Raw genomic sequence first — 54,340 nt, forward strand, 5'->3', positions numbered from 1 at the left:
GCCGCGCCCGCGACGACCAGGGCGAAGGGGGCGCCGAGCCCGGCGAGCACCGCGATCGCGATCAGCGCGAGCGTGCGCAGGCCGATGAGCGCGCGCACGAAGGGGACCGGGGCGAAGCGTCGGCCGAGCCGGGAGAGCGGGACCGCGCCGAGGACCTGCGCGATCGTCATCGCGAGCATCATCGCGGCGCCGGCGGAGGCGCCGCCGGTCAGCGGCAGGGCGATGAGGGAGAAGGCGATGGGCGCGGCGGCCTGCGGCACCGCGAAGGTCCCGTATGAGCCGAACCAGCGCAGCAGACGAGCCTCGGGCCGGGCGGTCGCGGGGGTCACGGGCGCGGTCATGGGGAACCTCCTTCACGGCGCGGGGGGAGGGGGCGGCAGGGCGCACCGGCCGCTACTGCGCAACATAGTGCGCAACGCCGAGGATGCGCAATATAGTTCCCGTCACCCCGGTCGGCGATAGGCTTCCGGGCACGGAACGACCGAGCGACCAGGAGGCCCCGATGAGCGGTGGGATGCGCCCGGCCGTGGTCGAGCGGCTCGGCGAGCGGATCCGCGCCGCCCGCCAGGAGCTGGACCTCTCCGTCGGCGCGCTCGCCGAGGCCAGCGAGGTCTCCCGCCGCATGCTCACCCAGATCGAGCTCGGCCAGGCGAATCCCTCCGTCGCGATCCTCGACCGCATCGCCGCCGGGCTCGGCACCACCTTCGCCGCGCTGATGGGCGTCGGCGCCGACGACGCTCCCGACGGCGTGGAGATCTGGTCCACCGACTCCGGCGGCTGGGCGGTGCTCGCTGGGCGCCGTGGACACCGACGCGCTGTCGGTCGAGACCTGGAAGTGGAAGCTGGTGGGGGAGGACTGCTACGAGGGCGGCTCCGGCATCGCCCTGCCCGGGATCATGCACCACGTCATCGAGGGCGCCCTCGAGATCGACGACGCCGACGGGCCGCAGGTGATCGAGGCCGGCGGTTCCGCGCGGATCGCCTCCCCGGGCCCCTACCGCTACCGCGCCCGCGACGCGCAGGCGGCCGTGTTCTTCTCCGTCGCCCTGTCGCCGCGGCCCGGGCGGGGCTGAGCATCCGGATCACCGGCGGCGGCGGGGAGATCCGCGCCGAGGCATGATGGAGGGCAGACGAAAGGAGGCGCGATGACAGGCACGATCTGGACCCTCGGCCACTGGACCAGCCCCGTGGACGCCGTGCTCGCGACACTCCGCAACGTCGAGATCGACGAGCTGGTCGACGTGCGCAAGCCGCCCGGCTCCCGCCGCGACCCCCAGTTCGATGCCGAGGAGATGACCCGCTGGCTCGGCGGGGCGGGAATCGGCTACCGGCGCTCTGCCGAGCTCACCGGGCGCCGCCCGAAGCGGCGCGATGTCGACCCGCGACTCAACGCCGGCTGGCAGAACACGAGTTTCCGCAACTACGCCGACCACACCCTGAGCGCCGAGTACGAGCAGGGGATCGAGGAGCTCGAGGCTCTGGCCGCGGAGCACCACGTGGCGGTGATGTGCGGAGAGCCGATGCCCTGGCGCCGCCACCGGTCGCTGATCTCGAACACCCTGGCCGCGCGCGGCTGGGAGGTCGTGCATCTGCGCGTCGGCAGTGCCCCCGCCGTGCATGAGCTGGGGGCCTGGGGGGCCCGACCCATCGTCCGCGAGGACGGCACCGTGATCTATCCACCCGAAGCACAGGAGGAATCATGAGCACCGAGTTCGCCGTCGGCGACCACGTCAGCTGGGACTCCGAGGCCGGCCGTGTCACCGGCACGATCACGAAGGTCCACACCGCCGACTTCGACTACAAGGGCCATCGCCGACGCGCGAGCGAGGACGAGCCCCAGTACGAGATCGCGAGCGACAAGACCGACCACATCGCCGCGCACAAGGGCTCGGCGCTGAGAAAGGTCGAGAGCTGACCGCCACGAAGGGCGACATCGCTCGCTCCTCGGGCGAGGCCTCGATCGCCGACTCCGCCGAAGCGCTCTCCCCCGAGCTGTCCGACGAGGGGCGCGCCGAGCTCGACCGCATCAGCGCCTGATACTCGCCCGGTGACCTGACAGATATCCCTTCGCGCCTGGCCGGCGAGGGTCGTAGAGTGGCACCCGTCCACGGACGGAGAGGAGTCGGCATGCCCACCGCGCATGCAGGGAGCGAGGCGGCCCGAGCGGCCTGCTCGGTCTGAGCCCGCGCGCCCTCGAGCGCGCCGCGACGACCACCCCGACTTCTGCACGCTCCGATGGGGGCGTGCCCTCTGCGAGGACACCGCATGAACACACTTACCGAATCCCAGCTCCGCGACGCCTTCGTCAACGCCTCCAAGGGCGAGGCGAAGCGCGCGATGATCCCCGACCTCGACCAGGTCGACTTCTCCCGCCTCGACTACTTCGGCTGGCAGGACGCGAAGAAGCCGCGCCATCACTACGTCGCCCTCGAGCTCGACGGGGAGGTGGCGGTCTCGCCGCTGCGCGGCCCGGAGAACCCGCCGGCGAAGAAGATGCTGTGCGCGTGGTGCGAGGACATCGTCGACGGCGTGCACGCGGCGAGCTTCGTCGCCCCGCTCGCCGGCGCGTCCGGCCGACGCGGCAACACCGTCGGCACCGCGATCTGCGCGGACTTCCGCCGCTCGCGCAACGTGCGCCGGGAGCCGAGCTCCTTCGAGCTCCGCTCGGAGGACCCGGCCCTGCTCGCCTACCACCGCGAGCAGAAGATCGAGGGCCTGCGCGAGCGCTCCACCGCGTTCGTGCGCGGCGTGCTCAGCCGCAGCTGACCCCCACCACGACGTCCGCCCGGTCGCGGGTGCCCGCGACCAGGCGGGCGTTGTCCTCGTCCGGTCCGAGCGCCCAGTCATGTGCCGCCTGCGGCGACTTCCCGAAGCGCTCGTGCCGGGCGATCAGCCGCTCGTGCCGCGCCGCTCCGGCACCTCGACGAACCAGCAGGCATCGAGCATCGTCCGGACCTGCGCGAACGGTCCGTCCTCGAGCAACAGGTAGTTCCCCTCCGTGATCACCAGCGGCACCTCGGCCCGCACCTCGATCGCCCCGGCGAGCGGTCGCTCGAGCTCCCGCTCGAACGTCGGCGCCCATACCGGCGCATCCTGCGGCCGGGCGGTGCGCAGGCGGCGCAGCGAGCGCCACGTAGCCGCCGGCGTCGAAGGTGTCCGGCGCGCCCTTCCGCGCGAGCCGCCCCAGGCGCGCGAGGGCGACGTCGGCGAGGTGGAACCCGTCCATCGGCACCAGTACCGCCTGCGTACCGAGCCGCTCGGCGAGCCGCGCGGCGAGGGTGGACTTCCCCGCCCCGGGCGCCCCGGCGATGCCCAGCATCCGTCGGCTCCCGCCGCGCGCCGCCTCGTCCAGCAGGGTCCGCGCCGCGTCGACCGCCCGCTCGGCGCTCAGCTCAGTGGGCATCGACCGGCTCCCCATCGGTCGCTCCGAGCTCCACCTCGACCACCTCGCCGCGCGCCGGCAGATGGATCAGGATCCGCGCCGGCGCGAGCCCCGCGGCCGCCAGCGCCTGCGAGTAGGTCGCCATCTGCCCCAGATACTTCTCCCGCACGTGCTCGACCGGATGATCGCCGGGGTAGCTCTTGTGGTCCACAAGCACCACCTGCCCGTCGGGCAGGCGCAGCAGCGTGTCGATCCAGCCCTCCATCACCTGGTCGTCCTCGTTCCACCAGGTGATCGGTCGCTCGGTGAGCTCCTCCGCGACGGGCGGCTCCGCGGCGAGGAACGCCGCCCACGCCTGCCCGGCCTCGATCAGCAGCGACGGCTCGACGGCCCGGACGACCGCCCACCGCTCGACGAGCCGCGCCGCGGCCCGCTGGCGCGCGCGTCATCGAGGTGCGCGAGCGGCATCGCGAGATAGGCGTGGATCGCTTCGCCCACGCGCTCCCACTGCGGACCGCCGCCGGTGACGAGGCGCCGCCCGATCCGTCGCGGCTCCGAGACCGTCCCGGCGACGCCCTCGGAGCCCACGCCGGAGGCCTGGAAGCGGGCGGCGACATGCGCCTCTCGCGGTCGCGGGCCGACGAGATCGCTCGCCGCGAGCGCACTTCGCCGTGCATCGAAGCGCTCCGCGCCCTCGGCGAGAATCCCGGTGGGGGCCCGCACCACGGCGGGCGAAGACTCCGCCGCCCCGCACCGCGATCCCGTCGCCGCCGACGGTCCAGGACAGCGGCGGCGCGGCGTCCTCGTGCGCCGCGGGCACGAGCATGTCCAGCACCGGCGCCGAGCCGTCGCCGCTGAGCACGGTGACGTCCGCAGCGCGGGTGAGGGCGACATACTGCAGGCGACCGGACTCCTCCCGCTCCCGGTCCGTCCGCCGCGCCGCATGCTCCGAGGCGGAGAGCCCCTTCTGCAGCGCGGCCTGCGAGGTCAGCGGCGCGGGCCAGTAGCGCGGGACCCGGCCCGCGAGCGGCGCGGAGACATCCAGCTCCACCGCCGGCACCACGAAGCCGCCCGAGGTCTGCGACCGTTCGCTCGGGTCGTGGTCGAGCATGACCACGACGTGCGGCCACTCCAGGCCCTTCGCGCCGTGGATCGTGCCCACCCACACCGTGTCCGGGGTGCCGGTGAGGTCCGGGCCGCGGTCCACCGCGTCCACCGCGATCCGCGACCCGGTCAGCGTGACCGGGGCGGAGTCCGCGCGGGCCCGGTCCGCGTACTGCCCGGCCACGGCGCGCGCGCGCGTCGAGGGTGCGCAGGCGCTGGTCGGGGGCGGGCCAGGAGCGGATCCGCTCGGGCAGGTCGAGGGCGTCGACGAGCGCGGTGATCATCTCGACGGGGGAGAGGGAGATGCACTGCGCGCGCAGGTCGCGGAGCCCGTCGAGCACCGGGTCACGCCACCAGTCGTCGAACAGCGCCCGTCGCGCCTCCCGGTCGGGCCGGGCGGCGAGGTCCGCGAACCAGGTGCCGTGCGCGGCATGGTCCGGGAGCAGGTCCACCAGCTCGGTGAGGGCGAGGGTGTCGCTGAGGTCGAGGGTGACCGCGAGCGCGGCCCGGACGAGGCGTCCCTCGCGGGTGGCGAGGATCGGCCGGCCCTCGCCGGAGGCGGGGATGCCCCGCTCGGTGAGCGCGGCGATGACGTCCTGGGCCCGACGGTTCGAGCGGACCAGCACGGCGACGTCAGCGGGGGAGGTGCCCGGCTCGCGCAGCGCCTCCAGCACCCCCTCGGCGATCGCGGTCGCGTGCCGCGGGTAGGTGAGCTTCTTCGGCACCTCCGGCACCCAGGCCTCGAGCCGCCCGGGACGGTGCCCCGTCTCGCTCCGACGCGCCACCGCCTCAGGGGCCGCGGTAGTCACCACCCGCTCGCGCGGCGGCTCGGGGAACACCTGCGGGAACACCGCGGTGACGAGGTCGAGGACCGGCTCCTGTGAGCGCCAGGAGTGGCGCAGGTCCAGCACCTCCGCGTCCCCGAGCCCGGCGGTGCCAGCCTCGATCCGCTCGATGATCCCGAGCATGAGGGAGGGGTCCGCGTCGCGGAAGCCGTAGATCGCCTGCTTCGGGTCGCCCACCCAGATCTTGTCGTCGATCAGCTGGGACAGCTCGAGGAACAGGGCGAGCCGCACGGGGGAGGTGTCCTGGAACTCGTCGACGGCCAGGAGGTGGAAACGGTCGCGGATCACCTCGCGGGCCCGTCCGCTGCTGCGCACCAGCTCGAGGGTGCGCACCTCCTGGTCGATGAAGTCGATCAGCCCCAGCTCGTCCTTGAAGCGCTGGTACGCCTCGAGGGACTCGGCGGCCGTGTCCATGACGAGCGCGATCAGGGCGCGCACGTCCTCCTGCAGGGCCGGGTTCGCCAGCGGCTCCTCGGCGATCCTCGACGCGACCCCGACCAGGGCGAGATCGACGTCCTTGCTGTACACGTACCCCTTCGCATCGGGGTCCCCGGCCCTGCCCTCCGCGACCCTCGCGATCCTCGCCCACACGCTCCACGGCGCCCGCTCTAGCCGCGCCACGTCCCGCAGCGACCCGTCGAGGGTCTGCAGGCGCTTGCGCACGGTGCCCGCGCCCTTCTCCGTGAACGGCCCGTCCCCGGCCTCGGAGCCGCGCACCTGCGCCCACAGCCCCCGCACCGCAGCATCGAGCTCGGATCGCCACGCCTCGCGCCGATCCGCCTCCGCGGCCTCCGGCGGCGCCGCCGCCCGGAACTCCTCGAACGACGCCTCCGCCCCGCGGCGCGGCGCCTCCGCATCGAGCAGGTTCGTCCGGGCCCGACCGGCGAGGTCCCGCACATGGCCCCTCCACGAGGGGGAGGCGCCCCAGGGGATCTCGGGCTCCTCCTCGCCGTCGTGCTCGGTGCGGGCCAGGAGGTCCGCGGCCCGGGCCCCGGCCTCCGCGGCGGTCTCGTCGATCGCGGCGCGGAAGGCGGCCTTCTGCCGGTCCTCGTCGAGCACCTGCACGTCGGGCGAGATGCCGGCGTCGAGCGCGAACTCCCGCAGCGGCTCCCCGGAGACAGAGTTGACGGTGCTGATCAGGGCGCTGTCCACGGCGCGGGCGGCGTCGACCTGCCCGGTCTCGAGCAGGGTGCGGCGCACCCGGTCGCGCGACTCGGCGGCGGCCTTGGTGGTGAAGGTCGTCGCGATGAGCTGCGAGGGGTCGAGCCCGCGGGCGATCCGGCCGGCGATCTGGTGGGTGAGGGTGTGGGTCTTCCCGGAGCCGGCCGAGGCGTTGATCAAGGTGAAGGTCGAGGTCATCGGATCGCTCCCGTCGTCCCGCACAGCTGTGCGTGCTCGCTGGTCCCGCAGTGCTCCTCGACGAGGAGGCCGCCGGCCTCCCGCTCGGCGCCGCGCGCCTTCGTGACCGCGCTCGACCTCGCCGACCAGCTCGCCGAGGCGTCCAGACCCGTCCGCTCCTGCGGCTCCCGGCGCCGCGGCGGATCCGCCCGTCGGCGACCTCGTCGAGCCGTGCGGTGACGGCGGCGAGCATGCGCCGCCAGGCCTCGCCGGTGTCCATCGGGGCGCGGTCGTGGGGGTCCAGCGCCGGATCGGCGGAGACGAACTCGCCGCCGCGCAGCAGGAAGTAGCCGACGTCGGCGGGTCGCTCGCCGGGGTGCTCCTGCGCGAGGGCCCAGGCGTAGGAGGCGAGCTGGATCGCCTCGGAGGTGTCGAAGAGGTCGCCGTAGCGGTCGCGGCCGCGGGACCACTTCAGGTCCAGCACGGTGCGCCGCCCGTCGGCCGCGATCGCGTCGACGTCGCGGTCGCCGACGAAGGGCACGGTCCGCTCACCATCGGCCAGCATCAGCGTCAGCGGGAGCTCGAAGCGGGTCTCGGTCCCGGTGATGCGCAGGCCCGCCTCCGCCGCCCCGGAGAACAGCGCCCCGACCGAGCGCACGGCCCGGTCGCGCACGTCCTCCCGCGCGGCCGCGCGTCCGGGCAGGTCGAGCTCGGAGGCGAGCTGGGGCACCAGGCGGTCCAGCACCTCGCCGATCTCCTCGGCCGACGGGGCGTCGAGCGGGGTGCCGCCGAGGCCCGGGTCGTAGCGCTTCTCGACCAGCGTCTCGACCACGGCGTGGACGAGGGTGCCGATCATCCGCGCACCCGTCGGCAACACCGCGACGTCGGCGGGCCGCACGTCCAGCGCGTACTCGAGCGCCCAGTGGTGCGGGCAGGCGAGCAGCGAGGAGACCTGGGTGAAGGACAGCTTCCGCGGCAAAGAGGTGCGGGGCCGGCGCGATCCTGTGCTCCGTCGGCGGCGCGGCGGGCTCCTCCTCCTGGGCCGGCGCCACGACCTCCAGCGACCTCCCCGCGAGCGTCCACCGTCCGTCCTCGATCAGCTCCTCGGGCCGCGACCGGTCACCCGCGCCGAGATGCGCGAGCAGGCCGCTCGGCCCCGGCACCTCCTCGAGCCGCCTCCCGGGCGCGACGACGACGATCTCCTCGGCCCGCCGCAGACCCCGCAGCGCGGCATCGACCTGCAGAGCCGCATGCGCGCGGGGAGAGCACGCGCCCCCGCCCGCTGCGAGCGCCTCGACCTCGGCCGGGTCCCAGCGCTGTGTGCGAGGGGCGTCGTCGGAGCTCGGCCCCCACCACAGCACGGCGCCGCCGCGCACCTGAGCGGGAGAGGTGGTGACCTGCCGATCCGACACCTCCCGCACCGCGCGCGGCGAGGGACCGGAACCGCCGCAGCTGTCGATGACCTGCTGCGGCGTGCGCCTGGTGAGGGGCGCCTCGGGGGCGAGCATGCCGAGCACCCGCTGCAAAGACCTGCACCTGGGTGAGGCTCGCCAGGAGATCCCCGTCCCCACGCCCGACGGCTCGCGGCCGCTCCGCGAGCCAGTCGAGCCGCGCGCGCGATCTCGCGCGGACGCAGCGCGTCCGCGGGCAGGGGGTCGGAGACGAGCCGATCGATGACCCGCGCGGCCTCGAGAGCTCGCTCGTTGTCGCCCTCCGCGATCCGTGCGAGCGCCGAGCGCCAGGCAGGTCCGCCGACGCCGGGCTCGGCGCCGAGGGCGCGCAGCAGCTCGCGGCGGGCGAGGGCGGGCACGAGCCCGACGGGCTCCGCCTCCGCCTCGGCGCCGGGCAGCGACCCGCAGGTCCAGCGGCGCCGCGAGCTGGTGCACGTCCACGGGAGCGGTCGCCACGTCGAGGAACAGGCCGAGCACCTGGTGGTGGGCCCGGTCGCGGGAGGGGCCGACGGCGCCGAGCGCGGGCAAGCCCCGCCGGTGCAGCGCACGGTCCAGCACGTCCGTGTCCGCCGAGGCGAGCACCGCGGCGGCCGGGTCCGCGGAGAGGAACCGGGCGGCGGCATCCGCCGCGGTCCACTCGTCGAGCGCTTCGAGCACCGTCAGGTACGGCGAGCCCCCGGCGGTGCGCACGGGCCGCTCGAGCCGCACCCCCGCCGTCTCCAGCGGCGCCAGCAGCGCCGCGGCCACATCCCCGGCAGCGACTCCGGCTCCTCCGCGAGGACGATCTCCTCGATCCCGAGCGGCCAGGCACCGCCCGCCTCCTCGAGCGGCTCGATAACCTCGGCCAGGTCGTCGGCGCCCGACGGGGCGAGCGTCCCGGTCACCCCGACCTCCGCGACCCGCTCCAGCTCCCGGAGCGTCGCGAGCCGCTCCGGCAGCGGACCCTCGCTCCGGGCGGGCCGCCATCCCGTCTCGATCGCCGCATCCCGCCAGCGCAGCGCTGAGCGGCGGTGCTCCACGGATCCACCGCGAAGGACCGCGCGGGCCAGGGCTGGGGATGCTCCTCGAGCAGGCGCAGGTACTGCGCCACCCGCACCGCCGGCTCGACCGCGGGCCGGGTCAGCCCCAGCCGTCCCTGCAGCGGCTGCACCAGGCCGCGCGGGCCGAGCCGTGCGGTGCCCGCGGCCCCGCCGCCGTCTGCCCAGGCAGCACCGTCCAGGGACCAGCCGAACTCGATACGCATGACCTCACAGTAGGCGAGAGGCCTGACGTTCCCGCCGCATCTCCCTCACCGCGCCGACGCGGGCCGCGAGGACCAGGCGGCGGTGCGGCGTCGGCTCCATGGCCGGAGCATAGGCCGCTCACCGGTTGAACGGATCGTCGGGCCGGATCCCCCAGGAGAAGCCGCGCTCGTAGAGCACCTCGCCGGAGGGGTCGGGGGCGAGCACCAGGTCCTGCCCCTCGCCGGTGACGTGCAGTGCCCCGTCGGCCTGCTCCTCGACGCTCAGCGTGAGCGTCTCGCCCTCGTCCTCGAGGTACTCCTGCACGGGCCGCCCCTCCTCGCGCAGGTCCTTCAGCGTCAGCTCGATCATGCCGTCCTGGCCCCGGGTCCAGGAACCGCTGCGCGGCGTCCCGTCGGCCGTGCGCAGCGCGCGCCTGCGCCGCCCCGCCGTAGGAGATCGAGCCGAGCGCGAGGGAGCTCCACCGCGTGTCCTCGGAGAGTCGCGGGGCGGGCTCGGCGGTGTCCTCGGCGACGGTCCACACCCCGGCCGGCACCGACTCGTCCACGCTCCGCGGCGGGTACATCCCCGAGACGCCCCACAGCACGAGGCCCGCGATGACGGCCGCGAGCACGGGGACGGCCACCGCCCCGACCCGCTCCGCCGGCCGCCACGGCACCAGGCGCGGCACGGGCGCCTCGCCGATCTCCCCGCGCCCCAGCACCGCGCGCCACAGGCGCGGCATCCACGGGATCAGCACCAGCAGCGACATCGCGATGTACACGGCCGACGGGGTCTTGACCATCACGTCGTAGCTGATGTTCAGCACCAGCACGAAGCTCATCGAGGCCGCGCCGATCAGCGCGCCGAGCACGACCGTGCGCCGCCACAGCAGCGCGAGACCGGCCCCGAACTCGGCGAGGCCGGCGAGGAACTGGAAGACGGGGGAGAAGGCGACCATCCGCCACAGCGGCCCCATCGGGCTCATCTCCCCGTGGGCGATCAGGGCGTCTCCCGCATCGGAGAGGCCGAACTGGCCGAACACGAGCTTCGCGGCGCCGTAGTACATCAGCACCAGCGCGAGGGCGAGCCGCACCCCGCCGTGCGCCCACCACGCGAGCGTCACCCCGGCGGTGCGGGCCAGGCGCTTCTCGGTGGAGTAGTCGACGGGGGCGGGCGCGTGGTCATCGGTTCTGGCCATGCGCCCAGCCCATCATCGCGGGCGGTCGCGCTGATCACCCGGCGGTCTCGACTCCGCTACGACCTTGGGCGGATGTCGCCGTCGCTCCTGCGATCAGCTGTGCGAGACGCACCGGCGGCAGGGCGAAGACGAGCGTGAGGAGCGCCAGCACGCTGTCAGCGCTCGTGAGCAAGACCACCAGCGGGATCACGGATCCGGTCGCGATCGCGACGAGGGAGAGGATCGCCGTGGGACGGGCGGGGTCGCCGGAGCGCAGGCGGCGCAGCGACAGCACGACGGTAAGCGCATCGACCAGGAGCAGGAGGATCCCGGCGGCCACGGTGAGGCGGCCGAGCCACGCGGTCCTGGCCTCGGCCCGCCGCATGGTCTCGACCCCGTCCGGGGTGGGCGTGAAGATCTCGCCGATGCTGATCGCCGCGGCGAACGCCGTCATCGCCGCGACGGCGAGCACCATGCCGAGGACGACCAGGGCGAGCGGCGCATCGAGCACGGCGACCTGCGCCGACCGGCGCGGACCGCTCACGGCAGGGCGATCCACGCCGGGAGAGGGGCGTCAGCCCTGGTTCGCGCCGCCGGGGTGCGCCCACGGCGGCACGTCGCCGCCGGGGTAGCCGTCCGGCACCTGCCGCTGGGCCTGCCGCGCGCCTCGCGCGCCTTCTGCTCGGCCTCCTGGCGGGCCCGCTGGGCACGGGCCTCCTCGCGCTGGCGCTGCTGCTCGGCGGAGGCGCGCTGGCGCTGAACGGAATCCGCGGCATCAGCATTCTGGCTCGCCTCGGCCGCGGCCTGCGACTGCAAGCATCGCCGAGCGGATCTCCTCGCCCATGGAGCCGACGGAGCCGGGGTTGCTGGGCAGGTAGAGCACGTTGGAGCGGCCGTTGCGTGCCACATCCTGCATGGTGTCGAAGTACTGCGTCATCAGCAAGAGTCGCTCGGCGGAGTTCTCGATGCCGACCTTGCGCAAGATCTCGTACTGCTCCGCGATGCCCAGCGCGATCGCCTTGCGCGCGCGGCGACGCCCTCACCCTGGAGGCGCTTGGACTCGGCCTCGGCCTCCGCCTGGGTGACGCGCTTGATCTTGTCCGCCTCGGCGAGGGACTGGGCGGCGACCCGGTCGCGCTGGGCGGCGTTGATGGAGTTCATCGAGTCGCGCACCCGCGAGTCCGGGGAGATGTCCTGGACCAGGGTGTTGATGATGTTGAAGCCGAACTCCTGCATCCGGGTCGAGAGGGTGTTCTCGACGCGCGGGCGATGTCGTCCTTCGACTCGAAGGCCGCGTCCAGCTCGAGGCCCGACAGCGCGGAGCGGACGGTGTCGAAGACGTAGGAGCGGATCTGCGCCTCGGGGTTGGACAGCTTGTAGTACGCGTCCACGACCTGCTCCTCGCGGATGCGGTACTGCACCGCGACGGGCACCGTCACGAAGACGTTGTCCTTGGTCTTGGACTCGATGTTGACCTCGAGCCGCTGGACGCGCAGCGAGACCGGCTTTGTGGTGCTGTCGATGAACGGCGTCTTGAAGTTCAGACCGGCGTGCGCGACGCGGCGGAACTTGCCGAAGCGCTCGACGATGATCGCCTCCTGCGTGTGCACCGTGAACATCAGAGAGGTGCGCAGGCCGCCGAACAGCAGCGCGGCGAGGATCGCGAGCACGACGAGAATCACGACGAGCACGATGATGGTGATGACGAGGCCTTCCACAGGGACCCCTTTCGAGTGGGAGGAACGTGTGAGACACGCTACCAACTCATCGGAGGGACAGCTCCGCCTCGATCCTGCGGGCGATGCGGACGGGCGGCACCGGCGGGGCGAAGCGGCGCACCACGTGCCCGTCGGCGGAGACGAGGAACTTGGTGAAGTTCCAGGCGATCCGCCCGCTCATCACCCCCGGTCTCTGCGCGCACAGCCAGCGCCACATCGGCGGGGCGTCCGGCCCGTTCACGTCGGTCTTCGCGAACAGCGGGAAGGTCACCGAGAACTGGGAGGTGCAGGTCTCCCGGGTGTCCTCGTCGCTGCCGGGGTCCTGGTGGAACTGGTCCGAGGGGAACCCCAGCACGCTGAAGCCGTGCGGGGAGAAGCGCTCGTGCGGCTCCTGCAGGCCCCGCGGCTGCGGGGTGAAGGCGCACTGGGTGGCGGTGTTGACCACCAGCACGGGGCCGCCGCGGAACTCGCCGAGGTCCACCTGCTCGCCGTCGATGCTCGTCGCCGAGAAAGCGTGGAAGGTGCGGTCGTCCATGATCTCCTTCCCGTGGCCGTCCTTACGCCATCGTAGGTCAGGAGAGGAACTCGTCCACCTCCGCCCGCGCGGGCGCGCTCTGCGGCCCGCGCCGCGTCACCGCGATCGCCGCGGCGGCGTTGGCACGGGTCGCCGCGGACTCCCAGTCCGCGCCGAGCGCGCGCTCCGCGAGCAAGCACCCCGGTGTGGGTGTCGCCGGCGCCGTTGGTGTCCAGCGGCGTCTGCGGGAAGGCGGGGATCGCGGTGCCGCGCCCGTGATGGAAGACGTGGCGGCCCCGCTCCCCGTCGCGCACCACGACGACGGCGCCCGGCCGCGCCGGCGCCGGATAGCCTGCGGCGTGTCCTCGAGGTGGTCGAGGTCGGTCAGCGCCCGCGCCTCGTCCGCATTGGAGGTCCACACCGTGGTGAGGGTGAGCATCCGGTCCTGCAGAGCGCGCGGGAAGGAGGCGAAGGGGTCGCCCGGGTCCAGCACCACGTCGACGCCCTCCTCGAGCCCCTCGAGGAACTCCAGCAGCGGTTCCCGGGTCGGTTCGAACAGGCTGTATCCGGAGACGCACACGAGGTCCCCGGGCCGGGGCGCCAGCCGCGCGAACGACTCCGCGGTCACCTCCCGCTCCGCCCCGTACACGGTGAGGAAGGTCCGCTCGGCCGACGGCTCGAGCAAGACGACGCAGTACCCGGTGTCGGCGTCCTCGCGCGGGACGTCCGAGACCGCGACGCCGTCGGCCCCCAGCACCTCCCGGATCAGGTCCCCGTTCGGGCCGGTGCCGTGCGCGCCCCCGTGGACGGCTTCCGCCCCGGTGCGCGCCGCGGCGAGCGGCGTGGTCACGGCCCCGCCGGCGTAGCGCCGCTCGGTGCGGGCGTTGGTGTTCCCGCCGCGCGCGGGCGGCGCGTCGACCTCCAGGATCACGTCGACGAGGGCCTGGGCGGTGTGGAGCACACGGGACATGGCCCGAGTGTAGGTGGGAGCATGGCCCGATGGCCCCCGCTTCCGCCCGCCGCACCCCCGTCATCATCGTGATCGCCGCGCTGGCGGTCATCGCCCTCGTGCTCGGCGGCATCGCCTTCTGGCGTTCCACCGCCGACGACGGCACGGACGCCGCCGAGCGGCTCGCCGGCACCCTCGCCGAGGGCGGCTCCGACCTCGATGCCGAGGTGCTCGGCGCCCTCCGCGACGCGGGAGCGACCCCCGAGGTCACCCTCGCCGATGCCGGCGAGGCCCAGGACGGCGACCGCACCGCCAGCTACGACTGGACCTGGACCCTCCCGGACGACGCCGGGACCTGGGAGTACACCACCACCGCCACCCTGACGAAGGGCGAGGACGGCTGGGCGCCGCGGCTCACCCCCGCGGCCCTCGGCCCCGAGCTCGAGGACGGCGAGACGCTCGCCGTGCACGCCGTCGACCCCGAGCTCGGCACCATCACCGACCGCGACGGCACCCAGCTGTACGGCCCCCGCGACGTGAAGGTCCTCGGCCTGGACAAGTCCCAGCTCTCCGCCGACCAGCTCGACTCCTCCGCCCGCGCCCTCGCCGCCGCGCTCGGCACCGACGCGGACCGCTACGCCGAGAGCGTCGCCGGTGCGGGCGAGGAGGCCTTCGTCCCCGCCCTCACCATCCGCGTCAGCGACGAGGAGGAGTACGACCTCGCCAAGGCCGGCCAGGTCCCCGGCTTCCACGCCCTCGAGGAGAGCGCCCCCTCGCCGTCGAGCGGGACTACGCCCCCGGCGTGCTCGGCTCCCTGCGCGAGGCGACCGCGGAGGACGTCGAGAAGTCCGGCGGCGAGATCCAGGCCGGCGACCAGGTCGCGACCGGCGGCGTCCTCGCCGCGGAGCAGGACGCTATCCTCGGCACCTCCGGCCTCGAGATCGTCGCCACCGGCGGCGAGCACGAGCGCCCGCTCCACGAGGTCGATCCCGTCGCCGGCACCACGGTGCGCACCACCCTGGACGACGACCTGCGGCGCCGCGCCACCGCCGCGATCGCCGACGAGGACTCCCCGGCGGCCGTCATCGCGCTCAGCGCCTCCACCGGCGACGTGCTCGCCGCGGCGCTCGGCCCGACCGGCCAGTCCTATCCCGTCGGCCTCGTGGGCCAGTACGCGCCCGGCTCGACCTTCAAGACCGTCACCGCGCTGTCGCTGCGCGCGCGCCGGCGTCACGCCCGACACCGAGCCGCAGTGCCCCGAGACCGCCTCGGTCGCCGGACGCTCCTTCAAGAACGCCGACTCCATGGACCCCTCCCTGTTCGGCACCATGCCGCTGCGCTCGGTGATCGCGCACTCCTGCAACACCGCACTGCTGCTGCAAGACGAGACCGTCTCCCAGGCCGAGCTCGCCGACGCCGCGACCACCCTCGGCATCGGCCAGGAGGCCCCGGCCGGGCTCGACGCCTTCATGGGCTCGATCGACCCGGCCGACGAGGGCGTCGAGCACGCCGCGGCGATGATGGGCCAGGGCCGCGTGCTCACCTCCCCGCTCGCCATGGCGACCGTGCTCGCCTCGGTGCAGAACGGCTCCACGGTCACCCCGCGCATCCTCGCCGACGAGGACCAGGCCGCCCCCGAGGTCCCGACCCCGCTCACCGAGGAGGAGGCCGCGCAGATGCAGGAGATGCCGCGCGGCGTGGTCACCGACGGCGCCTCGACGACTTCGCGGACCTGCCCGGGGAGCCGGTGATCGGCAAGACCGGCACCGCCGAGTTCACGAACGAGGAGGGCGAGCTCGCCCTGCACTCCTGGGTGATCGTCGCCCAGGGCGACCTGGTCGTCGCCGCCTTCGTCGAGGACGGCGGCTACGGTTCGGTCACTGCCGGTCCGATCGCTCGCGAGGTGCTCGCGGGTCAGTAGGCGGTGCGCCCCTTGTGGGCGATCCACGCGTCGAAGGGCTCGACCGCGTCGGCGTGGCGGTGCCGCTCGACGGGCGCGATGGCGTGGCGGCCGGGCCGGGCGAAGTAGTCGTAGAAGGCGGAGTCGTCGAAGCCGGCCCGAGCGGCGTCCCCGCGGCCTGCGGCGAACACCACGAGGTCCAGCCGTGCCCAGAGCGCCGCGGCCAGGCACATCGGGCACGGCTCGCAGCTCGCGTACAGCACCGCGCCGCGCGGCTCCGGTGATCCGTTGCGCGCGCAGGCCGCCCGGATCGCGGCGACCTCGGCGTGAGCGGTGGGATCGTTCGTGGCGGTCACCCGGTTCACGCCCTCGACCAGCTCCCCGCCCGGCAGGCGCACCACGGCGCCGAAGGGACCGCCGCCGTCGGCGACGTTGGCGGTGGCCAGCGCGATCGTGCGGCGCAGGGTCTCGGTGGGATCGGGATGGTCCATCGCGGGCCTCCTCGGGGCCGGGACCGCCGAGACTACAGCCCCGCCGCGACCTCCACGGCCTGGCGGATCGCCCGCTCCGCGTCGAGCTCCGCGGCGACGTCCGCCCCGCCGATCACGTGCACCCGCGGTGCCCGGCCGCGCCGCTCGGCGATCACCTCGTCGGCCAGCGCGTTCACGCTGACCTGCCCCGCGCACACCACCACCGTGTCCACCTCGAGCACCCGCGCCTCACCGTCCTCGGTGATGTGCAGGCCCGCCTCGTCGATCCTCTCGTAGGTCACGCCGCGGTGCTGGATCACGCCGGCATGGCGCGGCTCCGCCCGGTGCACCCAGCCGGTGGTCCTTCCCAGTCCCGCGCCGATGCGCGTCTGCTTGCGCCGCAGCAGGTGGACCTCGCGCCGCGTCTCCTCACGCGGACGGGTGATCACCCCGCCCCGCGTCGAGTCGGCGTCGACCACGCCCCAGTGCTCCCGCCAGCGCTCGACGTCCAGGGTGGGGGAGGGGCGCGGCGCGGTGAGATACTCGGCGACGTCCACGCCGATCCCGCCCGCGCCGATGATCGCGACCTTCTCGCCGGCCTCGGCACGGCCCTCGAGCAGATCGGCGTAGCTCACCACCTCCGGCCCGCCGTCGGCGGGGAGCGCGATCTCCCGCGGCGCGACGCCGGTGGCGACGATGACGTCGTGGAAGCCCTGGAGCTCGGTCGCCGTCGGCCGCATCCCGAGCCGGATCCCGACGCCCGCCGCGGCCAGCCGCATCCGCCAGGACTGCAAAGCCTGCGCGTAGTCCTCCTTGCCCGGGATCCGTGCCGCGAGCCGCAGCCGCCCGCCGATCTCGCCCGTCGCCTCGTAGAGGGTGACGATGTGGCCGCGCTCGGCGGCGGCCAGCGCCGCCTCGAGCCCCGCCGGACCCGCGCCGACGACGGCGACCTTCCGGATGCGGCGCTCGATCACCGGCGTCAGCACCAGCTCGGTCTCGTGGGCGGCGCGCGGGTTCACCAGGCGACTCGCCCGCTTCCCGTCGAACACCTTGTCCAGGCACGCCTGGTTGCAGGAGATGCAGGCGACGACCTGTCCGGCGCGGCCGTCCGAGAGCTTGTTCGGCGCCTGCGGATCGGCCAGCAGCGGGCGTGCCATCGAGATCAGGTCCGCCTGCCCGGAGGCGAGCACCTGCTCGGCGACGCCCGGGTCGTGGATCCGGTTCGAGGCGACCACGGGCACGCCGACCAGCTCGCGCAGGTGCTGGCTCTGCTCCGCGAAGGCGGCGCGCGGCACGGAGGTGACGATGGTGGGCACCCGGGCCTCGTGCCAGCCGATCCCCGTGGAGAGCACGTCCACCCCGGCGCGGACCAGGGACTGCGCGAGCGCGGTGGTCTCGGTCCAGGTCTGCCCCTCGGGCACCAGGTCCAGCAGGGAGATGCGGTAGCTCAGCAGTGCGTCGTCCCCGATCGCGTCCCGCACTGCGGCGGCGATCGCGAGCGGCACGGCGCGCCGGCCCTCGGAGGTGCGGCCCCAGCGGTCCCGGCGATGGTTCGTGGCCGGGGCGAGGAACTGGTTGAGCAGATAGCCCTCGCTGCCCATGATCTCGACGCCGTCGTAGCCGGCGTCGACGGCGCGACGGGCCGCCTCGGCGAAGTGGTCGATGGTGCGCCGCACCCCGCGCGGGTGAGCCGACGGTCGCGGAACGGGGACAGCGGCGACTTCCCGCCGCTCGGCGAGGCGGACAGCGGGTGGAAGGCGTAGCGGCCGGCGTGGAGGAGAGCCGCAGGACGATCCGTCCGTCGGCCTCGTGGACCTCGCGGGTGATCAGCTCGTGGGCACGCAGGGTGCGGGCGTCGGCCTGGGAGCCGCGCGGGGTGAGTCGGCCGCTGCGGTCGGGGGAGAAGCCGCCGGTGACGATCAGCCCCACGCCGCCGCGGGCGCGCTCGCCGAGATAGGCGGCGAGCTTCTTCGCGTCCGACGGGTCGTCCTCGAGTCCCGTGTGCATCGACCCCATCACGATCCGGTTGCGGACCTGGAAGGGGCCGAGGTCGAGCGGGGAGAGCAGGGATCGGTACCGCGACGCCGCGGCGGAGTGCTGAAGAGAGGACATGCCCGCGATTCTGCCAGCTCGCCCGCGTACGCTGGAACGGACCGGCCCCACACTGCTGCGAGGAGCCCCCGATGACGACGCGCCTGCTGATCATCGTCGATGTCCAGAACGACTTCTGCGAGGGCGGTGCGCTCGGCGTCGACGGCGGCGGCGCGGTCGCGGAGCGGATCGCCTCGTACCTCCGCACCCGGAGCGGGGACTACGACCGGATCCTCGCCAGCCAGGACTGGCATCGCGGGGACACCGACAATGGCGGGCACTTCGCGGTGCCGCCGGCGGCGCCGGACTTCGTGGACACCTGGCCGGTGCACTGCGTGGCGGGCACGGAGGGTGCGGCGCCGCATCCGGCGATCGCGGCGGTGGAGGACCGGGTGGAGGTCGTGCACAAGGGGTACGGCGTCCCGTCGTACAGCGTGCTCGAGGGGACCGTGGTCGGCACGGGTGAGTCGGTGCAGGCGCTGGTCCCCGGCCGCGAGATCGACGTGGTGGGCCTCGCCTACGACTTCTGCGTGCGCGCCACGGCCCTCGGTGCACGGGAGGCCGGCGCGTCGGTGCGGGTGCCGCGGGAGATGACGGCCGCTGTGCATCCCTCGGGCGTCGCGGAGCTCGAGGAGGAGCTGGCCGCGGCGGGTGTCGAGGTGGTCAGAACGGCGGATCGCCGAGATCCGGCGGCGGGCTCCCGGGAGGGATGATCTTCCGGCCGGCGGCCTTCGCGAGAGCGGCCCGCCGGTCCTCGGCGACGCGTTCCGCGCGGGGTCGGGCCTGTTCCTCGGCGTGGAGGCGGCGGGCCTCGGCGGCGAGGCGCTCGTGCTCGGCGGCGGCATGCTCGAGGAGCCTGACCGTGTGAGGGGTGAGCAGGTCGGTGGCCTCCTCGGTGGTGGTGCGCAGGTCTTCGCCGAGGGTCCAGTGCGTGGTGAGCGGCCGCGTGGGCGCGCTGTCGTCGACCGGCTCGCGGGTCGGGTCGATCAGGCCGGCGGTCTTCATCTGGTGGTGCCGCCAGCACAGCCGATGGAGGTTCGCCAGGGAGGTCGGGCCGCCGCGTTCGGGGTGCTCGTGGTCGTACTCGATGATGTGGTCGTCCTCCGCGGCGGTCGCGGTGGGGCGGGTGCATCCGGGTGCCGCGCAGACGGGGTGGCGCAATCGGAGCTGCGACCGCATCGCAGCGCTGGGCCGGTAGGTCTCGGGCGACACGGGAAGATGGGTGCCGCGTGCCGCATCGGTGAGGATCCGGGTCCAGACGCTCTCCCCGGTCGCGAGGTCCCGGGCGAGCTCTGCGGGGATCGGGGTGGTCCCCTCGAGCATGGCCGGGGCGTCGTCCCGTCCGAGCGAGCGTCATCACCGGCACGGTGACCAGCGGCTTGTACGGCGAGGCCGTCTCCTGCACTGGGTCGGTGTCCAGCACGGTGTGGGCCAGGAGCGCGTAGCGCAGGGTGCGCAGCGAGAGCGGTGCGCCGCGCTCGGCGAGGTCGCCGTCGAGGTCGAAGGGGAGCGGCCCCTCGGCACCGTCCTGGAGGGCGGCTCGCTGGGCGCGCCGCACGTCGCGGGCGGCGACGTCGAGCCGGTGGGCGAGCCCCTTGATCTCCAGGATCGGGCCGGTGACCAGCAGAGAGGCGGTGCCGGTGGTGGAGTCGACGTCGACGATCACCACATCGCGGCTCTGCGAGGGCGGGGCCGGCAGGGCGCCGGCGGTCGCGAGCTCGACGGCGAGGCGGAGGTGCCGGGAGAAGGTGTCGAGCGAGACGGAGGGCGGCTCGATCGTCGCCATGTGCGCGTCGACCTGGGCGGCTTGCTCGTCGGTGAGGCGCCGCACCCGGCGCAGGAGCATCTGGTGCATCGGCTCGGTGAGCTCCCCGCGGCGCAGGTACTCGAAGGTGAGCGGCATGATCTCGACCGCCCGGTGCGCATCGAGCACCTGGCTCCAGGCCTGGTTGTAGGTGCAGCGGAGTCCGGCCGCGACCTTCAGCGCGGTCATGTCCGCGTCCTCGGGACGGCCCTGCACCTCCGGGTCCTCGCGGAAGAAGGTCTCCAGCGACCGCAGGTGGTGGGCGTACAGCCGGGCACGGGTCAGCGCGGTGCGGTGCGGCGCCATCACCCGCCCGGACTCGACGGTCCCCTCGCCGACCTCCTCGAGGATCCGCTCCGTGGTCAGCGGCCGACGGGCGCGAGCACGCCACGCGGGAAGATCCGGGACGGTCGCGGGCGGGAGGACGCGGGAAGGGCGCGCGGAGTCGGAGCGCGGGTCGGTCGACATCTCATCGGCAGAAGCGCGCGACGGCATATCCAGCTCGAGCTCGTCGAACTCACCCATCGTCACCACTCCCTTCCCTCGCCCGAGATAATCCCGGGTCGCTTCCTTTCGTGATGGGTCCAGCATATCCACCACAACACGTCGCCGGAAGGGCCGGAAGCGAATGGGGACGATTTTGTGGATAACCTCGGTGTGGGGAGGAATGGTCGGGGCTGGAGGGGTGGAAGCGTGGATGGACGGCGTCGACTGTCGGACCTGTGTGGTAGGGCGTGTCTGCTGGTGATGGCGATGTTCTGTAGTGGGGGGGGGGGGGGGGGATGGAGTCGGTGCACGGAGTTGATGGCCTGACTCGAGAGCGTGCTGGTGACGGGCGGAAGATCGGGGTGCGAAAAAGGGGGCGGCGAGTGGACTCGGGCTCCTCCTTGGAATTCTGACGAAAGTTCCTCGCTGAATTCGCGATTTCAATGAATGAGGAGGAGTGGTCCGTCGTCCAGTCGTCGTATCGTCGTCGGCCGCCCCTCGTAGCGCGGTCGGCCGCTCCTCGGGCCGAGCGCGACCGACAGGGCCCGCCCTGTACATACACCGACACACACGGAACGATGGCTCCATGACGAATCCCTTCACCCCGGGCTTCGGCCTGACGCCGATCATCCTCGCGGGCCGTGACATCGCGATCGAGGAGTTCACCGCGGCGCTCGCCGGCACCGTGCCCGAGGCGCGGGCGATCCTCATCTCCGGCCAGCGCGGCGCCGGCAAGACCGTCTCGCTCACCGAGTTCCGCGAGCTCGCCCTGGAGGCGGGCTGGGTGGACCTCAGGATGCACACGTCCTCGACCTCGCTGCTCGAGGAGCCGCGCGGCCAGGCCATCTCCCGGTTGCGCGAGATCGATCCCGAGGCGGAGACCTCCCGGCTCACCTCCGCGCGCGTCATGAACGTCTCCGCCCAGCGCGACATCGTCCAGCGCTACGAGGGGGAGGGGGAGCCGCTCGCCGTCGTGCTCGACCGCCTGGCCGAGCTCGCCGAGGCCGAGGGCGGCGGGCTGTTGATCACGCTCGACGAGCCGCAGTCCGTGGATCGCGACCAGCTCCATGCCCTCACCCAGCACGTGCAGGACCTCATCGGCTCCGGCCACGCCGTCGCCTTCCTCGCCGCCGGGGTGCGCGCCGGGGTCGATGCGCCGCTGGACCATGAGCGCACCACCTTCCTGCGCCGTGCGCACCGGCTCGAGGTGGGGAGCGTCGACGTCGGCACCGCCGCCGAGGCGATCCGGATGACCGTCGCCGACACCGCGAAGTCGATCACCCCGGAGGCCGCGGTGCTCGCCGGCGAGATCTCCCGCGGCTACCCCTACCTGATCCAGCTCATCGGTTCCAAGGCCTGGCAGAACAGCGGCGACGCCGACGTGATCGAGGTCGAGGACGTCCGCAGGGCGCGGGACACCGTCATCGCGGCGATGATCAAGAACGTCCACGGCCCGGCGCGCGCGGCCTCAGCGCCCGCAAGCGCGAGTATCTGAGGGCGATGCTCGAGGACGAGGGGCCGAGCGCCGTCGGCGACATCGCCCGACGCATGGGCATCGACCCGCGCAACCAGTCCACCTATCGCGAGCGACTCATCGAGGACGACCTGATCCGCCCCGCAGGGCGCGGCTTCGTCGAGTACGCGCGCCCTATCTCGACGAGGCGCCGCGCCACGAGGAGCGCGAGGGGGTGGGGGCCGACGTCGAACCCGATCGCGGGGTGCGGCGCTCGCACCGCGGCCGACGCGCATGAGGGGCACCACCTTGACCAAGGCCGACCGGCCCGCCCGCACCTATCGCACCGGGCCGGTCACACGGGTGCTGCGGTGGGTCTCCGTGCTGGCGACGATCGCGATCACCGCCTGGTCGCTGATCGCCTACCCGTCCCTTCCGGAGACCGTCGCGACCCACTTCGGCCCCGCCGGAGAGGCCGACGACTGGGGTCCGAAGTGGTCGCTACTGGTCATCGCCGGTGTGATGGTTCTGCTGTCGCTCCCGCTCGCCGCGATCTCCACGCGGCCGCGCGGCTTCAACTATCCGGTCGAGATCACCGAGAGCAACGCCCAGACCATGTATCGCGAGGGTGAGCGGCTGATGGTCTGGACGGCGCTCGGGATGCAGGTGCTCTACCTCGGCATCGCGTGGTCGGTGATCCTCGGCGGTGGTAGTGCACTGCTCGTGCTCGGGATCGCCGGGCTGATCGGCGCGTCGGCGGTGGGGATCGTCCGCATGGTGCGGGCCGCCCGCTGAGGCCGGTTCACGCCCGGGCCAGCGCCACGGCCACGTTGTCCGGGCCGCCGGCGTCGAGGGCGAGGTCGATCAGGTGTCGCGCGAGCGCCTCGGGCTCCTGCTCGCCTCCCAGCGCCTCGGCCAGGGCCGACGGGTCGGCCACCGCGTGCGCCCCGTCGGACGCCACGATCACCAGGTCGCCGGGCTCCAGGTGACGGACCAGCAGGTCCGGGGCCGACGGCGCACCGGTAGCGAGGGCCCGGTTCAGCACCCGCCGGTCCGGATGGGAGGCGGCCTCCTCGGGGAGAGCCGGCCCGCCTCGAGCAGGGAGCGCACGTGGGTGTGGTCCTGCGTGACGTGCTCGAGCCGGCCGGCGCGCACGAGCATCGCGCGCGTGTCGCCGAGGTGGGCGATGTGCAGGCGATCGCCGTCGAGCACGCCGGCGGTGAGGGTCGAGCCGGCGGCACCCTGTGTCGGCACCAGCGCCTCGGCGGCGGTCCAGGCGGTCTCGAGGGCCGGCGGCTGGGGAGGCCGACGGAGCGGCGAGCGCCCGTTCGAGCGCGCCGGCGAACGCCGAGAGCATCCGGGCGGCGAGGTCGCCGGCGTCGTGGAATCCGTCGGCCGCCGCTAGCAGGGTGCGGTCGCCGGGCAGGGCCCGGACCAGCACCGCGTCCTCCTGGGCGGTGCGCTCGAGGCCGATGTGCGGCGCCGAGGCGCTGCGAGCAGGGGTGGTCGTGGTGGTCATGGCGTCCTCCGTGGGGTGTTGCCCGAGCGAGGAGGCGAGGTCGCGGACGGCGACGGCGCGGGAGAGGGCGTCGGCCTCCTCCTGCCGCCACCAGGAGCGCGGCTCCGTCGCGGCGGCCGCGCCGTCCAGGTCGCACAGCACCCGGATCCGGGCGAGCCCCATCCCGAGCCCCCGCAGGGCGGCGATCAGGCGGGCGCGGCCCACCTGGTCGGTTCCGTAGGAGCGGTAGCCGGTCGAGGGGTCGACGCGACGGGGCACCAGCGGCCCCGACTCGTCGTACAGCCGCGCGCCTTGAGGCTCAGGCCGCTGTGCGCCGCCAGCTCCCCGATGCTCAGCAGGCTCTCGTCCATGCGTTCCTCCGTCGTGCCTCGCCCGGTCCCGGGCGCCGGGTCCGTCCCGGCGCGGACCACGCTGGGCCCTGCCCCGAGGGGAGGGTCAAGGAGGCTCGAGGATATTCCGTCGACCGGTGGTCCCGCGCCGTGGTGGACTGCGCGCATGCGCGCTGACGATCCGTCCCCTGGACACCTCCTCCGACCTGGAGCTCGAGCAGTACCGCGCCCTTGAGCAGGCGCTGGACGACCACGTCTACGGCGGTCATCAGGAGGAGAGCCTCGCGCAGCCTGCGCGCCGGCCTCGAGGACACCCCGTACTGGACGGTGCGGCGTTGGATCGCGCTCGCCGAGACGCTCGAGGGTGGGGAGATGCTCGTCGGCCGCGCGATGACCTTCACGCCGCAGAAGAGGAGAACCTCGAGTCGATCTCCGTCGGCGTCGCCGTGCATCCCGCGCACCGGGGTCAGGGCATCGCGACCGCGCTGGTCGAGGAGGCGCCGCTGCCCGCGATCGAGCAGTCCGGCCGCACGCTCGTCGAGGCGTACGGCGAGATCGAGGCGGGCGTCGACTCGGAGGATCCCGCCCACCCCGTGCACCGGATCGCCGCCCGGCTCGGCGTGACCCGCAAGAACCTCGCCGTGTGCCGGGCGCTCCCGCCGCCGCTGGACCCCGCCCGGCTCGACGCGCTCGAGGCCGAGTCGGCGCAGAAGCGCGGCGAGTACCGGATCGAGCAGTGGGTCGGTGAGATCCCCGAGGAGCACCTGAGCGCCTACGGCCGGTCGCTCACCCAGCTCGAGATCGACGAGCCCGACGAGGAGGTCGAGCACGAGCCCGCCGAGTACACCCCCGAGCGGATCCGCGTGAGCGAGCGGCGGATGCGCGAGGCGGGGACGATCCGGATCGTCGCGGTGGCTGTCGCGCCGGACGGCGAGTTCGTCGGCAACTCCGAGGTACACGTGCACGAGGCGCCCGGCGGCGACCCTCGGCTACCAGGAGAACACCCTGGTCATGCCCGAGCACCGCGGGCACCGGCTGGGCCTCGGGCTCAAGGTCGCCACACACCGGCGCCTCGCCGAGCTCGCCCCGCGGCTGCGCTCGCTGGTCACCTGGAACTCGCACGTGAACCCGTGGATGATCCAGGTCAACGAGAAGCTCGGGTATGAGCCGCTCTTCCACGAGGTCGTGATGCAGGGCAGGCGCGCGGGCTGAGCGACACGCCTGCCCAGCGCGCCTGACCCCATCGCCCTGTTCCGCCCCGTAGGTTCATGCCTGAGGACTCGGGCAGAACGGTCAAGGGGGCGCCGTGGAGGCGAAGCATCGCAGGAAGCCGCCGCGCCGCGGCCGCAGCTCGCACCAGTTCACCGTGGCGATGGCGATCCTCTCGCTCGTGCTCGCCGGCGGTGCGGTCACGGGGCTCGGCACCTCGATGCTCGCGTCCCGATGACGCCGCCTCTCCCGCCGAGGCGGCCGTGCAGGAGCCGATCGGCGACCCCTCGAACACGACCCGGCTCGTGCACCGCGACCGGATCACCGGGGACATCTCGCCGAAGTCCGTGGTCGCGAGCCCGGCCGGGGACGTCATCGCGAACAACATGATGTACAACCACACTTCCACGCTGTACGACGCGAGCGACCTCGAGCTCGCCGCGACGGTCCCCGACACCGTGGACCTCGCCGAGTTCGGGTACCCCGACCGCGCCGGGGAGACGAAGGGCGCGCCGGTCGAGGCGGTGTTCTCGCCCGACGGGAGGTTCGCCTACGTCTCCCAGTACTCGCTCAAGGGGCCCGGGGCGGGGAGACCGCGACCGACGACTGCGCCGCCGGCGACGAGATCGGGAACAGCGCCGTCTACCGCCTCGATCTCCAGACGAAGGAATGGGACCAGGTCATCGAGGTGGGACGGGTCCCGAAGTTCATCTCCCTCTCGCCCGACGGGTCCGTCGCGCTGGTCTCGAACTGGTGCGACTCGAGCGTCTCCGTCGTCGACCTCGACAAGGGCGAGGAGGTGCGGCAGATCCCCGTCGACTCCGCCCCGCGCGGCTCCGTGGTGTCGCCCGACAACCGCACCGCCTATGTCACCGCGATGTACGCCGACGAGCTGTATCGCGTGGACCTCGAGACCGGCGAGAGCGAGCTCGTGCTCGAGACCGGCCGCAAGCCCCGCCATCTGGTGCTCTCCCCGGACGCGTCCCGCATGTACCTCACCGAGTCCGGGGACGATCGGTCGCTCGAGCTCGACACCGCCACCGGCGAGGTGTCGCGCGAGGTCGCCACCGGCCGGGAGCCGCGCACCATGGCGATCTCGCCCGACGGGCTCGCCCTGTACGTCGTCAACTACTACGCGAACACCGTGACGAAGTTCGACGCCGAGACGCTCGAGGAGATCCAGACCGTCGAGGTGGGCCAGAACCCGATCGGCATCACCTACGAGCCCACCCACGGCCGGGTGTGGGTCGCGAACTATGCCGGGTCGATCGACGTCTTCGACGACACCGCCCCGCGTGATGGCACGATGGAGCCATGAACGCCCACGCCGTCGTCACGGCCTCCCGCGAGATCGCCGCTCCCGCCGCCGCCCTCTTCGACCTCATCGCCGACCCGGCCGAGCGGCCCGCGCTGGGACGGCAACGACAACCTCGCAGGCGCCGAGGCAGGCCAGCGGGTCCGCGCCGTCGGCGACGTGTTCGTGATGACCAACCAGGGCGGCGGGGTGCGCGACAACCACGTCGTCGCCTTCGTCGAGGGGCGCGAGATCGCCTGGCGCCCCGCTCCCCACGGTGAGCGACCGGCCGGCCACCAGTGGGGCTGGGTCCTCGAGCCGCTCGAGGACGGGCGCACCCTGGTCACCCACGTCTACGACTTCTCCGACCTGCCCGCCTCGCAGGAGGGGCGGCTCGCGAAGGCGCGGCAGATGACGCCGGAGAAGCTCATGGCCTCGATCGACCGGCTCGCGGAGCTCGCCGAGGGCGCGTGAGCACGCCGTCGATGGACCCGGGCGTGGCCCGCATCGAGTCGGCGATCGAGGCGGCCGCGCGGCGCGGCGACTTCGACGACCTGCCCGGCGCCGGGAAGCCCCTGGACCTGCCGGACACCCATGACCCCGACTGGTGGGTGAACCAGCGCATCGCCAGCGGCGACATCGACTCAGAGGCGCTGCTGCCCGTCGTGGTGTCGCTGCGCAAGGAGTACGAGCGCCGCGACGAGACCCTCGCCGCGTCGCCCGACGAGAAGGCCGTGCGCGAGTACGCTCGCGGACTTCACCGAGCGCGTCCACGAGGACCGGCGCGCGAACCCCTTCCAGCGGATGCTGGCGCCGGCGTGGGACGGGGACGACGCGGTCGCGCGCTGGCGTCAGGTGCGGGCAGCGGGTCACGATGTGCCCTCGGCCACCTCCGCGCCGGACGTCGCGCCGCCGACCCGGCGCCGGCGGTGGTGGCCCTTCGGCCGACGGGGTGGGCGGGTGTCCGGGCCGTGCGAGTGCTCACCCTCGACGCACGGCTCGCACGGTCCTTCCCCGACCTGACCGTCCTTCCGTCGTGAGCCGATGCGGCCATAGGGTGGCGGGATGTTCCTCGAGAACCTCGGCGCCGACGCCCTGGACCCGCGCCGCCTGGGCCGCTTCTGGGAGGCGGCCCTCGGCACCACCACCCTCACCGACGCGCCCGACATCTTCGAGACCAGGTCGCGCATTGACGGCGACGCCTACCTCGACCTGTGCTTCGCGCGGGTCCCGGAGCCGAACCATTCCCCGCGCGCCTCCATCTCGACCTGCTCGGCGGCACCGCGCAGAGGAGGTCGCGCAGCGGCGCGCGCGGGCTCGGCGCGAGCGACCTCGACATCGGACAGGGCGAGGTTCCCTGGATCGTGCTCGCCGACCCCGAGGGCGGCGCGTTCTGCGTGATGGAAGAGCGCGAGGCGTACACCGGCACGGGGCCGATCGCGGCCCTGCCGCTGGACTCCGCCGACCCCGCACGGGATGCGGAATTCTGGGGCTGGCTGAGCGACTGGACGCCCGCGACGGGCGTCGCGCCGCGCACCCTGCGCCACCCCTCGGGACGAGGACCCCTGCTCGAGCTGTGCCCGGAGCCGGCGCCGAAGCGGCCGGGGGCCAAGAACCCGATCCACCTCGACGTGCGGCTCGAGCCGGACGACGACCCGGACGCCGTCGCGGCCGGGATCTCCGCACGGGGCGGCGAGGAGTTCTTCTCGGACTGGGGCGAGTCGCCCTGGCGCGTGTTCCGCGACCCCTCCGGGAACGAGCTCTGCGTCGCGCCGGCCGTGGGAGCGGGCGCATGAACCGCGGCCGCCGCACCGCCGGATTCCTCGGCGCCCTGCTCGCCGGTGCGGGGACGCCGCACATGCTCCGGCCTGAGCCTTTCGACACGATCGTCCCGCCCGCGGCCGCCGGGACCCGCACGCGGCTACACCTATGCCTCGGGCGTCGCCGAGCTCGCCGTCGCGGGTCTCCTGGCCGTGCCCCGGACCCGGCGCCTGGGAGGAGCCGCGGCGGCGGCGCTGTTCGTCGCGGTGTTCCCCGCGAACGTGCAGATGGCGTACGACTGGCGCCGCGCCCGGCCGCGCCGTCGGGCGATCGCGTACGGGCGGCTCCCGCGCAGGGCGTGCTCATCGCGCAGGCCCTCCACATCGCGCGGAACGCCGAGTGAATGGGTTAACGTTGACGCTCGTGTGATTCGTCGGACAAAGGAGTTCACGTGACCTCCAGACGAACCTTCCTCGGCCTGGCCGGGGCGGCGGGCGCGGCGGCGCTCGCCGGATGCTCGTCGGACCCCGAGGTCGATCCCGCTCTCGGACCGCCGGCGACCCCCGACGCCGAGGACGAGATCACCTTCGGGATCTGGGACAAGGCGCAGGAGCCGGCGATGCTCGAGATCGTCGACGCCTTCCACGAGCACTTCCCGCGCATCGGCGTGAGCATCTCGACCACGGCCTTCGGCCCCTACTTCGAGCGGCTCCGCATCCAGGCGCAGGGCGACGACCTGCCCGACGTGTTCTGGATCAACGGCCCGAACTTCGAGCTCTACGCCTCCCACGGGATCTCGCAGGACCTCAGCGAGCTCGAGGGCTTCGACCCGGCGAACTACCCGCCGAACCTCGTGGAGCTCTACACCTACGACGGCACGCCCTACGCCGTGCCCAAGGACTTCGACACCATCGCCCTGTGGTTCAACCGGGACCTGCTGCACCGGGCCGGGGTGGACGAGCCGGCCGGCGACTGGTCCTGGGACGAGTACCGCGACGCCTCCGAGGCCGTCACCCGGGCGCTGGGCAGCGAGCAGATCTGGGGCAACCCGGGCGGCGTCGCGAACCAGGCGATGATCTACCCGCTGATCATGCAGGCGGGCGGGTACGTCCTCTCCGAGGACAAGACCCGCTCCGGCTACGGCGAGCCCGCGGCGATCGAGGCCTTCCGGTTCCTCGACGGGATGATCCGCGACGGGATCGCGCCCGACGTGCGCTACACCGCCGAGAACCAGCCCAAGGACCTGTTCTCGAACGGCCGCGCGGCGCTGTACCTGTCCGGGAACTGGGAGGCGACCCTCCTGCAGGATTCCCCGGTGCGCGAGCGCTGGGGGTCGCGCCGCTGATCCACGGCGCCGAGGAGGCCAACGTCATCCACGGCATCGGGTGCGCCATGTCCGCGCGCGGCCGGCACAAGCCCGCGGCCTCCGCGTTCCTGGCGTTCCTCGGCTCCGAGGAGGCGCACCGCATCCAGGCGGAGGCGGGCGCGGCCAACCCTGCGTTCCTCGGCACCAACGACGCCTACGTCGAGGCGATCCCGGAGTTCTCCCTCGACGTGTTCGTCGACGCGGCGGAGACCGCCCGCGCCTATCCCGCCAGCCAGAACACGAGCGCGTGGCTGCGGCTCGAGGAGCCGCTGTTCCCGAAGATCCTCGGCGGCGACGGGCGGCTCGAGGCCACGGCCGCGGAACTCGCCGAGCGCATGGACGGAGTGCTCGCCGATGAGTCATGACACCTCGCACGACACCGCGCGCGACACCTCGCGCCGACGCCGCTCCCGCGACGGCCTGTGGCCGCTGGTGTTCCTCGCCCCGCTGATGATCGGCGTGATCGTCTTCTACTTCTGGCCGATCCTGGCCACGTTCCTGAACTCCTTCTCGAGCTTCGGCCCCTTCGGCGACCGCGGCTTCGCCGGGCTGGAGAACTACCGCGCGCCGCTGTCGGACACCTTCGTCCCCCGCGCCGTGCTGAACACCGCGATCTACACCGCGATCGTGCCGCTGGGCATCCCGATCGCCGTCGGCGTCGCCTCGCTCATGAACCAGAAGGGCCTGCGGCTGACACGCTTCTACCAGGTGCTGTTCTTCCTTCCGGCCGTCTCGATGCCGGTCGCGGTCGCGCTCGTGTGGCGGATGATCTTCAACCAGGAGTTCGGGGTCGTCAACTGGGCGCTCTCGCTCGTCGGGATCGAGGGCCCCTACTGGATCACGGCGCCTTGGTGGGCGCCGCTGGCCGTGTCGATCGTCGGCCTGTGGGCGAGCCTGCCGCTGGCGATCATCATCCTCTCCGCCGGTCTGCAGGGGATCCCGTCCGAGCTGTACGAGGCCGCGCGGCTGGACGGCGCGAGCGCGCGCTGCGGCAGTTCCGCTCCGTGACCGTGCCGCCGCTGACCCCGAGCATCTTCTTCCTGACCATCATCACGGCGATCAACGGGTTCCAGCTGTTCGACCTGCTGTTCGCGATGATGGGGCAGGCCAATCCCGCGATGGCCGACACGCAGTCGCTCGTCTACCTCTTCTACTCCGAGGCGTTCCGACAGAACGACCAGGGCTACGCCTCGGTGATCGCGCTGCTGATCCTGCTGATCATCGGGGTGTTCACGCTCCTGCAGTTCCGGATGCAGAGGAGGTGGGTCCACTATGAGTGAGCGCCGGACCCGGAACGCGCGGCCCCGCTGGGGCACCCACCTGGTGCTCCTGCTCGGCGGGCTGGTGATGGTCTTCCCGTTCCTGTGGCGCTGAGCATGTCGCTGTCCACGCAGGCCGAGGTCACCTCCGTCCCGCCCACCTGGGCGCCGGCCGAGCCGCAGTGGGGGAACTACCCGGCGGTGTTCGAGCAGGTGCCGTTCTGGAACCAGTTCCTGAACACGGCGGCGGTGACCGGCGCACGGGTGATCGGCCAGTTGCTGCTGTGCGCGCTGGCCGGCTATGCCTTCGCCCGGATGGAGTTCCGGGGGAAGAACCTGCTGTTCGCGCTGGTGCTGTCGATCCTGATGGTTCCGTACCAGATCTACCTCATCCCGCAGTACGACATCATCCAGGAGCTGGGCTGGCTGAACACGGTCGCCGGCATCGCGGCGCCCGGCATCTTCAGCGCCTTCGGCACCTTCCTGATGCGTCAGCACTACCTGGGCATGCCGAGGTCCCTCGAGGAGGCGGCGCGGCTCGACGGCGCGAGCCCCTGGCAGACCTTCTGGCGGATCATGTTCCCGCTGTCCGGCCCGGCGCTGAGCGCGGTCGCGATCCTCACGGCGCTCGCCTCCTGGAACGACCTGATGTGGCCGCTGATCGTGGCGACCTACGACGACCGCACCACCCTCGCGGTGGGCCTGTCCACGCCGCAGGGCCAGTTCACCACCGACTACCCGGTGATGATGGCCGCGGCGTTCATGGCGATCTCGCCGCTGATGATCCTGTTCATCGTGCTGCAGCGCCGGGTGGTCGAGGGGCTCGCCCACTCGGGCATGAAGGGCTGAGGCAAGAAGGGCTGAGCTCCGCCTCCGTCTACCGCTGCGACTCGAGCCGCCCGGCGACCACGGTCGCGAGCGGGTCGACGGCGCGCAGGCGATCGGCGGCTTCGCGGGCCGAGGCCTCGTCCATGAGGCCGCCCGCGCCGACGGGGACGTCGGCGAAGAGCTCGTCCGCCTCCTCGAGGAGGACGAGGTCCGCGCGGCCGCCGACGGCGAGCGTCCCCACCCCGTCGGTCGAGGCGGCCAGGGCCTCGCGCGGCTGGAGCCGCTGGGCGGGATGCCAGGCGGGGCGCTCGTCGGCGCTGCGGTGCACGGCCGCGGCCATCGCCAGCCACGGGTCCAGCGGCGCGACCGGCGCGTCGGAGCCGAGGGCGAGCTCGACGCCGGCCTCCCGCAGGTCGCGGAGGCGGAAGGCCTGCGTGCCGTGGCCGGGCCAGATCGACTCGGTCGCATCCCGGTCGTCCAGCAGGTGCGCGGGTCGCACCGAGGCGATGACGCCGAGCGCGGCCATGGCGTCGACGTCGTCGTCGGTGAGCATCTGAGCGTGCTCGATCCTCGCCGCGATCCCCACCTCGGCGATCGCGGCGAGGGCGACCTGCGCGGCGGCGTCCCCGATCGCGTGCACGGCGGCGGTCAGGCCGCGCCGCCTCGCCTCGGCGAGGGCGTCGCGCGACGCCTCGGGGCCGACGCTGAGCACCCCGTGGCCGGCATAGCCGTGCCCGTCGGTGTAGGCCTCGCGGGTGTACGCCGAGTGGGAGCCGAGCGCCCCGTCGACGATCACCTTCAGCGGACCCATCGTCACCAGGCCCGTGCCGTCCAGCACCGTGCCCGTCGGGCCCGGCGCCGCGGCGAGCTCCTCCGGATAGACGGCGGTGCGGATCCGCATCCGCGGGCCGCGGTGCGGCCAGGACTCCCAGGGCCTGCCCCACTCCATGTCCACCAGGCCGACGACCCCGCGCCGCAGGGACTGGCGCTGCAGCATCGCCGCACCGGTCGCGACGGACTCGGCGACCCCCGGCGCTCGGGCAGGCGTGGGGCGAGCGCGAACCAGTCCTCCTCGGCGACGATCCCGTCCCGCGGCGGCAGGCCCAGGCGCGCGGCCGCGGCGGAGTTCAGCCAGGCATGATGGGCATCCCCGCCGATCAGCACCGTGGGCACGGAGCCGGTCGCCTCGTCGAGCGCCGGCACCGTCGGCGGGATCGCGAAGTCGACCAGGCGGTGCCCGAAGCCGATCAGCGCCGCGCCCGGCGCCGCGAGCTCGCGCCGGGCCGCGAGCTCGGCGCGCACCCGCTCCAGGAGCACGCCGACGGCGCCCGCGCCGGTGGTGTCGAGGCGGGCATGGGCCTGGGCGAGTCGCCCGGTGTGCACGTGCTGGTCCCACAGGCCCGGGATCGTGGGCGCACCGCCCGCGTCGAGGACCTCCTCGCCGGCGGCGGGGAGAGGCGGCCGCCGACCTCGGCGATCAGCCCGTCGCGCGACCGCATGTCCACCGGCGCCTCGGGGACCCGGCCGGTCGCGGCGTCGAAGGGGAGCACCTGTCTGATCAGCACCGATCCAGCGTAGCCCGCCGTGCCCATGACGACTGTCATGGGGCCGACGTGATCGCGGGGGCTGGGGGACCGGCGCGCGGGGGAGAAGGGTGGAGCCATGACCACGACCACCACCGTCCGCACCGATGCGCTGAGCCTCCGCGGCGTCACCCGCAGCTACGGCGAGGTTCGCGCCCTCGACGGCCTCGACCTCGAGATCCGGCCCGGCGAGATCGTCGCGCCGCTCGGCCCGAACGGTGCCGGGAAGTCCACCGCCATGGAGATGATGGTCGGGCTCGCGACCCCGAGCTCCGGCACCGTGCAGGTGCTCGGCACCGATCCCACCACCGCGACCCGCACCGGACTGATCGGCACGATGCTCGCAGGCCGGGGGGCGCGCTGCCCGACCAGAGGGTCCGCACCATGCCGCGGATGCTCCACTCCCTGCAGGCCCACCCGATGCCGATGGCCGAGGTGGTCGCCCAGGCCGACATCGCCGAGCTCATGCCGAGGCGGATCAGCGCCCTCTCCGGCGGCCAGTCCCAGCGGGTCCGATTCGCGATCGCGCCGCTCGGCGACCCGCAGGTGTCGCTGCTGGACGAGCCGACCGTCGGCATGGACATCGGCGCCCGCCGCGCCTTCTGGCGACAGATGCGCCAGGTCGCCGCGAGCGGCCGCACCGTCGTCTTCGCCACCCACCACCTCGAGGAGGCCGAGCGGGAGGCGGGCCGCGTGGTCGTCATGGACCGCGGCCGCGTCGTCGCCGACGGGACCGGGGCCGAGATCGCCGCCGTCGTCGCCGGGCGGGTGATCACGCGCGCGGGGTCGCCGCGGAGCAGGTCGCGGCGCGGCGCCCGGCGTGGACAGCGCCGAGGTCGACGAGACCGACGACCGACGGGTGCGGGCCGTGTGCACGGACTCCGACGCCGCGCTCGCCGCGCTGTTCACCGGGCCGCTCGCCAGCGAGGTCCACGACGTGCTCGTCGCGGCGCCGGGCCTCGAGGAGGCGTTCCTGCGGATCACCGAGCACGAGGACGAGGCCGCGCGATGAGCGCCGCCGACCCCGCCGCCCGTCCCGCCCACGACAGGAGCCCCGCCATGACCGCACCGACCGATTCGACCGTCCTCAGATCCGCCCCCGAGCCCCGCACCGCCGCCGCGCCCTCGGCCGCGACCCGCACCCTGCGCTACGCCGCCCACACCACCGCCATGACCGTCACGAACGTCGCCTTCATGGTGTTCACCATCGCGCCGCCGGTGGGGATGTACCTGCTGTTCTCGATGATGTTCGGCGCCGAGGCCGAGGGACAGGCGCGCGGGATGATCATGATCAACATGGCCGCCTACGGCGGGCTCGGCGCCGCGGTCACCGCCGGCACCCAGATCCAGGAGGACCAGCGCAACGGCTTCCTGCGCCAGCTGGTCGTCGCCGGGCTCTCGCCCCGCTCCTTCCTCATCGGCTCCGTGATCGCCGCGAGCGCCGTGATCGTCCCCGCGCTCGCGGCGGTGGGCTTCGTGGGGCTCGCCACCGGGGTCGAGGCCTCGCCCGGCCGGTTCCTGCTCACCCTCGTGGTGCTGTGGCTGGGCCCTCGCCCACGATCCTCATCGGGCTCGTGCTCGGCATGGTGCTCAGGGGCGCCGCCGCGATGGCCGGCGGCGTGGTGACCATGATGGCGATGGCGATCTTCGGCGGGCTGTGGATGCCGCTGGAGATGTTCCCGCAGTGGATGCAGGAGCTCGGCCGGTCGCTGCCCACCTACTGGATCTCGAGCCTGGGGCAGTGGTCCCTGCAGGGGGCGGAGCCGCCGGTGACGGGCCTGGTCGTGATCGGGGCGTGGACCCTCGTGCTCGGGGCGCTGTGCCTGGTGAGCATGTCCCGGGCGGTGGGTCTGCAGCGGCGATGAGGGACGCTGGCACAATGACCGCCATGAGCACCCCCGACGCCCCGGACTGGGGGCGGTGGGCCCGCGTCCCCGCCGAGCCGGGGGAGGAGGCCGCCGCCCGGCCCCTCACCCCGCGCGGCGTGCTCCGGGCCGCGCGGGAGTCGGGCGGGCTCGCGTTCTCCCTCCCGCCGGTGATGTTCGTGCTGGTCCCGATCGTGGTCGGCTGGATGCAGGCGCCCGGGCCGACGATGGTGCTCGCCACCGCTCTCTCGCTCCTGTACGGGGCGATGTTCGCCGCCACCACCGGGATCGCGCTGTACCCGCGGCGGGTGCGACTGATCTGGTTCGCGCTGTGCACGGGGATCCTGCTGGTGCTGATCCCGGTGATCGGCCTGAACGTGCTCTACATGGTGATGTTCCAGGCCATGACGCATGTCTCGCTGCTGCCCTGGCGGTGGGCGGTGCCCTCGATCTTCGCTGATGAGCCTCGCCGTCATGGCGATCGCGCTCGTGGCCGGCCAGCCGATCGCGGCGGGCTTCGCCGTGATGGGCACGATCATGTCCTGGGGCATCGGGCACGGCATCCGCCAGCAGGTGCTCGCAGGAGCGCTCGAGGCCGCCCACCGCCGCAACGCCGTGCTCGCCGTCGCCGCGGAGCGGGAGCGGATCGGGCGGGACCTGCACGACCTCGTCGGCCACTCCCTGACCTCGCTGACGATCTCCGCCCAGCTCGCCCGGCGCCTGCTGGAGAGCGACCCCGAGGCCGCCCGCGCCCAGCTCGAGCACATCGAGACCACGACGAGGCAGGCGCTCGCCGACGTGCGCGCCACCGCCTCCGGCATGCAGACCGTGCGCGCCGCGACCGAGATCGCCTCCGCCCGCACCGTGCTCGGCACCGTCGGGATCCAGGCCGAGGTCCCCACCGCCCTGCCGCCGTTGCACGAGGACCTCGCCGAGCTGTTCGGCTACGTGATCCGCGAAGGGGTCACCAACATCGTGCGCCACTCCCGCGCCACGCGCGCCCGGATCACCGTCGAGGAGGACGCGGTGACCGTCGCCGACGACGGCATCGGCATCCCCCACAGCGCCTCCCGCAGCGGTCTGCAGGGCCTCGAGGCCCGCGTCGTGCTCGCCGGGGGACGGCTCGAGGTCGACTCCTCCGAGACCGGCACCACCCTCGTCGCGACCATGGACCGGGCGGCATGATCCGCGTCGCCGTCGCCGACGACCAGGCCATCCTCCGCGGCGGCCTCGCCGCCCCCTCGCGCCTGGAGCCCGACCTCGAGGTGGTGGGGGAGGCCGCGACCTGCGCCGAGACCCTCGAGCTCGTCGCGGAGCAGCGGCCCGACGCCGCTGCTGGACGTCCAGATGCCGGCCGGGGCCGACGGCGCACCGGCTGACGGGATCGGCGTGGCCGAGCAGCTGCAGGGCACCGACGGCGCCCCGCGGATCATCGTGCTGACCACCTTCGGCCGGGCCGGCTACCTGCGCCGCACCATGGAGGCCGGGGCCGGTGGGTTCATGGTCAAGGACACCCCCGTCGAGCGGCTCGTCGATGCGATCCGTCGCGTCCACCAGGGACTGCGGGTGGTGGACCCCGAGCTCGCCGCGCAGTCCCTCGCCGTCGGCCCGAGCCCCCTGACCGCGAAGGAGACCGAGGTGCGCAGGCCGCGGCCGTCGGCGGCACCACCGCCGTGATCGCCGGGCGGCTGTTCCTCTCCGAGGGGACGGTGCGCAACCACGTCTCCGCCGCGATCGGGAAGCTGGGGGTCGCGAACCGGGCAGAGGCCGTGAGGACCGCCTCGGACAACGGCTGGATCTGAGCTCCTGCCACGGGTGACGCGTAGTCTGCCGGGGTGGATGCGATCGAGGCCCTGCTCGGCGCGCTGATCGACATCAGCGTGCCCGCCTTCGCGATCGCCTCCATGCTCTCGATGGGGCGCGCACCCCGTTGCGCGCCTTCCGCGACCAGCCGCGGGACCGCCGCACCGTCCTCGCCGTCCTCGGCGCGAACTTCGTCGTCGTCCCGGCGGTCGGCACCCTGATCATCTGGTCGCTCGGCGGCCTGCTTCGCCCCACCACACGGGGGAGGGGTTCGTCATCGCGCTGTGCGCGGCCGGCGCCCCGTTCGTGCTGCAGCTCGGGGCGATGGCCCGCATCCCCTACGGCGAGACCGCGGGGCCGATGGCGGTGCTCGCTGCTGGGATCGATCGCCTTCATGCCGCTGGTGGTGCCCTTCCTCCTGCGGGACGTCGAGGTGCACGGCTGGTCCGTCGCCCAGCTCGCTGCTGGGCACGATGCTCTCCCCGATGATCGCCGGCATCGTCATCGCCGCGGTCTGGCCGGGACGCGCCGATCTCTTCGCCCGGATCGCGGGCGGCGTCGCCGCGGTCTCGGCGGTGCTGATGTTCCTCTCCGGCTTCGGCGCGAACTCCGGCCTCGTGCTGGACCTGCTGCTCTCCCCGGTGCTCCTCGTCGCCGCGGGTCTCGTCGCCCTCGCCTTCGCCGCGGGCCGCTTCGCCGGCGACCTCGCCGGGGACACCCTCACCGTCCAGGACGGACCCGCGATCCTCACCAGCCAGCGCAACATCGCCGCCGCGCCGCTGGTCGCGCGCACCGGCGCCGAAGGCGGCGAGCAGACCGGCTCGATCGTCGTCGCGATCCTGCTGCTCAGCGTCGTCGGCTTCGTGATGCTCGTGCCGTATGCGCTCGCCACCGGCCGCGTCCGTCGGGGCCGGGCGGGGGAGCGGGCAACGCCCGGGATCGTTGCTGGGGGTCGTCGGCCCGAAGGACGACTGAGCGCGCAGTTCGCTGAGGGCGTCGCGCCCGGGTGAGGCGGCTCATGGACCGCACCGTGACCGCTCCGTAAGGTGGTGGGACGTGGCATCCCTCCTGCGCATCGTGCGCTTCACCCGCGCCCTCGCACCGCTGTACATCGCGATCATCGTCTGCTCGGTGCTCACCGCGGCGGCGGCGCTGGCCGTCCCCTTCCTGATCGGCCATGCGACCGACACGGTCGCCGGGGCCGTCGGCGGGCAGACCCCCACCTCCGCCGCCGTGCGCGCCGTGGTGCTGATCGCGGCCGCGGTGCTGGTCGCCGAGCTGTTCAACACCGTGGTCTCGAACGTCGGCGGCTGGTTCGGCGACGTGATGAGCAACCGGATGCGCACCATTCTGTCGGTGCGCTACTACGACAAGCTCCTCCACCTGCCCCAGCGCTGGTTCGACGGGGAGATCACCGGCACGATCGTGGCGCGGCTGAACCGCTCGATCACCGAGATCACGAACTTCGCGAAGATGATGTCGAACTCCTTCGCGTCGATGCTGATCACCACGGTCGCGGTGCTCGCGATCAGCGCCTGGTACGCCTGGCCGCTGGCCGCGCCGCTGTTGATCGTGTTCCCGCTGTACGTGTGGCTGACCTCGCTCACCTCCGTGAAGTGGCGGCGGCTCGAGGGGGAGAAGAACGAGCAGGTCGACATCGCCTCCGGGCGCTTCGCCGAGGTGGTCGGCCAGATCCGGGTCGTGAAGTCCTTCGTGCGTGAGCGCTCGGAGCTCGCGGACTTCCGTCGGCGCTTCTGGTCCACCGACGCCACCACCCGCGCCCAGTCCACGCACTGGCACCGCATGGACGTGATCCGCCGCGCGGTGCTGAACCTGGTGTTCTTCGGCATCTACGTGATCATCTTCGTGCGCACCGTGCAGGGCGCCTTCACGCTCGGCGAGATGGTGCCGCTGGTGCGGCCTGATGAGCATGGCCAAGGCCCCGGTGGAGTCGATGAGCTGGGTGATCGACTCCTCCCAGCGCGCCATCGCCGGGTCCAAGGACTACTTCCGCGTGATGGAGACCGAGGTCGACCCGCGCGCCGAGGCGATGCTCGCCCGGGCCGAGGCGGACACCCCGGCGCCCGCGATCGAGCCCGTGCCCGGCGCCCCGGTGGTCCGCTTCCGGGACGTGTCCTTCGCCTACGAGGACGGCGAGGACGTGTCGCACGGGATCGACTTCTCCGTCGCTCGCGGGGAGAAGGTCGCGCTGGTCGGCGAGTCCGGCGGCGGGAAGTCCACGATCGTGAACCTGCTGCTGGGCCTGTACGAGCCGCGCGCGGGCGAGATCGAGGTGGTGGGACGCACCAGCACCGAGTCGCCGTTGGACGAGCTGCGCTCCCGCATCGGCGTCGTCTTCCAGGACGCCTCCCTGTTCTCCGGCACCCTGCGGGAGAACATCGCCTACGGCCGGCCCGGCGCGAGCGACGAGGAGGTGGCCGACGCGGCCCGCCGCGCCAACGCCGACGGCTTCGTGCGCCGCTTCCCCGGCGGCTACGAGCAGGTGATCGGCGAACGGGGGCTGAAGCTCTCCGGCGGGCGGCGCCAGCGCATCGCGGTGGCGCGCGCGATCCTCAAGGACGCGCCGGTGCTCGTGCTCGACGAGGCGACCTCGGCCCTGGACACGAAGGCGGAGCGGCAGGTGCAGAAGGGGCTGGACGAGCTGATGGAGGGCCGCACCTCCCTGATCATCGCCCACCGCCTCTCGACCATCGCGGCCGTGGACCGGATCATCACCCTCGAGGACGGGCGGATCGACGAGATCGGCACCCCCGCCGAGCTCGCCGCCTCCGGCGGGATCTACGCCCAGTTGCTGGACCTGCAGAACAGCGGCGACCGCAAGCGTCTGGCACGGTTCGACATCACCGGCTGAGCGACCGCCGCGGCAAGACCCGCACCAGCACCACCATCCCGATCAGCTCGACGAGGGTCTGGGTGACCACGGCCGCGGGGGCGAGCGGGGTCGGCATCGCGAGCGCCAGCGGCGCGACCACGAGCGAGTTGCGGGTCGCGCCGGAGAAGGTCACGGCGGTGGCGGTGGGGGCGTCCAGGCGCAGCAGGCGCGCGATCAGCGACCCTGCTCCCGTGGCGAGCACGAGGAAGGCCGCGTAGACGGGCACGAGTGCGAGCGCCGCGCCGCCCGCGCCGAGCACCCGTGGGGTCTGCGAGGCGGTGACGGCGAGCAAGACCAGGATCATCAGCGGCACCATCGCCGGGGCGAGGTCGAGGCGGGGGACCAGGCGCCGCAGCGGCGCGGCGGCCAGCGGCGGCAGGAGCACCAGCAAGACGAGCGCCCGAACGAACGGGGCGGGGTCGATCGCGGCGGTCGCCGCGCCGCCGCCGAGCAGGGGGAGCAAGCACCGGCGCGCCAGGATCTGCCCCAGCATCAGCAGCGGGGTCGCGGCCAGGAGCTTCTCGTGCGCGCCGCGGGCCAGGGCCGTGAACACCACGACGTAGTCGATGCACGGGGCGAGCAGCACCAGCCAGCGCGCCGAGGAGCAGATCGGGCGAGCCGGCGAGCGGGCGGGTCAGGTCCCACACGATCAGCGGCACCGCGAGCAGGTTCACCGCCAGCAGTGCGAGCAGGAAGCGGGGGCCTGCGAGGGCGGCGCCCAGGCGGGTGAGGGGGATGCCGTGGAAGGTCACCAGCAGCGGCGCGGCGATCGCGGGCTCGACGGAGAGCTCGAGGGCAGGGGCGGTGCCCGGCGCCGCGGCACCGAGCAGGACCCCGGCCGCGATCGCGGCGAGATAGAGGGGGACCTGTCGGCGCTCGAGCAGCCGGGCGCAGGTCCATGGGGGAACTGTAGCCGGGCCCTCAGCGGGCGTCCGGGGACGGGCGGTAGCATGGCCGCGATCACAACTTCGGGGGCGACGAAGGAGCTCACATGGGATTCATCCAGGCATTCAAGGGCGCGGTCGGCGGCATGCTCGCCGATCAGTGGAAGGACTTCCTCACCGTCCCGAACGGGTCGCCGCAGACGGCGGCGCTGTTCCCGGCAGTCCCGCAGGGCACCAACGCCGGCCGCGGCTCGAACACCCGCGGCTCCGAGAACATCATCACCAACGGCTCGAAGATCCTCGTCCCCCAGGGGTACGGCCTGATCACCGTGGTCGACGGCCGCGCGACGGGCCTGATCACCGAGGCCGGCGGCTACGAGTTCAACGACTCCTCCCCGGACGCCCGCTCCGTCTTCGCGGGCGACGACCTGCTCGCCTCGACCGTCGGCACCTCCTGGGAGCGCTTCAAGTACGGCGGCCGCCCCTCCTCGCAGCGACTCGCCTTCTACGTCAGCCTCAAGGAGATCCCCGACAACCGCTTCGGCACCCAGTCGGAGATCTACTGGGACGACGCCTACCTGGGCGCGCAGGTCGGCGCGATCACGCGCGGCTCCTACACGCCGCGGATCATCGACCCGCGCTGTTCGTGCACAACTTCGTGCCCGCCTCGTTCATCTCCGCGAACGCCCCGGTGTTCGACTTCTCCGACCCCGACAACGCGGCCGGCAACCAGATGTTCCAGGAGGTCGTCGGCTCCCTCGCCCAGGCCTTCTCCCGCTATACGAACGATCCCGACAAGGGCAACCGCATCTCTCGCATCCAGGGCGACTCGGTCGGCTTCGCCCAGTCGCTCTCGGCCGCCGTCGAGGAGGGCTACCGCTGGTCCAGCGACCGCGGGCTCGCGATCGTGAAGACCGCGATCGTCTCGATCGAGTACGACCAGCGCACCCGCGAGCCGCTGGCCGACGTGCAGAAGGCCGACGCGCTCTCCGGCGCCCGCTCGCAGTCCTTCATGAACCAGGCCGCCGCGCGCGGCGTGCAGGCCGCGGGCGAGAACGGCGGCGGCGCGGGACTGGCGATGTTCGGGGCCGGCATGGGCGCCGCCGGCGGGATGGTCAACCCCGTCCAGCCGTGGGCGCCGCCCGGCCAGCAGGGCGCCCCGCAGCGAGCAGGCCCCTGCCGAGGGGCGAGAGGCCCCGCAGCGAGCAGGCCGCTCCCGCGCAGGAGGACCCCGTCGCGAAGCTCGCCCAGTACAAGCAGATGCTGGAGCAGGGGCTGATCAGCGAGGAGGACTACGAGGCGGCGAAGAAGGCCGCGCTCGGCCTCTGAGCCGCGCCCGCACCCCCGGAGCACTCTCTCGATGACCTCACCCCCTCCGCAGGATCCGCAGGGCCCGCCGTGGGCGCGCCCGCCGCGCCGCCGTCGACGACCGACGACGGCGGCTCCGGCGCGCCGATGCTCGGGGACGAGGCCGTCGCGCGCGCCGCCGAGGCCGCCGCCGGCCACAGCACCGAGCGGATCATCGACACGAGCTCCGGCCGGGACGACGGGCTGAACAAGTGCCCCCGCCGCGGCGGCACCGAGATCCAGTACTCGCTGACCGCGAAGGCGCTGGTGTGCTCGTACTGCCGCCACAGCTGGAACGAGGACATCGCCGAGAGCGGCGCTTCGGACTCGACTCCTCGATCGCGGAGCGCGCGGCCACACCATGGCCTCCGGCACCGCGGACGTGCGCGAGGACCTCACCACCGTGACCCTGAAGTGCCAGGGTCGCGGCGCGGAGATCGTCCTCAACGTCGACCAGCAGATGCAGGCCCGCGCCACTGGTGCCGCCAGACCCTCTCGATCAACTCACAGATCCCCAACGGCGCGGTGCCGGACGCGGTGTCGCCCTTCCTGCTCACCCGCGAGGAGGCGGTCGAGCGGATCGACGCCTTCGCCGGGAAACGCAAGACCTTCGCGCTGGGCCGCTTCACGCAGGAGTTCGTGCCCGAGAACGTGATGGGCGTGTACATCCCGTACCTCGTGGTCGACGGGAACATGCACGCCGTGCCGCGCGGCACCGGCGAGGTCACCACCCGCGAGTACACGGTGCGGCGCCGCGTCGGCAAGGACAACTACGTCACCGAGACCTACTACGACGCGGACGTCTACGCCGTCCAGCGCGCCTTCGACCTGCTGGTCGACGACCTCACCGTCGAGTCCGCGAGCCGCTTCGACGCGGACGAGGACCATCAGGCGACCAACAACATCCTCAACGCCGTCCAGCCCTACGACACCGAGAACGCGGTCACCTACAACTCGAACTACCTCAAGGGCTTCACCTCCGAGCGGCGCGACCTGAACATCCAGGACGTCGACGCCGAGGTGGAGGACAAGTTCCTCGCGATCGCGCGGGCGAAGGCCGCCCCCACCATCTCCCGCTACGACCGCGGGGTGCGCTGGAAGGAGGAGGGCGTGGCCGTGCACGGCACCCGCTGGGTCTCGATCTACGTGCCGGTGTGGCTGTACAGCTACGCCGACTCCGCCAAGGGCGAGGGCGCGCTCACCCACTACATCGCGGTCAACGGCCGCACCGGCACCACGATGGGCTCCGTGCCCGTCTCCCATCCCAAGATCTTCGCCGCCTCCTGCGCCGCGGGCACCGTCGCCGCCGTGGTCGGCGCGCTCGCCGGCCTCGCCTACATGTTCTTCTGATGCGCACGCCGACCACGACCGACCACCCCCGAGGAGGCCCGCATGCACCCGCTGCTCGCTGAGATCGCCGCGGACCCGACCGCCGCGATGTCGCTGGCCGACTCCGGGGACGGCGCCGCCGGGATCGCCTTCCCCTTCCTGCTGGGACCGGCCGTGTTCCTGGGGACCTACCTCGGCATCTACCGCTACTACCGCAACCGGGACAAGCGGCACGAGTTCGAGAAGAAGACCGACGTCGCCGTGGGCAACCTCCGCACCGACGACCGTCGCGTCGGCAGCAACAACCGCCAGAAGAGCCGCACCATGTCCGGCGTCAACAGCCGCGACCATCTCGAACGGGTCCGACGGATCAGGGTGGAGTGACGGCGGGGACGGACGTCGTCGTCGTCGGAGACGGGCTCTCGGGCCTGGTCGCCGCGACCGAGATCGCCGACGGCGGACGGCGCGTGCTGCTGGAGCGCGAGGGGGAGCAGGACCTCGGCGCGCAGGCGTGGTGGAGCTTCGGCGGGCTGTTCCTCGTGGACAGCCCCGAGCGGCGCCGCCTCGGGATCCGCGACTCCCTCGAGCTCGCCCGTCAGGACTGGCTGGGCTCTGCCGCGTTAGAGGAGCCCGACGGCTCCGATGACCACTGGCCGCACCGCTGGGCGGAGGCGTACCTGCAGTTCGCCGCGGGGGAGAAGCGCGCGTGGCTGCGGTCGATGGGGCACCGGCTCTTCCCCGTCGTCGGCTGGGCCGAGCGGGGCGACGGCCGCGCCGACGGGCACGGCAACTCCGTGCCCCGCTTCCACCTCACCTGGGGGACGGGGCCGGGCCTCGTCGAGCCCTTCGCCCGGCGTCTCCCCGCGCGGCGCCGGCTCGACCGGCAGGCAGGTCAGGGGATCCCGGACGACCTTCGCTGAGGCCTTACTCGCCGGTGCGCTCGGCGCCCGGGAGCAGGATCGTGGAGAAGTCGTCCTCGCCGTGGCCGGCGGCGATCTCCGCGTCGAGCGAGGCCAGGGCTCCGCGCGCGCGGGCAGGTCGCTGCCGGGGCGAGACGAGCCGTCGGACGCGCGCCGTCAACCGTGTCGATCATCAGCCGGGCGTCCTTCGCGATGGCGTCCGCGGTGAAGTCCCCGCCCTCAGTGCTGCGCTCTCCGCGCACGAACGGCCCCTTCATCCCCGCGATGAACGCGAGCCCCGTGGAGCCGAGCATGTCGAGGGTCGCCTCCGCGGAGGTGCCGGTCGCCTCGCCGAGTGCGAGCGCCTCCCGCAGACCCTGCGCGGAGACCGCCAGCGCCAGGTTCGCCAGCGGCTTCCCGACGGCGGCCTCGCGGCCGGAGCCGACGCCGCGCGGCCGCTCCGGATCCGCCCAGGGGGCGACGAGCTCGAGCACCTGCTCCCGCCGTGCGTCGTCGGGGGTGCCGACGTAGACGCCGAGCGTGCCCTGCCGGGCCGGGCCCAGGGTGCCGACCACGGGCGCACCCACGTAGGTGGGGACCGCGGCGGCGAACTCGTCGGCGTCGGCGGGGGAGACGGTGGTGGTGTCCACCCAGGTCACGCCGTCCGGGATCAGGGACGGGGCGGTCACCGTCTCGCGCACAGCGTCGGGGCCGAACAGCGAGGTGACGACCAGTTCGGCGCCCGCGACGGCCTCGGCGGCGGTGCCGGCGACCGCGGCGCCCGCCTCGGCGAGGCGGCGCGTGCGGGAGGCGGTGCGGTTCCAGACGGTGAGCTCGTGGTCGGGAAGCAGATGGAGGGCCAGCTCGGTGCCCATGCGGCCGGTGCCCAGGAACGCGATTCTCATGCCGCCAGTGTGCCACCGGGGCGTCCACAGCGGCCTGTCGTCCGGTCCCGGGAACGTGCACAATGGAGATCATGACTCCTCGCCTCTCCCGTCGCCGGGCGCTCGTCGCCGCCGCCGCCGCCGGGCTCGGACTGCCCGCCGCCGCCACCGCGGCGGAGCCCGCGCGTCGGGGCGGCCCGTTCCAGACGCCGCGCGCCGCGACCTACAACGCCTCCCTGAACCGCGGCCGTGAGGGGCGGCTGCTCGAGGACCTCGCCACCGGCGAGGACCCGCAGATCCGGGCGGTCGCCGAGGTCATCCAGATCAACAGCCCCGACATCCTGCCGCTCAACGAGTTCGACCACGACGACGAGGGCCGCGGCGCGGCCCTCTTCCGCGAGAAGTACCTCGAGGTGCCGCAGAACGGGCAGAGCCCCGCCTTCTATCCCTACGCCTTCACCGCCCCCGTGAACACGGGCGTGCCCTCCGGCCTGGACCTGAACCGCGACGGCACCGTCGGCGGCCCGGACGACGCCTGGGGGTTCGGCCAGTTCCCCGGCCAGTACGGGATGGTGGTCCTCTCCCGCTACCCGATCCTCGCCGATCAGGTGCGCACCTTCCAGAACCTGCGCTGGGCGGACATGCCGCACAACCTGCTGCCCACCGAGTTCTACGGGCGGGAGATCTCCCCGCGGCTGCGGCTGAGCTCGAAGTCGCACTGGGACGTGCCGGTGCAGATCGGCACGGAACTCCTCCACGTCCTCGCCGCCCACCCCACCCCGCCGAGCTTCGACGGCCCCGAGAAGCGCAACCAGCGCCGCAACCACGACGAGATCCGGCTGTGGGTGGACTACCTCCAGCCCGGCCGTCGCTCGCAGTGGATCGTCGACGACGCCGGGACGCGCGGCGGCCTGGAGCCCAGCGCCCCCTTCGTGATCCTCGGCGACTTGAACTCCGATCCGGCCGACGGCGACTCCTGGCCCGGTGCGATCGAGCGGCTCCTGCGCCATCCCCGCGTCCAGGACTCGAAGCCCACCAGCGACGGCGCCGTCGAGGCGGCCGAGCCGCAGGGCGGCGCGAACGCCGAGCACGCCGGCGAGGCGCGGTACGACACCGCCGACTTCGCCGAGCCCACACCGGGGAACCTCCGCGTGGACTACGTGCTCGCCCGCCCGCGAGCCGCAGATCGTCTCCTCGGCCGTGTACTGGCCGCGCCGGGGTGAGCCGGGCAGCGAGCTGACCGGCGACCACCCCTTCCCCACCTCCGATCACCGCCTGGTGCGGGTGGACCTGCAGGTGAAGGCGTGAGCCCGACCTCCGCCCCGCTCCTCGACGTCTCCGCGCTCCACGCGCTGATCGACGAGATCGGCCAGGAGGGTCGCCCCTTGGTCCTGCTCGACGTGCGCTGGGCGCTCGACGGCAGCAAGGGCGAGCACGACCACCTCGCCGGGCATCTCCCCGGCGCGGTCTACGTCGACCTCGGCACCGAGCTCGCGGCCCCGGCGCGCCCCGAGGCGGGCCGTCACCCGCTGCCCGACCCCGCGGACTTCGCCGCGACCCTGCGCCGTCTCGGCGTCACCGAGGACTCCCGTATCGTCGCCTACGACGACACCGACGGCGGCCCTGCCGCCCGCCTGGTGTGGATGTTGCGCGCCCTCGGCCACGAGGCCTCCGTGCTCGGCGGCGGCCTGCACGCCTGGAACGGACCGCTCGAGAGCGGGCCCGTCACCCCGGAGCCCGGGGACGTGCCGGTGCGGGACTGGCCCGCGGACCGGATCGCGAGCGCCGACGAGGTCGCGCGCTCGCCGCCTCCGGGGAGGCCGTCGTGATCGACGCCCGCGCCCCCGAGCGCTACCGCGGCGAGGTCGAGCCGATCGACCCGCGCGCCGGCCACGTGCCCGGCGCGGTGAACCTGCCCTATGCCGGCAACCTCGATGCGGAGCGGCGCTTCCTTCCCCCGAGGAGCCGCGGGAGCGCTTCGAGGCGGCCGGCGTCACCGCGGACGGCGAGACCGTCGTGTACTGCGGCTCCGGCGTCACCGCCACCCACGACCTGCTCGCGCTCGAGGCCGCGGGCTTCCCGCGGGTGCGGCTCTTCCCCGGCTCCTGGTCGCAGTGGAGCACGGACCCCGAACGGCCCGTCGCTGTCGGCCCGAACCCCTGAGCCCCTTCCCGCTCACGCTCCCGGGTTGATCTCCCGGATCGCCGCGATGATCTCGCGGTGACGGCGTCGCTGCGCGGGACGCCGCTCCTCGGGCACGTCCTGGCCCAGCACCGCCGCCCAGATCGGGACCATCTCCTCGCGGTACGAGTGGCCGTGCCCGCCCGGCGCCGCGATCGACAGCGGCATGTCCGAGGCGACCTGCCAGAACGTGATCCACGGGAACCAGCGCATCGCCGGGGTGACGTCGTGCCCCACCCGCTCCTGGAGCCACGCAGGCTCCCGCCACAGCAGCGAGGGGTCGAACCACACCACCGGGTCCGAGGGATGCTGGGCGAAGACCACGCGCGGGCTCTCCCACGGCACGTACAGCCCGCCCCAGTAGTTGCGGTCCAGGTCGCGCGGTCGGGTGACCACGCGGACGTGCCGGCCGTCGTCGATGATCGGCGCGACCGCGGGGGAGCCGGGCCGTGCGCGCTTCGTCAGCCGCTCCCACAGCGGCGTGAAGCTCGGGGTGCCCGTCCACACCGCCCCGTCGACCGTGCGCAGCAGCTCGGGCAGGTCGCGGAACGCGGCGGTGCCGCCGAAGGCGCCCAGCGACTCGCCGGCCACGTACAGGCGCGGACGCCGCTGGGGCGGGAGCGCGCCATACGGCGCCGCACGCCCTGGACCAGCGCCGCGCCGGGCGCGCGCCGCGGGGAGCGGCGGTCGGCAAGATAGGTGAGAGGGCTCGGGAAGTACGAGTACTGGAGGGAGGCGGTCGCGCAGTTCCCCGCGGTGAGGAACTCGATCGCCGACAGCGACCACTCCTGCAGCCAGCCGGTGCCGGTCCCGGTGAACAGCACCAGCACCTCCCGGTCCCAGGCGCCGGTGCGGTCCAGCTCCGCGATCACCGCCTCGACGGTGTCCTCGAGGGTACGGGAGCCGGACTTCGCGGCGTACACGCGGATCGGCTCGGCCGCCTCACGGCCGACGGTGCGGGAGATCGTGGCCGCCTCCGCGCCGGCGGAGACGATCTTGCGGCCGGGCGCGCCGAGGGACTGCCAGGTCTCCAGCGATCCCGGCCCGCCCGAGCGCGCGCGGAGGTGGGGCGGGGCACGTCGGGGGAGATCAGCCGGTTCGCGGCGTCGGCCCGTTCGATCATGCCCTCGAGCACCCGCCCGCGGATCAGCCGGTCCACCACCACCGCGACCGTCGCGGCGGTCAGCAGCAGCGAGGCGACGCCGACCACACGCGCCGGCAGGTAAGGGCGCAGCAGTGAACGGTAGAAGCGCGCGGTCGCGACGGTGGACCGGGCGGCGAGGAGCGCGGCGAGGGAGAACCCGGCCCCGGCCGCGGTGCCGACCAGGTGCGTGGCGAGGTTCTTGGGCTCCTGGTGGACCAGAAGGCTGATCTCCCGCCGCCGCATCACCCCGCGCACCCACGAGTAGGCGGTGAGGCCGACGAGGGCGCACGCGCCCGCCCAGCGGGCGCGGCGGCGATGGTCCGGGGCGATGTCCACCTCGAGGCCGATCGCGGCACCGGCGCGGCGCACGGCACGGCCCGCGAGGGTGCCGGCGGCGTAGCCGTAGACCTCCGACAGCCCGATGTTCACTGCCCACATCCACCAGGTGCGGGGCAAAGCAGGCTCGGGGAGGTCGAGATCCATGCGGTCAGCGAGGCGCCGAGGAAGCCGCCGGTGTCCAGCGGGGCGGCGATCGCCGAGCGGCGCGCCCCGCGCCGCGCCCGACGGGTGGTGCGGCGCGGCGCTCGCGCGGCGCCGCCGGTGAGGCCGGACAGGGAGGACAGTGCGGAGGCGGGGCCGAAGCGCATGGGGGAAGGCTAACGGAGGACGCCAGGCAGGCGCGATGCGCTCCCTCCGTACCCTGGGGGCATGAAGATCCTGCTTCCCGACACCATGCCCCTGGACCCGACAGCCGCCGGAGGGCTGGGAGGCGGTCGTGGTCGACGCCCGCGCCGAGATCCCCGCCGCCCATCACGATGCCGCCGCCCTCGTGGTCTGGGGCTCCTCCCGCCGCCATCTCGCCTCCGCCGCCGCGGACCTGCCGCAGCGGCTGCGGCTGGTCCAGTCCCTCGCCGCCGGGGTGGAGGGGATCCTCGCCGCCGGCTTCTCGGACGAGGTCGTCGTCGCCACCGGTGCGGGCCTGCACTCGAGGACCGTCAGCGAGCACGCGCTCGCCCTGCTGCTCGCCCTGGTGCGGCGCCTGCCCGAGGCCCGCGAGGCGCAGGAGCGGCACGTGTGGAGCGACGAGCTCGGCGGCCTGCGGCCCCTGCACCCCGAGGGCCGGCTCACCACGCCGCTCGGCGCGCGCGTGCTGGTCTGGGGCTTCGGCGGCATCGGGCAGACCCTCGCCCCGATGTCGCAGGGCCTCGGCGCCGAGGTGCGCGGCGCCGCTCGCAGCGCCGGCACCCGCGCCGGCGTCGAGGTGATCGCCGAGGCCGATGTCGCCGCCGCCCTGCCGGACACCGACGTGCTGGTGAACATCCTGCCCGCCACCGAGCGCACCGCCGGGATCGTGGGTCGCGAGGCGCTCGCCGCGTCGCCGGACCACGCGATCCTCGTCAACGTCGGCCGCGGTGCGACCGTCGACCAGGTCGCGGCGCGCGAGGCGCTCGAGGCGGGGACCCTCGGCGCGGCCGGCCTCGACGTCACCGAGCCCGAGCCGCTCCCGGAGGGCGACCCGCTGTGGGACGCGCCGCGCCTGCTGATCACCCCGCACGGCGCGGGAGGACGGCCCGTCGGCGCCGACGAGCGGATCGCCGCGAACCTCCGCGCCCTGGTCGAGGGCGGCGAGGTGTCGCACCCGGCCGCGCGCTGAGCCCTGCGCCGAGCGCCTCGCTCAGCCTGCGAGGTCGGCGGCGAGGCGCTCGACGGCCCGGGCCGAGGTCTCCGCGACCACGTCGATCTCGAGGTGGAACTGCTGACCGGCGGCGGGACCGCACAGGTCCGAGACGGGCGCGCCGCCACGAAGGGCACGCCGAGCGCCCCGGCGGTGCGGGCGGTGGCGGTGGTCTCCATGTCGGCGCTGAGCGCGCCGGGGAACCGCTCCCGCATCGGGTCCGCCAGCGGGGCGGTGACGAAGGCGTCGCCGGCGAGCATCAGCCCGCGTCGCACCGCGGCCGTCTGGTCGGCGCGGGCGGCCCGCTCGGCCCGGTCCACCCAGGACGTCTCGGCCTCGATCCGCTCGGGCCCGCCGGGCGCCTGGCCGGGGGCGTAGCCGAAGGCGGTCGCGTCCGCGATCGACCAGGCGAAGGTCTCGCCCACGATCACGGTGCCCACCTCCACGTCGGCGGCGAGGCCGCCGCAGGAGCCGGCGGCGACCACGAGGGCGGGGGAGAGGGCGAGGACGCCCCAGGTCGCGGCCGCGGTCGCGGCGGCGACGCCGATGCCGGTGGTGACCACGACGGCCTCGCATCCGCCGAGGCGACCGCGGACGGCCGCGACCGGGGCGGGGAAGGGGACCTCGACCGGGGCGGGGTCCTCGAGGCGGGAGGTCAGCGGCGCGGCCTCCTCGGGCATCGCGACGAGGACCAGCAGGGGAGCGGGAGCGGAGGTCTCAGGCATGCTCGAAGCGTACCGGCGAGCCGGAGCCCGGCCGGTGCCGCTCCCGCACCGTCCAGGCGGGTTCGTTAGTCTGGGCGGACCGGCACCGAGGCGGCCCGAGCGGCCGCGGACAGGAGGGCAAGCGATGGGTCGCATCCGAGACGCCGTGGTGACGGGGGCTCGCGCCGCCGCGCGGATCCCGATCCCCTCCGCCCTCACCCATCAGGCGCCGCGCGAGGCCCGCGACCCACAGCCTCCCTCGCACGTGCTGAAGTCCCATGCGATCGAGCAGGAGATGATCGGCCGCACCCGCACCGTGTGGCTGGACCGCCACCACCGCGGCAACGGCCTGATCATCCACCTGCACGGCGGCGCCTACGTCTCGGGCCCCTTCACCAGCGACTGGGCCTGGCTCTCCCGCCAGGTCGAGGCGCAGGACTGCGCCGGGCTCATGGTCGACTACCGCAACGCCCCCGACCACCAGCACCCCGTCGCCCGGGACGACGTCGAGGCGGTCCTCGCCGCGCTCGCGGCCGACGGCCGGCTGGGCGAGGGCCCGTGGGTCCTCAGCGGCCAGCACTCCGGCGGCGGGCTCGCCGTGGTCGTCGCGCGGCGACTGGTCGAGCAGGAGTCCGAGGCGCTCGCGCCGGTGCCCGCCCCGGCCGCGATCGTGCTGATGTCGCCCTGGCTGGACCTGGAGCTGTCCGCCGCGTGGATGAGCGAGACGGACCAGTCCGATCCGGTGCACGAGCGGCGCCTGCCGCGCGATGCGGCCCGCCGCTATGCCGGGCGCACCCCGCTGGACGATCCGGACCTCTCCCCGATCAACCGGGGCCTCGAGGGCCTGCCGCCGCCGCACCTGAGCGTCGGCCAGAAGGACCTCTTCGCCTCCGACGCGCGGGTCGCGCGTCTCCAGCTCGAGGAGAACGGCGAGGAGGTCGCTTATCGGGAGATCGGCGGCCGCCTCGGTCTGCGGCTGATCCCCCGCAAGGGCGAGGACATCGAGCGGTCGCACCGCGAGCAGTCCGAGCTGATCGGCCGTGCCCTGGGCCGGAAGGACCGGGAGGGCTGAGCGGCCCCGTCAGCCCTCGAGGATCACGAGCGAGGGGGCGGGGGCGGCGACGGTCCAGCGGTGCCGCGGCATCGCCTTCACCAGCCCCGCCACGAGCAGGGCGTGGCCCACCAGGTAGGTCAGCATCACCAGCTCCGTGCTGAACGCGATCGTGGCGCCGGACAGGAACCAGTCCATCCCCAGCAGCGAGCTCGACAGCAGGAACAGGGTGCCTCCCGTCCAGGTCAGGCCGTTGCCGCCGGCGGAGAGGAAGGCCATCGTCGCCAGCGCCACCGCATAGGCGGCCACCATCGGCGACAGGGAGCCGGCCCCGTCCGCGCAGGCGACGAACAGCCCGATCACCACGGCGCCGTAGGGGATCGCGAGCGCGATGCGCATCGAGTCGCGGGAACGGGTCCACAGCGGCACGAGGGCGGCCGAATAGCAGATCAGCGCGCCCAGGAAACCGACGACGGCGAGCATCCCGCGCCCTCGACGGGGACCTGCCCCACGCTGTCGCCGATCCATGCGCAGACCAGGGCGCCGAGCATCAGCCCCGTCGTGCGGGAGCGGTAGGGCGCCGCGGTGAGCACCACGGCGATGAGCGACGGGGCGAACATCGGCTGGGTGATCCGGCCGATCAGATCCGCGTCGGCCAGGAGCGCGCCGAGGTGGACCAGTGCGAGGAGCGCATAGGCCCCCCACAGGGCGCGATGGGCCGAGCGGATCGTGGACACCGTCCCAGCGTAGGAAGCAGATCCTGGCTCTGACCAGGGATCGACCGCCGGACTGGGGCACGTTTGGGTAACGGCGGACACGGTTCGGTCACGATCGGTGAGGGATGCCCGAATTGCCGCGCCGGGGGTGGCCTCACATCTGCCGCGGCGCCTCCACCCCGAGCGCGTCGAGGCCCTCGACGAGCACCCGCTCGGCGAGCGCGCGAGGGCGAGACGGCCCGCGCGCACCTCCGCGTCGTCCTCCTTGAGGATCGGGGAGGCGTCGTAGAACGCGGTGAACGCCTGCGCGAGGGAGAAGAGATAGGCGCACAGTCGGTGCGGCTCGTACTCCGCGCCGACGGAGGCGAGGACCGGGCCGAACTCGAGCGGCCTGCGGCGCGAGCGCCCGCTCCGCGTCATTGACGACGAGCGGCGCGTCCGCGGCGGTGACGCCGGCCGTCTCGGCCCGTCGGCCGATCGAGCGGATCCGGGCCACCGCGTACTGGAGGTAGGGCGCGGTGTTGCCGGTCAGCGCCAGCATCCGGTCGAGGTCGAAGGTGTAGTCCGAGTCGTGCGCGGTGGAGAGGTCGGCGTACTTCACGCCGCCGATCCCGATCGCGTGCGCGATCTGCTCGCGCTCCTCGTCGGAGAGGTCGGGGCGCGACTCGTCGATGACGGTGCGGGCCTTCGCCACGGCCTCCTCCAGCGGCGCCATCAGGCGCAGCGAGGCGCCGGAGCGGGTGCGCAGGATCTTGCCGTCCTCGCCGAGCACGGAGCCGATCTTCACATGGGTCGCCTCGACCTCGTCCGGCGACCAGCCCGCCTCCCGCGCGGTGGCGAACACCATCCGGAAGTGCGGCTCCTGCGCGGTGCCGACGACATAGGCGATGCGGTCCGCCCCGAGGTCCCGCACGCGATGGCGGATCGCGGTGAGATCGGTGGTGGCGTAGCCGTAGCCTCCGTCGGACTTGCGGATGATCAGCGGCGCTGGCCGCTCGTCGCGCCCCGTGAAGCCCTCCGGGAACACGCACAGCGCCCCGTCGGAGATCCGGGCGATCCCGGCGGCCTCCAGATCGTTGCAGGTGGTCTCGAGCTGGTCGTTGTAGGTCGACTCGCCGGCGAGGTCCTCGTCGGTCAGCGTCACGTCCAGCATCTCGTAGATGCGGTGGAAGTACTCCTTGGACAGCCCCACCAGGTGCCTCCAGATGCGCAGCGACTCCGCGTCCCCGGACTGGAGGGTCGCCACGCGCCGACGCGCCCGCGCGGCGAAGCCGGATGCGCCGTCGGCGGCGGCCTCGGAGGCGTCGAACTTCGCGCGCGCCGCCTGGTAGAAGGCGTTCGGGTCGGTCTTCAGCGGCTCCGCCTCGGCGCTGTCCTCGCCCACCTCGAGGAGGTGCTCGATGAGCATCCCGAAGGGGGTGCCCCAGTCGCCGATGTGGTTCTGGCGCACGACCGTGTGGCCGAGCTTCTCGAGGGTGCGGGCGATCGAGTCGCCGACGACGGTGGTGCGCAGGTGGCCGACGTGCATCTCCTTGGCCACGTTCGGCGCCGAGTAGTCGAGCACCACGGTGTCCGGGTGCTCGGGAGCGGGCACGCCGAGCCGGGCGTCGGCCGCGAGCTCGGCGGCCTGCGCGGCTACCCAGTCCGTGCGCAGGCGGATGTTCAGGAAGCCGGGACCGGCGATCTCCGGGGTCTCCGCCATGTCCGAGAGGTCCACGGCCGCGAGGATGTCCGCGGCGATGTCGCGGGGCTTGCGGCCGAGGCGCTTGGCCAGTCCCATCGCGGCGTTGCACTGGAAGTCCGCGAACTGCGAGGGGCGGATGATCGGATCGGCGTCCGCGAACTCGGGCCCGAAGGCGGCGGCGAAGGCGGACTGGAAGCGCTCGGTCAGCGCGATCTCGGGAGCTGGCAT

General features: G+C 73.6%; 53 protein-coding genes and 21 pseudogenes (1 of these 74 running past the window's edge). 43 read left to right on the top strand and 31 right to left on the bottom strand.

The window, feature by feature from the left end; genetic code table 11:
• On the bottom strand, positions 1-341 hold the 5' portion of the coding sequence (locus tag WKH84_RS17675) for a hypothetical protein (protein WP_341854601.1). The gene continues 52 nt to the left of window position 1, outside the view; the window shows 341 of its 393 coding nt (coding positions 1-341); its start codon is at positions 339-341; its stop codon lies off the left edge, out of view.
• A gap of 161 nt (positions 342-502) precedes the next feature.
• Here WKH84_RS17675 and WKH84_RS17680 point away from each other — a divergent pair, with 161 nt between their 5' ends.
• The 4 genes from WKH84_RS17680 (at position 503) to WKH84_RS17695 (ending at position 2,766) form a co-directional block, all read left to right on the top strand.
• Positions 503-1,120 (top strand): helix-turn-helix transcriptional regulator, encoded by a 618-nt coding sequence (locus WKH84_RS17680; protein ID WP_341854602.1) that lies wholly within the window; start codon positions 503-505, stop codon positions 1,118-1,120.
• A gap of 25 nt (positions 1,121-1,145) precedes the next feature.
• Complete coding sequence (locus WKH84_RS17685) at positions 1,146-1,703, top strand: DUF488 domain-containing protein (RefSeq protein WP_341854603.1); 558 nt, start codon at positions 1,146-1,148, stop codon at positions 1,701-1,703.
• Positions 1,700-1,915 carry a DUF2945 domain-containing protein gene (locus tag WKH84_RS17690; protein WP_341854604.1) on the top strand — a complete coding sequence of 72 codons (216 nt, stop codon included), beginning with the start codon at positions 1,700-1,702 and terminating at the stop codon, positions 1,913-1,915. Before WKH84_RS17685 ends, WKH84_RS17690 begins: the two co-directional genes overlap by 4 nt.
• 350 nt (positions 1,916-2,265) lie before the next feature.
• A complete protein-coding gene (locus tag WKH84_RS17695; RefSeq protein ID WP_341854605.1) occupies positions 2,266-2,766 on the top strand; it encodes an FBP domain-containing protein in 501 nt (166 codons plus the stop codon).
• On the opposite strand, the pseudogene WKH84_RS17700 reads toward WKH84_RS17695, so the two are convergent.
• From WKH84_RS17700 to WKH84_RS17760, 13 genes and pseudogenes are all read right to left on the bottom strand, one after another.
• Positions 2,753-3,403 (bottom strand): annotated as a pseudogene (locus WKH84_RS17700) (nucleoside/nucleotide kinase family protein). The gene WKH84_RS17695 and the pseudogene WKH84_RS17700 sit on opposite strands and share 14 nt — an antisense overlap.
• On the bottom strand, positions 3,393-3,758 hold the full coding sequence (locus tag WKH84_RS17705) for a PD-(D/E)XK nuclease family protein (protein ID WP_341856950.1): 366 nt from the start codon (positions 3,756-3,758) through the stop codon (positions 3,393-3,395). Before WKH84_RS17705 ends, WKH84_RS17700 begins: the two are co-directional and overlap by 11 nt.
• Before the next feature lie 69 nt (positions 3,759-3,827).
• Positions 3,828-4,670, bottom strand: coding sequence for a 3'-5' exonuclease (locus WKH84_RS17710; RefSeq protein ID WP_341856951.1), 843 nt, complete (start codon positions 4,668-4,670; stop codon positions 3,828-3,830).
• 832 nt (positions 4,671-5,502) lie between these two features.
• Positions 5,503-6,690, bottom strand: a pseudogene (locus WKH84_RS17715) (UvrD-helicase domain-containing protein); the annotation flags it as partial.
• A 241-nt stretch (positions 6,691-6,931) separates the two neighbouring features.
• A pseudogene (locus WKH84_RS17720) lies at positions 6,932-7,648 on the bottom strand (PD-(D/E)XK nuclease family protein); the annotation flags it as partial.
• A 1,131-nt stretch (positions 7,649-8,779) separates the two neighbouring features.
• Complete coding sequence (locus WKH84_RS17725; RefSeq protein ID WP_341854606.1) at positions 8,780-9,139, bottom strand: hypothetical protein; 360 nt, start codon at positions 9,137-9,139, stop codon at positions 8,780-8,782.
• A 100-nt stretch (positions 9,140-9,239) separates the two neighbouring features.
• The gene (locus WKH84_RS17730; protein ID WP_341854607.1) at positions 9,240-10,541 is read right to left on the bottom strand and encodes a hypothetical protein; all 1,302 of its coding nucleotides are present in this window, start codon (positions 10,539-10,541) and stop codon (positions 9,240-9,242) included.
• Between the two features lie 34 nt (positions 10,542-10,575).
• Positions 10,576-11,064: a hypothetical protein gene (locus WKH84_RS17735; RefSeq protein ID WP_341854608.1), complete on the bottom strand. Its 489-nt coding sequence runs from the start codon at positions 11,062-11,064 to the stop codon at positions 10,576-10,578.
• 231 nt (positions 11,065-11,295) lie between these two features.
• Complete coding sequence (locus WKH84_RS17740) at positions 11,296-11,502, bottom strand: hypothetical protein (protein WP_341854609.1); 207 nt, start codon at positions 11,500-11,502, stop codon at positions 11,296-11,298.
• Positions 11,457-12,139: pseudogene (locus WKH84_RS17745) on the bottom strand (SPFH domain-containing protein). Before WKH84_RS17745 ends, WKH84_RS17740 begins: the two are co-directional and overlap by 46 nt.
• A gap of 145 nt (positions 12,140-12,284) precedes the next feature.
• Positions 12,285-12,773 carry a glutathione peroxidase gene (locus tag WKH84_RS17750; protein WP_341854610.1) on the bottom strand — a complete coding sequence of 163 codons (489 nt, stop codon included), beginning with the start codon at positions 12,771-12,773 and terminating at the stop codon, positions 12,285-12,287.
• A 224-nt stretch (positions 12,774-12,997) separates the two neighbouring features.
• Positions 12,998-13,171: pseudogene (locus WKH84_RS17755) on the bottom strand (hypothetical protein); the annotation flags it as partial.
• Positions 13,111-13,722 (bottom strand): annotated as a pseudogene (locus tag WKH84_RS17760) (PfkB family carbohydrate kinase); the annotation flags it as partial. The pseudogenes WKH84_RS17760 and WKH84_RS17755, both read right to left, overlap by 61 nt.
• A gap of 29 nt (positions 13,723-13,751) precedes the next feature.
• Here WKH84_RS17760 and WKH84_RS17765 point away from each other — a divergent pair.
• Together WKH84_RS17765 and WKH84_RS17770 are read left to right on the top strand one after the other, a co-directional pair.
• Entirely contained in the window at positions 13,752-15,452 is a 1,701-nt protein-coding gene (locus tag WKH84_RS17765) for a penicillin-binding transpeptidase domain-containing protein (RefSeq protein ID WP_341854611.1), read from the top strand.
• Positions 15,449-15,622, top strand: coding sequence for a hypothetical protein (locus WKH84_RS17770; RefSeq protein ID WP_341854612.1), 174 nt, complete (start codon positions 15,449-15,451; stop codon positions 15,620-15,622). The genes WKH84_RS17765 and WKH84_RS17770 overlap by 4 nt, the downstream gene beginning before the upstream one ends.
• Here WKH84_RS17770 and WKH84_RS17775 read toward each other — a convergent pair.
• Together WKH84_RS17775 and WKH84_RS17780 are read right to left on the bottom strand one after the other, a co-directional pair.
• Positions 15,616-16,092 carry a nucleoside deaminase gene (locus tag WKH84_RS17775; RefSeq protein ID WP_341854613.1) on the bottom strand — a complete coding sequence of 159 codons (477 nt, stop codon included), beginning with the start codon at positions 16,090-16,092 and terminating at the stop codon, positions 15,616-15,618. The two genes, WKH84_RS17770 and WKH84_RS17775, sit on opposite strands and share 7 nt — an antisense overlap.
• 32 nt (positions 16,093-16,124) lie before the next feature.
• Positions 16,125-18,183, bottom strand: a pseudogene (locus WKH84_RS17780) (NADPH-dependent 2,4-dienoyl-CoA reductase).
• A gap of 71 nt (positions 18,184-18,254) precedes the next feature.
• On the opposite strand from WKH84_RS17780, the gene WKH84_RS17785 reads away from it, so the two are divergent.
• The gene (locus WKH84_RS17785) at positions 18,255-18,875 is read left to right on the top strand and encodes an isochorismatase family protein (RefSeq protein WP_341854614.1); all 621 of its coding nucleotides are present in this window, start codon (positions 18,255-18,257) and stop codon (positions 18,873-18,875) included.
• Here WKH84_RS17785 and WKH84_RS17790 read toward each other — a convergent pair.
• Positions 18,826-19,485, bottom strand: a complete 660-nt coding sequence (locus WKH84_RS17790; protein WP_341854615.1) for an HNH endonuclease signature motif containing protein — start codon at positions 19,483-19,485, stop codon at positions 18,826-18,828. The two genes, WKH84_RS17785 and WKH84_RS17790, sit on opposite strands and share 50 nt — an antisense overlap.
• 293 nt (positions 19,486-19,778) lie before the next feature.
• Here WKH84_RS17790 and WKH84_RS17795 point away from each other — a divergent pair, with 293 nt between their 5' ends.
• From WKH84_RS17795 to WKH84_RS17805, 3 genes are all read left to right on the top strand, one after another.
• Entirely contained in the window at positions 19,779-20,117 is a 339-nt protein-coding gene (locus WKH84_RS17795; RefSeq protein WP_341854616.1) for a hypothetical protein, read from the top strand.
• Between the two features lie 921 nt (positions 20,118-21,038).
• Entirely contained in the window at positions 21,039-21,947 is a 909-nt protein-coding gene (locus WKH84_RS17800; RefSeq protein WP_341854617.1) for an ATP-binding protein, read from the top strand.
• Positions 21,948-22,214: 267 nt separating this feature from the next.
• Entirely contained in the window at positions 22,215-22,700 is a 486-nt protein-coding gene (locus tag WKH84_RS17805) for a DUF1648 domain-containing protein (protein WP_341854618.1), read from the top strand.
• Positions 22,701-22,943: 243 nt separating this feature from the next.
• On the opposite strand, the gene WKH84_RS17810 is transcribed toward WKH84_RS17805, so the two are convergent.
• Entirely contained in the window at positions 22,944-23,159 is a 216-nt protein-coding gene (locus WKH84_RS17810) for a hypothetical protein (protein WP_341856952.1), read from the bottom strand.
• A 457-nt stretch (positions 23,160-23,616) separates the two neighbouring features.
• Positions 23,617-23,682, bottom strand: a pseudogene (locus WKH84_RS17815) (hypothetical protein); the annotation flags it as partial.
• Between the two features lie 208 nt (positions 23,683-23,890).
• Between WKH84_RS17815 and WKH84_RS17820 the strand changes: the two are divergent.
• The 14 genes and pseudogenes from WKH84_RS17820 to WKH84_RS17885 all read left to right on the top strand — a co-directional run bounded on the left by WKH84_RS17820 (position 23,891) and on the right by WKH84_RS17885 (position 31,491).
• On the top strand, positions 23,891-24,919 hold the full coding sequence (locus tag WKH84_RS17820; RefSeq protein ID WP_341854619.1) for a GNAT family N-acetyltransferase: 1,029 nt from the start codon (positions 23,891-23,893) through the stop codon (positions 24,917-24,919).
• Between the two features lie 140 nt (positions 24,920-25,059).
• Entirely contained in the window at positions 25,060-25,200 is a 141-nt protein-coding gene (locus WKH84_RS17825) for a hypothetical protein (RefSeq protein WP_341854620.1), read from the top strand.
• 387 nt (positions 25,201-25,587) lie between these two features.
• Positions 25,588-26,280, top strand: a complete 693-nt coding sequence (locus WKH84_RS17830) for a beta-propeller fold lactonase family protein (protein ID WP_341856953.1) — start codon at positions 25,588-25,590, stop codon at positions 26,278-26,280.
• Positions 26,277-26,730: pseudogene (locus WKH84_RS17835) on the top strand (SRPBCC family protein). The gene WKH84_RS17830 and the pseudogene WKH84_RS17835 overlap by 4 nt, the downstream one beginning before the upstream one ends.
• Positions 26,727-27,296, top strand: coding sequence for a DUF1992 domain-containing protein (locus WKH84_RS17840; protein WP_341854621.1), 570 nt, complete (start codon positions 26,727-26,729; stop codon positions 27,294-27,296). The pseudogene WKH84_RS17835 and the gene WKH84_RS17840 overlap by 4 nt, the downstream one beginning before the upstream one ends.
• A gap of 25 nt (positions 27,297-27,321) precedes the next feature.
• Positions 27,322-27,534 (top strand): annotated as a pseudogene (locus WKH84_RS17845) (VOC family protein); the annotation flags it as partial.
• A pseudogene (locus WKH84_RS17850) lies at positions 27,525-27,599 on the top strand (hypothetical protein); the annotation flags it as partial. The pseudogenes WKH84_RS17845 and WKH84_RS17850, both read left to right, overlap by 10 nt.
• A 21-nt stretch (positions 27,600-27,620) precedes the next feature.
• On the top strand, positions 27,621-28,052 hold the full coding sequence (locus tag WKH84_RS17855) for a VOC family protein (protein ID WP_341856954.1): 432 nt from the start codon (positions 27,621-27,623) through the stop codon (positions 28,050-28,052).
• Positions 28,049-28,420, top strand: a pseudogene (locus WKH84_RS17860) (MauE/DoxX family redox-associated membrane protein). The gene WKH84_RS17855 and the pseudogene WKH84_RS17860 overlap by 4 nt, the downstream one beginning before the upstream one ends.
• A 48-nt stretch (positions 28,421-28,468) precedes the next feature.
• Positions 28,469-29,362, top strand: a complete 894-nt coding sequence (locus WKH84_RS17865; RefSeq protein WP_341854622.1) for a sugar ABC transporter substrate-binding protein — start codon at positions 28,469-28,471, stop codon at positions 29,360-29,362.
• Between the two features lie 47 nt (positions 29,363-29,409).
• On the top strand, positions 29,410-29,748 hold the full coding sequence (locus WKH84_RS17870; RefSeq protein WP_341854623.1) for a hypothetical protein: 339 nt from the start codon (positions 29,410-29,412) through the stop codon (positions 29,746-29,748).
• Positions 29,738-30,391, top strand: a complete 654-nt coding sequence (locus tag WKH84_RS17875) for a sugar ABC transporter permease (protein ID WP_341854624.1) — start codon at positions 29,738-29,740, stop codon at positions 30,389-30,391. Before WKH84_RS17870 ends, WKH84_RS17875 begins: the two co-directional genes overlap by 11 nt.
• Positions 30,388-30,663, top strand: a complete 276-nt coding sequence (locus WKH84_RS17880; RefSeq protein WP_341854625.1) for a hypothetical protein — start codon at positions 30,388-30,390, stop codon at positions 30,661-30,663. Before WKH84_RS17875 ends, WKH84_RS17880 begins: the two co-directional genes overlap by 4 nt.
• 96 nt (positions 30,664-30,759) lie before the next feature.
• Positions 30,760-31,491, top strand: a complete 732-nt coding sequence (locus WKH84_RS17885) for a carbohydrate ABC transporter permease (protein WP_341854626.1) — start codon at positions 30,760-30,762, stop codon at positions 31,489-31,491.
• 28 nt (positions 31,492-31,519) lie between these two features.
• Here the strand turns inward: WKH84_RS17885 and WKH84_RS17890 are convergent, their stop codons facing one another.
• Together WKH84_RS17890 and WKH84_RS17895 are read right to left on the bottom strand one after the other, a co-directional pair.
• Positions 31,520-32,467 (bottom strand): amidohydrolase family protein, encoded by a 948-nt coding sequence (locus WKH84_RS17890; RefSeq protein ID WP_341854627.1) that lies wholly within the window; start codon positions 32,465-32,467, stop codon positions 31,520-31,522.
• A 161-nt stretch (positions 32,468-32,628) separates the two neighbouring features.
• Positions 32,629-32,853: pseudogene (locus WKH84_RS17895) on the bottom strand (hydrolase); the annotation flags it as partial.
• Positions 32,854-33,132: 279 nt separating this feature from the next.
• Here WKH84_RS17895 and WKH84_RS17900 point away from each other — a divergent pair.
• From WKH84_RS17900 to WKH84_RS17940, 9 genes and pseudogenes are all read left to right on the top strand, one after another.
• A pseudogene (locus WKH84_RS17900) lies at positions 33,133-33,351 on the top strand (ATP-binding cassette domain-containing protein); the annotation flags it as partial.
• Positions 33,352-33,437: 86 nt separating this feature from the next.
• On the top strand, positions 33,438-34,679 hold the full coding sequence (locus tag WKH84_RS17905; RefSeq protein WP_341854628.1) for an ATP-binding cassette domain-containing protein: 1,242 nt from the start codon (positions 33,438-33,440) through the stop codon (positions 34,677-34,679).
• Positions 34,637-34,918: a hypothetical protein gene (locus WKH84_RS17910; protein ID WP_341854629.1), complete on the top strand. Its 282-nt coding sequence runs from the start codon at positions 34,637-34,639 to the stop codon at positions 34,916-34,918. Before WKH84_RS17905 ends, WKH84_RS17910 begins: the two co-directional genes overlap by 43 nt.
• A gap of 459 nt (positions 34,919-35,377) precedes the next feature.
• The gene (locus tag WKH84_RS17915; protein ID WP_341854630.1) at positions 35,378-36,103 is read left to right on the top strand and encodes a histidine kinase; all 726 of its coding nucleotides are present in this window, start codon (positions 35,378-35,380) and stop codon (positions 36,101-36,103) included.
• Positions 36,100-36,720 (top strand): annotated as a pseudogene (locus tag WKH84_RS17920) (response regulator transcription factor). The gene WKH84_RS17915 and the pseudogene WKH84_RS17920 overlap by 4 nt, the downstream one beginning before the upstream one ends.
• 33 nt (positions 36,721-36,753) lie before the next feature.
• Positions 36,754-36,942, top strand: coding sequence for a hypothetical protein (locus tag WKH84_RS17925; RefSeq protein ID WP_341854631.1), 189 nt, complete (start codon positions 36,754-36,756; stop codon positions 36,940-36,942).
• 103 nt (positions 36,943-37,045) lie between these two features.
• Complete coding sequence (locus tag WKH84_RS17930; protein WP_341854632.1) at positions 37,046-37,210, top strand: hypothetical protein; 165 nt, start codon at positions 37,046-37,048, stop codon at positions 37,208-37,210.
• The gene (locus WKH84_RS17935; RefSeq protein WP_341854633.1) at positions 37,195-37,731 is read left to right on the top strand and encodes a hypothetical protein; all 537 of its coding nucleotides are present in this window, start codon (positions 37,195-37,197) and stop codon (positions 37,729-37,731) included. Before WKH84_RS17930 ends, WKH84_RS17935 begins: the two co-directional genes overlap by 16 nt.
• A gap of 46 nt (positions 37,732-37,777) precedes the next feature.
• A pseudogene (locus WKH84_RS17940) lies at positions 37,778-39,593 on the top strand (ABC transporter ATP-binding protein).
• Here WKH84_RS17940 and WKH84_RS17945 read toward each other — a convergent pair.
• Complete coding sequence (locus WKH84_RS17945; protein ID WP_341854634.1) at positions 39,583-40,200, bottom strand: hypothetical protein; 618 nt, start codon at positions 40,198-40,200, stop codon at positions 39,583-39,585. The pseudogene WKH84_RS17940 and the gene WKH84_RS17945 sit on opposite strands and share 11 nt — an antisense overlap.
• A gap of 405 nt (positions 40,201-40,605) precedes the next feature.
• Here WKH84_RS17945 and WKH84_RS17950 point away from each other — a divergent pair, with 405 nt between their 5' ends.
• The 5 genes and pseudogenes from WKH84_RS17950 to WKH84_RS17970 form a co-directional block, all read left to right on the top strand.
• A complete protein-coding gene (locus tag WKH84_RS17950) occupies positions 40,606-41,409 on the top strand; it encodes an SPFH domain-containing protein (RefSeq protein WP_341854635.1) in 804 nt (267 codons plus the stop codon).
• On the top strand, positions 41,406-41,777 hold the full coding sequence (locus tag WKH84_RS17955) for a hypothetical protein (protein ID WP_341854636.1): 372 nt from the start codon (positions 41,406-41,408) through the stop codon (positions 41,775-41,777). Before WKH84_RS17950 ends, WKH84_RS17955 begins: the two co-directional genes overlap by 4 nt.
• A 119-nt stretch (positions 41,778-41,896) precedes the next feature.
• Complete coding sequence (locus tag WKH84_RS17960) at positions 41,897-43,195, top strand: TFIIB-type zinc ribbon-containing protein (protein WP_341854637.1); 1,299 nt, start codon at positions 41,897-41,899, stop codon at positions 43,193-43,195.
• Positions 43,196-43,237: 42 nt separating this feature from the next.
• A complete protein-coding gene (locus WKH84_RS17965) occupies positions 43,238-43,558 on the top strand; it encodes a hypothetical protein (RefSeq protein ID WP_341854638.1) in 321 nt (106 codons plus the stop codon).
• Positions 43,555-44,034, top strand: a pseudogene (locus WKH84_RS17970) (FAD-binding protein); the annotation flags it as partial. The gene WKH84_RS17965 and the pseudogene WKH84_RS17970, both read left to right, overlap by 4 nt.
• Positions 44,035-44,066: 32 nt before the next feature.
• Here the strand turns inward: WKH84_RS17970 and WKH84_RS17975 are convergent.
• Positions 44,067-44,978, bottom strand: coding sequence for an NAD(P)-binding domain-containing protein (locus WKH84_RS17975; RefSeq protein ID WP_341854639.1), 912 nt, complete (start codon positions 44,976-44,978; stop codon positions 44,067-44,069).
• A gap of 71 nt (positions 44,979-45,049) precedes the next feature.
• Between WKH84_RS17975 and WKH84_RS17980 the strand changes: the two are divergent.
• The 3 genes and pseudogenes from WKH84_RS17980 (at position 45,050) to WKH84_RS17990 (ending at position 47,120) form a co-directional block, all read left to right on the top strand.
• Positions 45,050-46,265 (top strand): annotated as a pseudogene (locus tag WKH84_RS17980) (endonuclease/exonuclease/phosphatase family protein).
• Positions 46,262-46,786: a rhodanese-like domain-containing protein gene (locus WKH84_RS17985; RefSeq protein WP_341854640.1), complete on the top strand. Its 525-nt coding sequence runs from the start codon at positions 46,262-46,264 to the stop codon at positions 46,784-46,786. Before WKH84_RS17980 ends, WKH84_RS17985 begins: the two are co-directional and overlap by 4 nt.
• 187 nt (positions 46,787-46,973) lie before the next feature.
• Entirely contained in the window at positions 46,974-47,120 is a 147-nt protein-coding gene (locus WKH84_RS17990; RefSeq protein WP_341854641.1) for a hypothetical protein, read from the top strand.
• A gap of 12 nt (positions 47,121-47,132) precedes the next feature.
• Here WKH84_RS17990 and WKH84_RS17995 read toward each other — a convergent pair whose 3' ends face one another.
• The 4 genes and pseudogenes from WKH84_RS17995 to WKH84_RS18010 all read right to left on the bottom strand — a co-directional run bounded on the left by WKH84_RS17995 (position 47,133) and on the right by WKH84_RS18010 (position 48,929).
• Entirely contained in the window at positions 47,133-47,714 is a 582-nt protein-coding gene (locus WKH84_RS17995; RefSeq protein WP_341856955.1) for an alpha/beta-hydrolase family protein, read from the bottom strand.
• Positions 47,600-48,061 (bottom strand): alpha/beta-hydrolase family protein, encoded by a 462-nt coding sequence (locus WKH84_RS18000; RefSeq protein WP_341856956.1) that lies wholly within the window; start codon positions 48,059-48,061, stop codon positions 47,600-47,602. Before WKH84_RS18000 ends, WKH84_RS17995 begins: the two co-directional genes overlap by 115 nt.
• Positions 48,062-48,252: 191 nt before the next feature.
• Positions 48,253-48,765: pseudogene (locus WKH84_RS18005) on the bottom strand (alpha/beta-hydrolase N-terminal domain-containing protein); the annotation flags it as partial.
• The gene (locus tag WKH84_RS18010; RefSeq protein WP_341854642.1) at positions 48,708-48,929 is read right to left on the bottom strand and encodes a hypothetical protein; all 222 of its coding nucleotides are present in this window, start codon (positions 48,927-48,929) and stop codon (positions 48,708-48,710) included. The gene WKH84_RS18010 and the pseudogene WKH84_RS18005, both read right to left, overlap by 58 nt.
• A 128-nt stretch (positions 48,930-49,057) precedes the next feature.
• Here WKH84_RS18010 and WKH84_RS18015 point away from each other — a divergent pair, with 128 nt between their 5' ends.
• On the top strand, positions 49,058-49,936 hold the full coding sequence (locus tag WKH84_RS18015; RefSeq protein ID WP_341854643.1) for an NAD(P)-dependent oxidoreductase: 879 nt from the start codon (positions 49,058-49,060) through the stop codon (positions 49,934-49,936).
• Between the two features lie 197 nt (positions 49,937-50,133).
• Here WKH84_RS18015 and mtnN read toward each other — a convergent pair.
• A pseudogene (mtnN, locus tag WKH84_RS18020) lies at positions 50,134-50,817 on the bottom strand (5'-methylthioadenosine/S-adenosylhomocysteine nucleosidase); the annotation flags it as partial.
• Here mtnN and WKH84_RS18025 point away from each other — a divergent pair.
• Entirely contained in the window at positions 50,807-51,733 is a 927-nt protein-coding gene (locus WKH84_RS18025) for an alpha/beta hydrolase fold domain-containing protein (RefSeq protein WP_341854644.1), read from the top strand. The pseudogene mtnN and the gene WKH84_RS18025 sit on opposite strands and share 11 nt — an antisense overlap.
• Positions 51,734-51,742: 9 nt before the next feature.
• On the opposite strand, the gene WKH84_RS18030 is transcribed toward WKH84_RS18025, so the two are convergent.
• The 3 genes and pseudogenes from WKH84_RS18030 to argS all read right to left on the bottom strand — a co-directional run bounded on the left by WKH84_RS18030 (position 51,743) and on the right by argS (position 54,340).
• The gene (locus WKH84_RS18030; protein ID WP_341854645.1) at positions 51,743-52,195 is read right to left on the bottom strand and encodes a lysoplasmalogenase family protein; all 453 of its coding nucleotides are present in this window, start codon (positions 52,193-52,195) and stop codon (positions 51,743-51,745) included.
• The gene (locus tag WKH84_RS18035; protein ID WP_341854646.1) at positions 52,162-52,449 is read right to left on the bottom strand and encodes a hypothetical protein; all 288 of its coding nucleotides are present in this window, start codon (positions 52,447-52,449) and stop codon (positions 52,162-52,164) included. The genes WKH84_RS18030 and WKH84_RS18035 overlap by 34 nt, the downstream gene beginning before the upstream one ends.
• 133 nt (positions 52,450-52,582) lie before the next feature.
• Positions 52,583-54,340 (bottom strand): annotated as a pseudogene (gene argS, locus WKH84_RS18040) (arginine--tRNA ligase).

Source organism: Brachybacterium sp. GPGPB12 (genome assembly GCF_038396325.1).
Taxonomy (GTDB): Bacteria; Actinomycetota; Actinomycetes; order Actinomycetales; family Dermabacteraceae; genus Brachybacterium; species Brachybacterium conglomeratum.

Bases quoted from the DNA above. Each gene is read 5' to 3' on its own strand.
- WKH84_RS17775 (WP_341854613.1), bottom strand. From the start codon at position 16,092: ATGGACCATCCCGATCCCACCGAGACCCTGCGCCGCACGATCGCGCTG.
- WKH84_RS17790 (WP_341854615.1), bottom strand. From the start codon at position 19,485: ATGCTCGAGGGGACCACCCCGATCCCCGCAGAGCTCGCCCGGGACCTC.
- WKH84_RS17730 (WP_341854607.1), bottom strand. From the start codon at position 10,541: ATGGCCAGAACCGATGACCACGCGCCCGCCCCCGTCGACTACTCCACC.
- WKH84_RS17870 (WP_341854623.1), top strand. From the start codon at position 29,410: ATGTCCGCGCGCGGCCGGCACAAGCCCGCGGCCTCCGCGTTCCTGGCG.
- WKH84_RS17695 (WP_341854605.1), top strand. From the start codon at position 2,266: ATGAACACACTTACCGAATCCCAGCTCCGCGACGCCTTCGTCAACGCC.
- WKH84_RS17750 (WP_341854610.1), bottom strand. From the start codon at position 12,773: ATGGACGACCGCACCTTCCACGCTTTCTCGGCGACGAGCATCGACGGC.
- WKH84_RS17800 (WP_341854617.1), top strand. From the start codon at position 21,039: ATGACGAATCCCTTCACCCCGGGCTTCGGCCTGACGCCGATCATCCTC.
- WKH84_RS17975 (WP_341854639.1), bottom strand. From the start codon at position 44,978: ATGAGAATCGCGTTCCTGGGCACCGGCCGCATGGGCACCGAGCTGGCC.
- WKH84_RS17910 (WP_341854629.1), top strand. From the start codon at position 34,637: ATGGTGCTCAGGGGCGCCGCCGCGATGGCCGGCGGCGTGGTGACCATG.
- WKH84_RS17935 (WP_341854633.1), top strand. From the start codon at position 37,195: ATGCTCTCCCCGATGATCGCCGGCATCGTCATCGCCGCGGTCTGGCCG.
- WKH84_RS18025 (WP_341854644.1), top strand. From the start codon at position 50,807: ATGGGTCGCATCCGAGACGCCGTGGTGACGGGGGCTCGCGCCGCCGCG.
- WKH84_RS17785 (WP_341854614.1), top strand. From the start codon at position 18,255: ATGACGACGCGCCTGCTGATCATCGTCGATGTCCAGAACGACTTCTGC.
- WKH84_RS18030 (WP_341854645.1), bottom strand. From the start codon at position 52,195: ATGCTCGCCGTCGTCGGTTTCCTGGGCGCGCTGATCTGCTATTCGGCC.
- WKH84_RS17765 (WP_341854611.1), top strand. From the start codon at position 13,752: ATGGCCCCCGCTTCCGCCCGCCGCACCCCCGTCATCATCGTGATCGCC.
- WKH84_RS17685 (WP_341854603.1), top strand. From the start codon at position 1,146: ATGACAGGCACGATCTGGACCCTCGGCCACTGGACCAGCCCCGTGGAC.
- WKH84_RS17690 (WP_341854604.1), top strand. From the start codon at position 1,700: ATGAGCACCGAGTTCGCCGTCGGCGACCACGTCAGCTGGGACTCCGAG.
- WKH84_RS17680 (WP_341854602.1), top strand. From the start codon at position 503: ATGAGCGGTGGGATGCGCCCGGCCGTGGTCGAGCGGCTCGGCGAGCGG.
- WKH84_RS17890 (WP_341854627.1), bottom strand. From the start codon at position 32,467: ATGCTGCAGCGCCAGTCCCTGCGGCGCGGGGTCGTCGGCCTGGTGGAC.
- WKH84_RS17875 (WP_341854624.1), top strand. From the start codon at position 29,738: ATGAGTCATGACACCTCGCACGACACCGCGCGCGACACCTCGCGCCGA.
- WKH84_RS17950 (WP_341854635.1), top strand. From the start codon at position 40,606: ATGGGATTCATCCAGGCATTCAAGGGCGCGGTCGGCGGCATGCTCGCC.
- WKH84_RS17930 (WP_341854632.1), top strand. From the start codon at position 37,046: ATGGCCCGCATCCCCTACGGCGAGACCGCGGGGCCGATGGCGGTGCTC.
- WKH84_RS17915 (WP_341854630.1), top strand. From the start codon at position 35,378: ATGAGCCTCGCCGTCATGGCGATCGCGCTCGTGGCCGGCCAGCCGATC.
- WKH84_RS17965 (WP_341854638.1), top strand. From the start codon at position 43,238: ATGCACCCGCTGCTCGCTGAGATCGCCGCGGACCCGACCGCCGCGATG.
- WKH84_RS17905 (WP_341854628.1), top strand. From the start codon at position 33,438: ATGCCGCGGATGCTCCACTCCCTGCAGGCCCACCCGATGCCGATGGCC.
- WKH84_RS18010 (WP_341854642.1), bottom strand. From the start codon at position 48,929: ATGCGCTTCGGCCCCGCCTCCGCACTGTCCTCCCTGTCCGGCCTCACC.
- WKH84_RS17885 (WP_341854626.1), top strand. From the start codon at position 30,760: ATGTCGCTGTCCACGCAGGCCGAGGTCACCTCCGTCCCGCCCACCTGG.